Consider the following 53698-nt stretch of genomic DNA (forward strand, 5'->3'; position numbering starts at 1 on the left):
TCATCGCGGTCGACGCGAACCCCGACCGCGGCACCCTGGCCGAGCGCGTCCCCAAGCAGACGCGGGCGACCGTCCGCGACGTCGTGAACCGCGCGGCCGACGTCGATCGCGTCCTCGTCCTCGACCGGAGCGGGGGCGGTGGAGCGGCGCCGCGGGCCGGGCGGGGTGATCCGCACGCCGTCGGGCAGGAGGGTCGGAGCGGTGTCGCTCGCTCGCGGGGAGTACTGACCCGATTCCCGAGCCGCGTCCATGGCGGTCCGCGGCGTGGGACCGGTGCCGGTGTCGGTGTCGGGCTGTTCGTCGTTGCGCTCATCCATGCGAACGAGCCTCCTTCCGCTCAGGACGAGTGTACCGGCGGGCCCGGATCGCGCCGGGCGGCTTGGTCGGAGCGCGCTCCGACTGCTAGTGCGGCCCGCTTCCGGAGGCGGCGCGGACGGCGCGTGCAGCGAACGGTTAGGTTCTGCCGCCCGGAGGAACGTAAAGTAGTCAGCCATGCATGTACTCAGCGTGAGCTCCCTCAAGGGCGGCGTCGGCAAGACCACGGTGACGCTCGGCCTTGCATCCGCGGCGTTCTCGAAGGGCCTGCGAACGCTGGTCGTCGACCTCGATCCCCAGTCCGACGTGTCGACCGGAATGGACATCAACGTCGCCGGCCACCTCAACATCGCCGACGTCCTGACGTCGCCGAAGGAGAAGATCGTCCGCTCGGCGATCGCCCCCTCCGGCTGGACCAAGGAGCACCACGGCACGATCGACGTGCTGATCGGAAGCCCCTCCGCGATCAACTTCGACGGGCCGCACCCCAGCATCCGCGACATCTGGAAGCTCGAGGAGGCCCTCGCGAGCGTCGAGGCCGACTACGACCTCGTGCTGATCGACTGCGCCCCCTCGCTCAACGCCCTGACCCGCACGGCCTGGGCCGCGAGCGACCGCGTCGCCGTCGTCACGGAGCCGGGCCTGTTCTCGGTGGCCGCCGCCGACCGGGCGCTCCGGGCGATCGAGGAGATCCGCCGCGGACTCAGCCCGCGCCTCCAGCCGCTGGGCATCATCGTCAACCGCGCCCGCGTCCAGTCGCTGGAGCACCAGTTCCGGATCAAGGAGCTGCGCGACATGTTCGGACCGCTCGTGCTCAGCCCGCAGCTCCCGGAGCGCACCTCCCTCCAGCAGGCGCAGGGCGCGGCGAAGCCCGTGCACGTCTGGCCCGGGGAGAGCGCTCAGGAGATGGCGCACAACTTCGACCTGCTGCTCGACCGCGTGATCCGCACCGGTCGCATCGGCGAGCAGGTCCCCGCCGCGACCTAGGGCCGGTGGGTCCGTCGGACTCCTCCGGCTCGAGGTCTCGGGACGCGGGCGATGCTCGGTGCCCGAGGAGTGCCAGGGACGGCGCCGGCGGACGCTCGGCGTCGGAGTTCAGCGCGGACTCTCGATGCGCGGGCGGAGCCCATCGTCGGATCCGCAGGGCGGGACACGGACGGAGCCCGTCATCGGACCCGCATGCTAGCGGGCGTGATCGGCGGGGAGCTCGCGTCCGGCGGACGGATCACGCGGGCGGGGCCCGCCATTCGACCAGCTCGGTGAGACTCGGGTGCCGCCCGTTGCCCGCTCAGCACGGCTGCAGGCAGGTCCGCTCCTGATCAGCTGAGCGCGCGGAGGAGACCCCGGAGTCCCCGGGGCCGCGGCCGACCCGCGAGGGGTGGGCGGTCAGCCGACGCGGCGGGAGGCGCGGCGCTGGGCGAGCTCGTCGCCCGGGTCGACCGACTGATGGTCGAGCTCGACGAGGCTCGACTCGACTTCGCGGAGGACCTTGCCGACGGCGATGCCGAAGACGCCCTGGCCGCGGCTGAGCAGGTCGATGACCTCGTCGTTCGAGGTGCAGAGGTAGACGCTCGCGCCGTCGCTCATCAGGGTCGTCTGCGCGAGGTCGTCGACCCCGGACTCGCGGAGCTGGTTGACCGCCGTGCGGATTTGCTGGAGCGAGATCCCGGTGTCGAGCAGGCGCTTGACCAGCTTCAGCACGAGGATGTCGCGGAAGCCGTAGAGGCGCTGCGTTCCGGAGCCGGACGCGCCGCGCACGGTGGGCTCGACGAGCTCGGTCCGCGCCCAGTAGTCGAGCTGCCGGTAGGTGATCCCCGCGGCGCGCGCCGCGACGGCCCCGCGGTAGCCCGCGTCGGCGTCGAGCTCGGGCAGTCCGTCGGTGAACAGGACGAGGTCGCGCTGGCCGCTGACGTCGCGGCTGACTTCTCTCATCCCTGTGCCTCTCGGATCCGGACGCCGGATCCTCCGAACGCGCTCCCTACCGTACCGACCGGCGCAGGCCGAGTAAACGACATCGGCCTCGGCGCCGCGGCGTGTCGCACGGGCCGCCCGACGGCCGGCGGCGCGGCCCTCACGAGCGGGCGATCCGCGAGAGGGCGCTGCGCACCATCGCCCCGCGGATCGTGCCCAGCTGGGTCGCGAGCCCCACCGCGTTCTCGGCAGCGCCGGCGGAGCCGGACGCCTCTCCGCGGCGGGCGCTGGAGGCGACGACGCTCTCGATGAGCGACATCTCGCGCTCGACGGCGACGCGGAGCGGTCGGAGATGGCGGGGCTCGATACCGGATCGGCCGAGGTCGACGAGCGCCTTGAGCGTCGTCACGGCCTCGTCCCCGAACACGTCCCCGCCCCGCACGAGCCCGGCGGCGATGGCCTCCTGGACGAGAGCGGGCGTGGCACCGGACTCGGCCGCGAGGCCCTCGCGGGTCAACCGCGTGGCGGGGCCGAGGAGCGAGGCGCTCGGACCCCCGACACCGGCCGGCAGGGCGGGCTCGCGTCCGGCGTCGATGTCGTCGAGGTATCCGCGGATGACCTTGAGGGGGAGGTAGTGGTCGCGCTGCAGAGCGAGGATCATCCGGAGCCGCTCGACGTCGGAGCCCGAGAACTTGCGGTAGCCGGAGTCGGTGCGGGCCGGCGAGACGAGCCCCTGCTCCTCGAGGAAGCGCAGCTTGGACGGGGTGACGTCCGGGAACTCACTGGTCAGCCTGGCCAGCACCTGCCCGATGCTCAGCAGAGCGGCGGAGCCGGTGGGGAGGGCGCGCGCGGAGGAGCGGCCCACGGCTCACGCGTCCGGAGCGGCGACGAGGTCGGCGCGGGACGCGTAGAAGGTGAGTCGGAACTTGCCGACCTGCACCTCGGAGCCGTCGGTGAGGATCGCGGACTCGATCCGGACCCCGTCGAAGTAGGTGCCGTTCAGGGAGCCGAGGTCGTGGACCTCGAACGCCGTGCCGCGGCGGACGAACTCGGCGTGCCGGCGCGAGACCGTGACGTCGTCGAGGAAGATGCCCGCGTCGGGGTGACGGCCGACCGTCGTGGAGTCGGTGTCGAGGAGGAAGCGGGCGCCGGTGTTCGGTCCGCGGCGCACGACCAGCAGCGCGGATCCCGAGGGCAGAGCCCCGACGGCCTCGGCCTCCTCGCGGGACGCGCGGTTGTCGAGAGCGGCGAGCTGGGCGCCGATGTCGTCGGTGAACGTCAGAGTCGTCTCCGTCGACGGCTCACCGGGAACGGAATTGTGCTGGGCGGATGATGCTCCACCGATGGGCTCGACCAAGACGTACCTCCTATCAGGTCAGCGTATCCGAATCGTGACCCTCGTCGGACCCCTGAGCACCTGTGCGGACCCCCAGGACGAGGTCCCGCGTCTGGACGGCGTAGACGATCCCGGCCCACCAGTAGAGGAACGCGCCCCACAGCGCGAAGGCCCAGGCGATGGGGAGCGAGGCGGGCGCGAGGGCAGGGAACGCCTGCCCCAGCATGATCAGCGGGAGCGCGTAGAAGAGGCAGAAGGTCGCGAATTTCCCCAGGTGGTGCACGGGAAGCGGTCCGTAGCCGTTGTTCGCCAGGACGACCGCCAGGACCACGAGCATCAGGTCGCGGGCGAGCAGCACGGCGACCAGCCACCAGGGCACCAGTCCGCGGGCCGCGAGGCCCAGGACGGTGGCGAAGATGTAGAGGCGGTCGGCGGCCGGATCGAGGACGCGGCCGAGGCGCGTCATCTGGTCGAAGCGGCGCGCGATCCAGCCGTCGAGGTAGTCGGTGAGGCTCGAGACGACGAGGGTCAGGAGCGCGAGCGCGTCCTCGCCGAGGACCACGAGCACGAGGAACACCGGCACCAGCGCGAGACGCACCATGCTGAGGACGTTCGGGACCGTCCAGATCCGGTCCTCACCGGTGCGCGCCATGCGCCCAGCCTAGGCGGGGCGCACGGCGGCGTGGTCAGCGCTTGTCGCGCCAGACCCGCTCGAACGGCAGGCGCCAGGCGTGCGGCGCGATCAGCTGGTGGATCGCGTTCGGCCCCCAGGAGCCGGGCGCGTAGAGACGGACGGGCGGCGGATCCTGCAGGAGCGGCGCGGAGACCTCCCAGAGCCGCTCGATGCCCTCCGCGGTGGTGAACAGCGTGTGGTCTCCGCGCATCGCGTCGAGGATCAGGCGCTCGTAGGCCTCGAGCGCGTCGCCCGCGCGGTCGGTCTCCTGGAGCGCGAACTGCATGCTCAGCTTGTCGAGCCGCATGCCGGGACCGGGGCGCTTCCCGTAGAACGAGAGCGAGACCTTCGAGGCGTCCGCCAGGTCGAAGGTGAGGTGGTCCGGGCCGTGGGCACCGACTCCGGAGCCCTGCGGGAACATGCTCTTCGGGGGCTCGCGGAACGCGATCGAGATGATGCGCTGGCCCTCGGCCATCCGCTTGCCGGTGCGGAGGTAGAACGGCACTCCCGCCCAGCGCCAGTTGTCGATCTCGCACTTCAGCGCGACGAAGGTGTCGGTCTCGGAGTCGGCGGCGACGCCCGGCTCGTCGCGGTAGCCGATGTACTGGCCGCGCACCACGTTCTCGGGGTTCAGCGGACGCATCGAGCGGAAGACCTTGTTCTTCTCCTCGCTGATGGCCTGGGGCTCCAGCGCGGTCGGCGGCTCCATCGCCATGAACGCCAGCACCTGGAAGAGGTGGGTGACGACCATGTCCTTGTACGCGCCGGTGGACTCGTAGAACTCGGCGCGACGGTCGAGCGTGAGGCGCTCGGGGATGTCGATCTGGACGTGATCGATGAAGTTGCGGTTCCAGATGGGCTCGAAGAGGCCGTTGGCGAAGCGGAAGGCGAGGATGTTCTGCGCCGGCTCCTTGCCGAGGAAGTGGTCGATCCGGAAGATCTGCTCCTCGCTGAAGGTCTCGTGGAGCTCCGCGTTGAGGACGACCGCGCTCTCGAGGTCGACGCCGAACGGCTTCTCCATGATGATCCGCGAGCGCTCGACCAGCCCGGCCTCGGCGAGCATCCGCACGACGGAGAGAGCTGCCCTGGGCGGGACGCTGAGGTAGTGCAGCCGGCTCACGTCCGGGCCGAGGACCGCCTCGGCGTCGGTCACGGCGGCGGCCAGCGCGGCCGGACCGGCGGACTGCGGGACGTAGCGGAGCTTGGACGCGAACTCGTCCCACTGCGCCGGCGTCAGGGAGCGGCTCCCGAACTCGTCGTAGGCCAGCTTCGCGAAGGCGCGGAACGAGGCGTCGTCGTGCTCCTCGAGCGAGGTGCCGACGATCTGCAGGTCCGGTGCGAGGGAGGAGAGCGCGAGGTGGGCCATCCCCGGGATGAGCTTGCGCCGGGCCAGGTCGCCGACGGCGCCGAACAGCACGACGACATGGGGTGCCGCCTGCTCGGTCTGGACGGCGGGAGCGGGGGGTGCGGTTGTCACGGTCACCCCTCGATCATTCCAGTTCGGATCGTGACGCAGGCGTCATGTGCTCGATACGCACCGCCGCTAAGGTCTCTCCCGTGCATCCGTTCTCCGACGCGTCCGCCGCGACCGCAGCACCCGCCTCCGCCACCGCCCCCTCCTCCGCCGACGGGACGACCGCGCCTCCGCTCGACGAGAGGATCCGCGCCGACGTCCACCTGCTGGGCGAGCTGCTCGGCCAGGTGCTCCGCGAGTCGGGCGAGCCCTCCCTCTACGAGGACGTGGAGCGCCTGCGCGCGCTCACGATCAGCGCCTACGACAGCGGCGACGCCGCCGGGACCGCGGAGGCGGAGGAGTTCGTCGCCTCGCTCACGCTCGAGCGCGCCGAGGAGGTCGCCCGGGCGTTCACCTGCTACTTCCACCTCGTCAACGTGGCGGAGGAGTTCCACCGCGTCCGCGTGCTGCGCCGGCGCGAGGCCGACGCCGGCGCGCAGTCGCCCGAGGACTCGATCCTCGCCTCTATGCGCCGGCTGACCGGGGAGCTCGGGGAGGACGAGGCGTTCGCGCGCCTGTCCCGACTGGAGTTCCGCCCGGTCCTCACGGCGCACCCGACCGAGGCGCGCCGCCGCGCAGTGGCCTCGACCATCCGCCGCATCAGCGACCTGCTCGAGCAGCGCGACGACCCGCGCATGGGCGGCGTCGTGCTGGTGGAGATCCGCCGCAAGCTGCTGGCCGAGGTCGACACGCTGTGGCGCACCGCTCCGCTGCGCGAGTCCAAGCCCACTCCCCTCGACGAGGTGCGCACCGCGATGAGCGTCTTCGACGAGTCGCTGTTCTCGGTGCTCCCCCGCGTCTACCGCCGCCTCGACGACGCTCTGCTCGGCGAGGGCTCGGGCACCCGGGCTCCGGTCGCACCGGCCTTCGTCCGCCTGGGCACCTGGATCGGCGGCGACCGCGACGGCAATCCCTTCGTCACCGCCGAGACGACCCTCGCTGCGGTGGACATCGCCTCCGAGCACGTCCTCATGGGCCTCGAGCGGGTCGCCCGCCGCGTGGGCCGCGCGCTGACCCTCGACGCGTCGACCACTCCCCCGTCGGCCGCCGTCGAGGCGCTCTGGGCCTCCTGCGTCGAGCGGGCTCCCGAGCTCGCCGCCGACATCGCCGAGCGCTCGCCCAACGAGGCGCACCGCCGCGTCCTGCTCTTCGCGGCCGAGCGCCTGGCCGCGACCCGGTCCGAGGGGCCGCTGGCCTACTCCGCCGCCGCCGAGCTGCTGGCCGAGCTGCGCACCCTCCAGGAGTCCCTGGTCGAGGCCGAGGACGTCCGCGCCGCCTACGGCGACCTCCAGGACTTCGTCTGGCAGCTCGAGACCTTCGGCTTCCACCTCGCCGAGATCGAGGTGCGCCAGCACTCGAAGGTGCACCGCGAGACGATCGCCGCGATCCGCGCCGGCGAGGAGCTCGACGAGCGCGGCCTCGAGGTCCTGTCGGTGTTCCGGGCGATCGCGAAGGTCCAGGAGCGCTTCGGCACCGACGCGGCGAGGCGGTACATCGTCTCCTTCACGCAGTCGGCCGACGACCTGCGGACGGTCTTCGAACTGGCCGAGGCGGCGACCGACGGCAAGCCGCCGATCATCGACGCGGTCCCGCTCTTCGAGACCTTCGCCGACCTCGACGCCTCGACCGACATCCTCGCCGAGATGATCCGCCTCCCCCAGGTGCAGGCGCGCCTCGCGGCCACCGGCAACCGGCTCGAGGTGATGCTCGGCTACTCCGACTCGTCGAAGGACGTCGGACCGGTCTCGGCGACGCTCGCGCTCTACGACGCGCAGGCGCGCATCGCGCAGTGGGCGGCCGACGAGGGCATCGTGCTCACGCTGTTCCACGGGCGCGGCGGAGCGCTCGGCCGCGGCGGCGGGCCGGCCAACCGGGCCGTCCTCGCGCAGCCGCCCGGATCGGTGGACGGCCGCTTCAAGCTGACGGAGCAGGGCGAGGTCATCTTCGCCCGCTACGGCAACCCGGACATCGCCACCCGGCACATCGAGCAGGTGGCGGGAGCGACGCTGCTCGCCTCCTCCCCCGCGGTGGGCGAGCGCAACGCGGGCGCCGCGGAGCGCTTCGCCGAGGTGGCGGCGACGATGGACCGCGAGTCGCGCCGCCGCTTCTTCGAGCTCGTGAAGGCCGACGGCTTCGCGCCGTGGTTCGCCCGGGTCACCCCCCAGGAGGAGGTGGGCCTGCTCGCCCTCGGCTCGCGTCCGGCCCGCCGCGGCCTCTCCGTCGAGTCGCTCGAGGACCTGCGAGCGATCCCGTGGGTCTTCGCCTGGACCCAGGCCCGCGTCAACCTGACCGGCTGGTTCGGGCTGGGCAGCGCGCTCGAGGCCGTCGGCGACCTCGACCTGCTCCGCGAGGCCTACGCCTCCTGGCCGCTGTTCACGACGATGGTCGACAACGTCGAGATGTCGCTCGCGAAGACCGACGAGGGCATCGCCCGCCGGTACCTCGCCCTCGACTCCCGCGACGACCTCGCCGGACTCGTGCTCGACGAGATGGCGCTCACCCGCCGGTGGGTGCTCTCGATCACCGGCGAGGAGAGCCTGCTCACGGGCCACCGCGTGCTCGGCCGTGCCGTGCGCCTGCGCACCCCGTACGTCAACGCGCTCTCGCTTTTGCAGCTGCGCGCACTGAAGGCGCTCCGCACCGACCCGGGCGGATCCGGGACGGAGCAGAACCAGCGGCTGCTCCTGCTCGCGGTCAACGGAGTCGCGGCGGGGCTGCAGAACACCGGCTGATCCCGGCTCGGAACGACGGAACCCCCGGCGGCCTCACGGCTGCCGGGGGTTCTCGTGCGTCTGCGGGCGCCTCCCGCCTGCGGAGCGGGTCGAGGCGACGGGCGGATCAGGCCTGCGGGGCGGCGCCGGCCTCCTGAGCGGCCTTCGCCTCCTCGTACTGGCGGCGCACCTCGACCATGTCGAGGCCGCGGACCTGCTCGATCAGGTTGTCGAGCGCGGGGGCGGGCAGGGCGCCGGGCTGAGCCATTAGCGGGATGCCGTCGCGGTACACCACGAGGGTGGGGATGGAGGAGATGCCGTAGCTCGCGGCGAGCTGCTGCTGGTCCTCCGTGTCGACCTTCGCGAAGGTGATGTCGGCGTTCTTCTCGCTCGTGGCCTCGAAGACCGGAGCGAACTGCTTGCACGGGCCGCACCAGTCGGCCCAGAAGTCGATGAGGACGATGCCGTCGGCGATCGTCTGGTCGTGGGAGTCGAGGGTCATCGCAGTCGTAGCCATGGGGGATGCAACCGGGTGCCCCCGCGGCCTATTCCCGGGCGGGATCGAGGAGGTCGAGCAGCGACCGCGGACCGACCACGGCGGCCCCGAGCGCCTCGACGAGGGCGGCCAGCCCCCGGTCGGCCGTCACGACGACCGCGGTCTCGAGCGCGCCGACCAGCTCGACGATCGCGTCGTCGCCCGAGCCGTCGGCCGCGTGGACCGTCAGCCGCTCCGTGAGAGCGCCCGCCTCCGGACGGGCGGCGCGCGCCACTCCCTCGAGCACCACGGCGATGCGCGGCCAGACCGTGTCGGCGTCGATCCCCAGGAGACGGCCGGGGACGCCGGCCTCCGCGAGGCGGGCCAGGGAGGCGAGGAGGCGCTCCGCGGCGCCGGCGCGGTCGCGCCACCAGCCGTCGGGGCGTGAGCCGACCACGTTGGCGGCGTCCACGACGAGCACCGGGATCGAGGAGCCGAGCGCGCGCAGACCCGGCCAGGCCGCTCCGAAGCCCGGGTGCAGCGGCAGGGAGTCGACCTCGTCGGGGGCGACCCAGCGCAGCTCGGTGCTCTCGGCGTCGCTGATGCGGGGAGTGAAGTGCTCGCGGGACTCGGCCAGGACGGTGGAGTAGCTCCACGGTCCGATCACGACGACGCTGGAGAGCACGGGCAGGATCAGGTCGGCGGGGACGCCCGCCTCCTCCTCCGACTCCCGGAGGGCCGCCTCGAAGGCCGTCTCCTCGGGGTGACGGGCGCCGCCGGGCAGCCCCCAGGTGTCGCCGAAGTGGCTCCAGCTGACGCGGTGCTGGAGCAGGACGCGTCCCGACGGATCGCGCAGGAGGAGGCCGGCGGCGCCGAAGCGCCCCCAGAAGCGGCGTCCGTCGCCGATCTCGACCCAGCCGTCGCCGAGCGACGCGTCGAAGGGGTGGCGCGGGAGCACGGCGTCCGCGCCGGGGTCCTCGCTGGTCATGCCCTCCAGCCTCCCACACCGCGCCCGCCGCGCCCGACCCCGACGGGCTGGCAGAATCGGACGATGCGCCGCTCGAGACCCCTCCGCCTCGCGACGCTCGCCTGGCTCGCGCTGATCGCCCTGATCACGCTGACGCCCGCGCCCTACCCGGCCGGGGAGCCCAACGCGCTGATCCGCGGGATCATCGCCTTCCTCGCTTCCACGCCGCTCACCGGCTGGTTCGACTTCGACGTGGCGGAGTTCACCGCGAACGTGCTGCTCTTCGTGCCGCTCGGTGCGCTGATCGCCGCGCAGCTGCCGGCGGGTCGCCGCCTGTGGGCCGCCGTCATCGGGCTCGCCGTGTCGGCGGCCGTCGAGACAGCGCAGCTGCTGTGGCTGCCGACCCGCGTCTCCGACGTGCAGGACCTCGTCTCGAACGGCAGCGGCTCCCTGATCGGCGCCCTGCTGACGATCGCGCTGCTCCGCTTCTCCCCCCGCCGCCGCTCCCGGAAGGACCGCACCGCCCATGCCCGCTGAGACCCTCGTCGTCCTCGACCGACCCTCCCTCGACGCCGAGGCGCACTCGCCGGGAGGACCCGCGCACCGCATCGATCCGAGCGGGCGCGGCGATCTGGACGTCACCGACCTCGGCTTCACCCGCGGCGACGGCGTGTTCGAGACGATCAACCTGGTCGACGGACGGCTGCAGGCGCTCGACGCGCACCTGGACCGCTTCGAGCGCTCGGCCCGGATGCTCGACCTGCCCCGGCCGGACCGGGCCGCCTGGCTCGAGGCGATCGGAGCGGCGGTGGCCGCGCACCCGCCCGTCGCCGAGGCGATGGTGAAGACGATCCTGACCCGCGGCGTCGAGGGCGGCGGGCGGCCCACCGGCGTCGTCTTCGTGCAGACCAGCCCGGACTTCGGCCCGGCCCGGCGCGACGGCGTGCGCGTGGTGCTCCTGGACCGCGGGCTGCGCTCGGACGTGCAGTCGACGTCCCCCTGGCTGCTCGCCGGCGCGAAGACGCTCTCGTACGCGGTGAACCGTGCGGCCGCGCGGGAGGCCGCCCGGCGCGGTGCCGACGACGCCCTGTTCGTGTCGAGCGACGGCTACCTGCTCGAGGGGCCGACCTCGAACCTCCTGCTGCTGACGGGCGGGGAGCTCGTGACTCCTCCGCCGAGCCTCGGGCTGCTGCCCGGCACCACGCAGGCCGACCTGTTCGCGCTCGCGCCGGGCCTCGGCCTCGGGACGGCGGTGCGTCCGCTGCGCTCGGGCGATCTGGAGGCGGCGGACGCGGCGTGGCTGGTCTCGAGCGCGCGCAACGCCGCTCCCGTCCGCGCCGTCGACGGGACCGACCGCCGCGTCGACGCCGACCTCTCGGCCCGGATCAACGCCGCGCTGCTCGCCCGCTGAGACTCCGATCCTCTCCGTGGGACGCCCCGCGCTGAGCGCGGACGGCGTCCCGGAGGAGAAGAGGGCTCAGGAGAGGCCGTCGACGTCCGCGGGGCCGCGGCTGATCAGTCCGCCGCGGACGTGCTCGACGGTGGGGTCGAGCTGGACCGGATCGCGCTCGTCCGCCGCCTCGTCGTTGATCACGGCCGAGACGATGCCGCGCCAGTCGGTGCCCTCGGCCACGGCGTCCTCGGAGCCGACGCGGCGCGTGACGAACACGGCCTCCGACTCCTCGCCCGCGTGCGAGATGACGGCGAGGACGCCGACGGTGCGACCGCCCGGGTGCTCGATCCGCCACTCCTCGTGCCCGGACGGGACGAGCGAGAACTCCAGGCCCGCGTGCGGGAAGCCGGTGGGGCGCAGCTCGGACGGGGATCCGCTCTGCGGAGGCGCGCCGCGGGTGGGGACCCCGGTGCCCTCGCCGCTCGTCGTGCTCATGCCGACGTCGCCGCGGGTTCCGCCGGCTCCGGAGCTGTCGTTCGCCGCGACCATGCGGTCGTCGCCGCTCCGCAGCGCGTCGTCCGCTCCGGTGTAGATGCTGTCGTCTCGGTTCATGGGAACCTCCTTGTCGGCGGCCAGTGTAGGACCGCGGGGTGGGTGGCGAGCGGGCGCCGTTCGTAGACTGGGGGGATGCAGATCCCGGTGACCGGTGCCGTGCGGGTGGACGCGTGGCTCTGGGCGGTGCGCATCTACAAGACGCGCTCCGCCGCGACGACCGCGGCCCGGGCCGGCCACATCCGCGTCAACGGCGAGCGGGCCAAGGCGGCGCAGACCGTGCGGGTGGGCGATGAGGTCCGCGCCCGGATCGGCGGCTTCGACCGGGAGCTGATCGTCCGCGGACTCGTGGTCAAGCGGGTCGGTGCGCCGGTGGCCGCCGAGTGCACGGAGGACCGGACACCCCCGCCGCCACCCCGGGAGTCCGCGCCGGGCGTGATCGTCCGTGACCGCGGAGCGGGCCGCCCGACGAAGCGCGACCGGCGCGACATCGAGCGCCTCCGCGGATTCTGACCGCGCGACCCGGCAGCGGCCTCAGGGGGCGAGCGCGCGCAGGCGCTCCAGGAGCCCCTCCGCCGCCTCGTCGAGGAACCGCTGCTGCAGCTCGTCGCCGACCTGGACGAGGGCGATGTCGGTGAAGCCCGCCTCGATGTAGGGCACGAAGCTCTGGGCGAGCTCGTCGAGGTCGGGGCCGCAGGCGATCTGCTCGGCGACGTCCTCCGGGCGCACGAACTGGCTCGCTCCGGCGAAGCCGGCGGGGGTCGGCAGATCGGAGTTGACCGCCCAGCCGCCGGCGAACCAGCGGAACTGCTCGTGGGCCAGCGCCACTCCCTGCTCCTTGTCCGGCGCCCAGCAGATCGGGATCTGGCCGATCGTGCGCGAGGGGGCGGCGTCCGCACCGCGGACCGCGGTCCACTGCGAGATCAGCTCCGCGTCGGGCTCGGTCGTGATGAGGTGGTCGCCGATCGGCGCGAAGCGGGCGATCGACTTCTCCCCCGAGACCGCCAGGCCGATCTCGACCGGCGTGTCCGGCAGGTCCCAGATGCGGGCGGAGTCGACGCGGAAGTACTCGCCCTCCCAGGTCACCAGCTCGCCGGTGTGCAGCTCGCGGATGAGGTGGACGGCCTCCTCGAGCATGTCCTGGCGCACGGCGACCGAGGGCCAGCCCTCGCCGACGACGTGCTCGTTGAGGTTCTCGCCCGAGCCGAGGCCGAGCGTGAAGCGGTCGTCGGAGAGGATCGCGAGCGTCGCGGCCTTCTGCGCCACCACGGCCGGGTGGTAGCGGATGGTCGGCGCGGTGACGTAGGTCGTGAGGTCGATGGTCGACGTGGCCTGCGCGACCGCTCCGAGCAGCGTCCAGGCGTAGGAGGCGTGCCCCTGCTCGGTCAGCCACGGCGAGTAGTGGTCGCTCGAGACCGCGAACTCGAAGCCGAGCCTCTCGGCGTCGACCGCGTAGCCCACCAGCTGCTTGGGTCCGCTCTGCTCGGTCATCAGGGTGTATCCGAATCGCACCATCGTCCGTCCTCGTTCCGCTCGTCGTGGATGCCCGGGGGCACGTCCCATGGTGGGCGGGGCGCCGGATGCGCGCTAACCCCTTGCCCCGGTCGCGAGCGGCGGCTAGCGCGGCGTCAGACGAAGCGGATGCGGTTCTGCACCCGGGTGCGGACCTCGAACGACTCGCCGTACCCGCCGAGCCGCGGGTCGTCCGTGCCGGAGCGCAGCAGCTGCGGCAGCAGCGAGCGGCGGATGACGACGGCGCCCTGGTGCCTGCCGCGCTCGACCTGCTCGAACGGCTGCTCCAGCGCGTCGTCCGGCACGACCACGACGCTCGTCGAGAACCGGACGCCCAGCTCGCGGCCGAGACGGCGCGCGGCCTTCGCGAGCGAGGCGATCGGCTTCTCGTCCTCGGCGATCCCGGGGCCCTCGAGCTCGCCCTTCCTCAGGCGGACCGGGTCGCCCCAGTCGGCGGAGGTCAGCGCGAGCAGGCCGGCCGGCCCGAGCACGAGGTGGTCGATCTTGAGCCCGCCGTCGCCGACCGCGACGTCGTTCCAGATCGTGTAGGCGATGCCGAGCGCGCCGACGAGCGCGGCCGTCGCCTCCTCGGCCTGAGCCTTCGCGAGCCAGGAGCGGACCTCGCGAGGAGCGGAGCGGACGATCGCCGGGTCGAAGGGGTCCTCGGTCTCGACGCCGCGGCCGAGCCACTCGCGCACCAGGCGCAGGTAGTACTCGCGCGCTGCGCCTCCCGGGTGACCGTAGGAGCGGGCGCGCACGGCCGAGGCGGTCTGCGGGCGCGGTGAGCCGGTGTACGGCGACTGCGGGGAGGACCTCCCGGGGGCGGGAGCGCCTCGGTCGTAGTCGCCGCGGGCGGAGGCGCTGCCGATCCGCTCCCAGGCGAGCTGCACCGCGTGGAACGATGCGGCGTCGCCTCCCGTGTCCGGATGGGTCTCGCGGAGGCGGAGCCGGTACGCCCGGCGGAGCTCGTCGTCGGACGCGGTGGCGGCGACGCCCAGCACCTCGTAGGGGGTGCGGGCGGCGTGGCTGTCGGGCATGTGCTTCCGGGAGGGTCGGGGCGGGGGGTTCCGAGTGTATCGACGCGGGCCGGGCGCCCGGTGGGAGCGCGCACCGCGTCGGCTCGGAACGCGCCGAGCGCCCAGCGGGGGAACGGGCGCCCGGCGGGGGTCAGTGCGCGAGCAGCTCGCGCACCCGCGGGATGACCTGCGTGCCGTAGAGCTCGATGTTGCGCATGATCGCCGGGTGCGGCAGCGTCCCGGCGCTGTACTTGAGGTCGAAGCGGTCGATGCCCAGGGCCTCGACCGTTCGCGCGATCTTCCGGGCGACCGTCTCGGGCGAGCCGAGGTGGATGGCGCCGTCGGGGCCGGCCTCCTCCTCGAAGCGCTCGCGGGTCATCGGGGACCAGCCGCGCTCGCGGCCGATGGCGTCCATCATCGCCTTGTGGTGCGGGAAGTACAGCTCGCGCGCCTCCTCGTCGGTGTCGGCGACGAAGCCGGGCGAGTGCACGGCGACCGGGAGGCGGGGCTGCTCGAGCTGGTCGAGCGCGCGGCCGAAGAGGTCGACGTAGGGGCGGAAGCGGGCCGGCGAGCCGCCGATGATCGCCAGGACGAGCGGGAAGCCGTACCGGGCGGCGCGGACGACCGACTCGGGGCTGCCGCCGACGCCGATCCAGGTGCGGAGGGTGCCGTTGTCGAGGGTCGGGTAGACGCTCTGCTCGGTGAGCGCGGGGCGGGTCGTGCCCTGCCAGGTGACCGGGCCGCCCTGGATCAGGGCGTGGAAGAGGTCGAGCTTCTCCTCGAAGAGGACCTCGTACTGCGCGAGGTCGTAGCCGAAGAGCGGGAAGGACTCGGTGAAGGAGCCGCGGCCGAGGATGACCTCGGCCCGGCCGCCGGAGAGTCCGTCGAGGGTGGCGAAGCGCTGGTAGACGCGCACCGGGTCGTCCGAGGAGAGGACCGTCACGGCGGAGCCGAGGTGGATGCGCTCGGTGCGGGCCGCGATGGCGGCGAGCACGACGTCCGGTGCGCTCACGGCGAAGTCGGCGCGGTGGTGCTCGCCGATCCCGAAGAAGTCGATGCCGACGCGGTCGGCCAGGACTCCCTCCTCGACCACGTCGCGGAGGACCTGGCCGTGCGGCAGCGGGGCGCCGTCCGGGCCGGCGGTGACGTCGCCGAACGTGTCGACGCCGAACTTGACTTCATGCATACTCATGGACTTCTGCAACCTCCGGAGGTCGACGGCTATTCCTGCGGGCGGGGTCCGACGTCCCCGGGCAGGAGCGCGTCGGAAGAGACGATCCCCGCCTCGAGCGCCGGCTCGCGGTAGGCGCGCCCGAGCGAGGCGACGGTGTCGTGCGCGTTCAGGCCGCTCGGGTTCGGCAGCACCCAGAGCGGCGCGCCCGCCACGTCCTCCTCCTGCCTGCCCTGCACCGCCCTGCGGCGTCCGAACGCGATCCGGTAGGCGGTGATGCCGACGACCGCGACGGCCCGGGGCCGCACCCGCTCCACGGTGGCGACCAGCCGCTGAGCGCCCTCGCGCAGCTCCTCCGCGGTCAGCTCGTCGGCACGGGCGGTCGCCCGGGAGGCGAGATTGGTGATGCCGACGCCGCGGGAGACGAGCTCCGCGCGGTCCGCGGCGCTCATCCCCTCGGACACGCGCGGCGCGCGCTCGAGGATCCCGGCCGCGACGAGCGCCGGGTAGAAGCGGTTGCCGGGGTGGGCGAAGTGCGCGCCGGTGGCGGCGGTCCACAGCCCCGGGTTGATGCCGACGAAGAGGAGCCGGACGTCGTCGCCCAGCAGGTCCTCGACGGTGCGGTCCTGGAACGCTGCGAGCTCGGCGCGGGTGAACGGCATGCGACCATCCTGCCGCGGCGCAAGTCCTCTCGGCTCGGGGTCGCCGGTGCCAGCATGGAGGCATGACGAACGCATCCCAGGACCACCCGATCCAGCACGGCAGCGACGACGCGCAGCTCGACGAGAAGCTGCGCGGCGTGCTGCTGCAGGTCGCCGGCGACGCCGAGCTGCGACCGGAGGAGGACGTCGAGACCCTGCTGCGCCAGCGCCTGCGCGACACGCGGATCTCGATCTCGGACGAGGCGATCCCGGGGCTCGCCAAGCGCATCCCCGGCCTCATGCAGCGCGGGGGCGGCGACGTGAACCCCGGGGCGCACTAGCCCCGAGGGACGGGCGCGGGCCGAGCGGCCGCTCGGGCCCGCGCCGGCTCGCGCTACTCGGGGACCGCCGGGCCCTTGCGGTGGTGGTCGAACACCAGGCTCGTGCGCGTCGAGGCCACCGCCGGGTTCGCCGAGAGGTTCGAGACCACGAAGTCCCGCACGTCGCTGGAGTCGCGGACCGCGACGTGGATGATGAAGTCCTCCGACCCGCCGAGGAAGAACACCTGGACCACCTCGGGCAGCGCGCGGATCTCCTCCGCGAAGCGCGTGATCGCCTGGCGCTGGCCGACACGGATGCTGACGCTGATCAGCGCCTGCAGGGTCAGGCCGAGCGCCGCCGGGTCGAGCTCGGCGGTGAAGCCGGTGATGACGCCGCGCTCGACGAGGCCCCGGACGCGTGCGACGCAGGTCGACGGGGCGATGCCGGCGCGCTCGGCGAGCCGGCTGTTGGGCGTCCGCGCGTCGGCGCGGAGGAGGCGCACCAGGGTCCGGTCGACCGGATCCAGGTCGTCGAGGTCGTGCAGATCCTTCGGTGGCATGCGCCCGCTCCCTCACTCCGCCGACGAACCTTCGGCCCGTGCGGTGACTTCCGACCGATCCTGCGGAGTTCCTCCGCTCCGGGCACGATCTTCGCACGATGGGGGCAGAGCCGGTGCAGGATCGGCGCCCACCGCCCGCCCCGCGGGCCGCAGCGAAGGAGCCGCCGTGCGCGTCGGGATCCCCACCGAGATCAAGAACAACGAGAACCGGGTCGCCGCCACTCCGGCCGGCGTCCACGAGCTGGTGCGCCGCGGCCACGAGGTCCTGGTCGAGGCCGGCGCGGGCCTGGGCTCCCGCGTGTCGGACAGCGACTTCCGCCGCGCCGGCGCCCGCGTCGTCGACGGGCCCGATGAGGTCTGGGGCGAATCCGAGCTGGTCCTCAAGGTCAAGGAGCCGATCGAGGCCGAGTACCCGCGGATGCGCCGCGACCAGGTGCTCTTCACCTACCTCCACCTCGCCGCCTCCCGCCCGTGCACCGATGCGCTGCTCGCCGCCGGGACGACCTCCATCGCCTACGAGACGGTCCAGCTGGACGACCGGCGGCTGCCGCTGCTCTCGCCGATGAGCGAGGTCGCCGGGCGCCTGTCGATCACGGTCGGCGCGTACCACCTCATGAGCGCCGTCGGCGGACGGGGCACGCTGCTCGGCGGAGTCCCCGGCACTCCGAAGGCGAAGGTCGTCGTGATCGGCGGCGGCACGGCCGGCGAGCACGCCGCGGCCAACGCCCTCGGCATGGGGGCCGACGTCACGATCGTCGACCTCTCGCTCCCCCGCCTCGCGCAGCTCGAGAACCGCTTCCAGGGCGCGATCCAGACCCGCGCCTCCTCGGCCTACGAGATCGCCGCGCAGCTGGCCGACGCCGACCTCGTGATCGGATCCGTCCTCATCCCGGGCGCCAAGGCGCCCAAGCTGGTGACCGACGAGATGGTCGCCACGATGAAGCCGGGCTCGGTGCTGGTCGACATCGCGATCGACCAGGGCGGCTGCTTCGAGGGCTCGCGTCCGACCACGCACGACGACCCGGTGTTCCCCGTGCACCGGAGCGTCTACTACTGCGTCGCGAACATGCCCGGCGCCGTTCCCGAGACCTCGACCCGCGCGCTCACCAACGCGACGCTCCCCTACGCGCTCGCGCTGGCCGACCGCGGGTGGCGGGCCGCCCTGGCCGCCGACCCGGCGCTCGCCCGCGGCCTGAGCACCCACGACGGCCGGGTGACGAACACCGCCGTCGCCGCGGCCTTCGACCTCCCGGCCGTGCCGGTGGAGTCGCTGCTGCTCTAGGCGCCCGCGGACGCGAGGCCGAGCCCCCCGAGGATCTCGGCGATCTCCTCCTCCGGAGCGCCGCCCACGTCGACCGTGACGTGGAGCTCGTCGTCGCCGAGGGGCTCGAGCGCCTCGAACTGCGAGTCGAGCAGCGTGGTCGGCATGAAGTGGCCGACCCGCGAGGCGAGCCGCCCGGCGATACGGTCCCTCGATCCCGCGAGGTGCGCGAAGACGAGGTCGTCGCGGCGCAGGACGTCGCGGTAGCGGCGGCGCAGGGCCGAGCAGGTCACGACGACCGAGCCGCCCGCGGCGATCCGCTGGTCCACCACGCGGGCGATCTCGGCAAGCCAGGGCGCCCGGTCCTCGTCGGTCAGCGGGATGCCGGCGTGCATCTTGTCGACGTTCGCCTGCGGGTGCAGGTCGTCCCCCTCGAGGAACTCCCAGCCGAGTCGGCGCGCCAGGAGCGACGCGACGGTCGACTTGCCGCTGCCGGAGACGCCCATGACGACGACGGCGCGGACGGGGACGGTGGGAAGAGCGGTCATCAGATACCTCCTACGAAGAGACCGATCAGGAGGACCCCGGCGAGCCCGGTCACCGAGACCAGGCACTCCATCACGGTCCAGGTCTTGAGCGTCTGGCCGATGCTGAGCCCGAGGTACTCCTTCACCAGCCAGAACCCGGCGTCGTTGACGTGCGACAGGAACACCGAGCCGGCGCCGATCGCGAGCACCATGAGGGCGACCATCGGCCCGTCCATGGTCTCGGTCAGCGGCTGGAGGATCCCTGCGGCGGTCACGGTGGCGACGGTCGCGGAGCCGGTGGCGACGCGGATCACGACGGCCACGAGCCAGGCGAGCAGCAGCGCCGAGGCGCCGCTCCCCTCCGCGAGCTGGGCGACCACCCCGCCGATCCCGGTGTCGACGAGGACCTGCTTGAAACCGCCGCCCGCGCCGACGATGAGCAGGATGCCCGCGATCGGCGGCAGCGAGCTCGAGAGCGAGGCCTGCAGCTCGGTGCGGTTCATCCGGCCGCCGCGTCCGAGCAGGACCAGACCGGCCAGAAGCGCGATCCCCAGCGCGATGGTCGGTGTGCCGAGGAAGTCGAGGGCGCCCTTCCAGGCGTCCGTGGATCCGGGGGCCGCGATGTCGGCGATCGCCTTGCCCAGCATCAGCACGACCGGCAGCAGGATGCTCGCGACGGCGGCGGCGAAGCCCGGGCGGTGCTCGCGCGTCTCGCCCGCGCCCTCGCCGAAGAGCGGCGGCGTCTCCACCGGCGCCCAGCGGGCGGCGACCCGGCCGAAGAGCGGGCCGGCGACGACGACGGTGGGGATCGCGACCAGGACGCCGAACGCGAGGGTCACGCCGAGGTTCGCGCCGAGCGCGTCGATCGCGACCAGCGGTCCGGGGTGGGGCGGGACGAGGCCGTGCATCACCGAGAGGCCGGCGAGCGTCGGGATCGCCACCTTCATCAGCGGCAGACCGCTCCGGCGGGCGACCAGGATCACGACCGGGATCAGCAGCACGAGCCCGACCTCGAAGAACATCGGCAGCCCGATCAGCGCGCCGACGAAGCCCATCATCCAGGGCAGCGCGCGAGTGCTCGAGCGGGCGATGAGGGTGTCCACGATGCGGTCCGCGCCGCCCGAGTCGGCGAGGAGCTTGCCGTACATCGCGCCGAGGCCGATGAGGATGCCGACGCCGCCCATGGTGTTGCCGAACCCCAGCGCGAAGCTGGCGACCGCGTCCGCCGCCGCCAGCCCCGCGATCAGGCCCGTCGTCAGCGCTCCGATCAGCAGGGAGACGAAGGGGTGCAGCTTCAGCCAGGTGATCAGCACGACGATCACGGCGATGCCGACGACGGCGGCGAGGATCAACTGCCCCTGCCCGGCGGTGGTGGCGGGGGCGTCCCCGGCGGCGGCGCGGAGGGCGGAGAGGAGGGTCGGTGTCATGAGCGTCCTTGGTCGAGCCGACGGCCAGCGGCCGGCTTTTGTCCGACATAACCTGCGTGTGTCCCGATCATGCCCGAAGATCGGCCGGGGCGCGACTCCGGCGATGGCAGGATGACCGCATGCCCGCGCCGACGCCCTCGCTGCACCACTCGGTGCTGGACGAGCTCGGCTCGCAGATCGTGCGCGGCGAGCTCGCGCCGGGCACCACCTTCAGCGCCGACGAGCGTGCGGAGCGGCGCGGGGTCTCCCGCTCGGTGATGCGGGAGGCGGTGCGCGTCCTCGAGACGCTCGGGCTCGTGACGTCCCGCCGCCGCGCGGGGACGCGGGTCCAGCCTCCGGAGTGCTGGAACGCCCTGGACACGCGGGTCGTCGCATGGGGACTGGACGGCCCGGACCGGCGGCGCCAGCTGCACCAGCTCAGCGAGCTCCGACTCGGGGTGGAGCCGCTCGCGGCCCGGCTCGCCGCGGCGAACGCGACCGAGGAGCAGCGGCGGACGCTCACGGAGGCGGGCGACGCCCTCTCCACCCACTCCCGCGCAGCCGACCAGTCCGCCTACCTCGCCGCCGACACCGCCTTCCACCGCTCCCTCCTGGCCGCGTCCGGCAACCGGATGCTCGCGCAGCTGGGCGATCTGGTCGCCGAGGTCCTCGCTGGCCGCACCCGCAATGCGCTCATGCCGCGCGAGGCCGACTCCACCGCGGTGCGGCTGCACCGGGCGGTGGCCGCCGCCGTCGCCTCGGGCGACGCGGACGCTGCGGAGGCCGCGATGCGGGCGATCGTCGAGGAGTCGGACCGGGCGGTGCAGGAGAGCTGACGGGGTTGCACGCCCGCAGCGCCGCGCGCACAGTGGAGCGCATGGTCGAGGGATACACGTCCGCGCAGGTGCGGGCCGCCGAGGCTCCGCACCTGGCCCGGCGGGAGCCGCTGATGCAGCGCGCCGCCGACGGCCTCGCCCGCGAGCTGCGTCTCGTGCTCGCCGGGCGCTCCGACCGCTCCCGTCCGGCCTCGGTGCTCGTCCTGGTCGGTCCGGGCGACAACGGCGGTGACGCGCTCTACGCGGCCGCCGAGCTCTCCTCCTCCGGAACCGACGTCGTCCTCGTCCTCACGGCCGAGCGGGTGCACCGCCGGGGCCTCGCCGTGGCGCTCGACGAGGGCTGCGGGCAGGTGCCGGCCGACGACGCGCCCGGCCTCGCCGCGGCGGTGGCGCGGGCGGACGTCCTGGTCGACGGGATCCTCGGCATCGGAGCGACGGAGCCCGCGCTGCGGGGGCGGCCGCGCGTCGTCGTCGAGGCGGTGCTCGACGCGCTGGAGCGGCGGGCCGAGCGCCCGGTGGTCGTCGCGGTCGACCTGCCGAGCGGCATCCATCCCGACGACGGGTCGGTCCCCGATCCCACCGTGCTGCGCGCCGATGTGACGGTCGCCTTCGGCGCGATCAAGGCCGGTCTGCTGCTGCCTCCGGGCGACTCCTACGCGGGCCGTCTGCGCCTGGTCGACATCGGCCTCGGCCCGGACCTGGCCGGAGTGGAGCCCGCGGTCCGCGAGTGAGTGAGCGGCTCAGGAGGGAGCGAGGAGGTGCGCCTTCTCGGGGTGCTGCTCGAACCACTGTCCGACGTACCAGCACATCGGCACGACGCTCCGCCCGCCGGCGGCCTCGATGTCGTCGACGGCGAAGGAGACCAGCTCGCCGGCGAGCCCGCGGCCTCGGAAGGGCGGGGTCGTGAAGGAGCGGACGAGGGAGACGCTGCCGGGCGCCTCGCGGTAGTCGAGGACGCCCACCAGGGCGCCGTCGAGGTGGAGCTCGTAGCGCGACGCGTCGTCCGCCCGGCGGAAGTCCTTGGCCATGCCTCCAGAGTAGGACGGCCCGGACGGATCAGGCCTCGTCGCCGAGCATCTCGCCGTCGACGTAGAGCCAGCGACCGTCCTCGCGCAGGAAGCGGCTGCGCTCGTGCACGAGGCCGGGGCCGGCGGGCGAGCGGTAGGAGGCGCGGAACTCGACCAGGCCCTCCTCGTCGCCCTCCCCGCCGAACGAGGTGTCGACGATCTGGAGCCGGCGCCACTGCACGTCGGGATCGAGGTCGATGCGGCGCGGCCGGGTCGAGGGGTGCCAGCTCGCGAGCAGGTAGGGAGCGCTGCCGAGGACGTTCGCGCTGTAGCGGCTGCGCATCAGGCGCTCCGCCGTCGGCGAGGGCTCCTCGCCGAGGTGGGCGGGGCGGCAGCAGTCGGCGTAGTGGCGGCGGCTTCCGCAGGGGCAGGAGTCGGCGGGGTGCATCCGGCCAGTGTGGCAGGCGATGCGGCGCCCCCGGCCCGGCGCGGCTCCGGCGAGCGCCGCGACTCCCCGGGCCGTCCAGGTGTGCATCCCCTCCACATCCGCTCCGCCGCCTTGAGGGTGCCGCCGGATCCCGGCAACGTGGCCCCCTCATCGACCACGGACGGAAGGAACGACCCGATGCTCACGCTCACCGACAACGCCAGCACCGTCGTCAAGACCATCACCGGGCAGACCGAGACCCCCGTCGAGGGAGGCCTGCGCATCAGCGGCACCGATCTCGACGCCCGCAACTTCGCTGTCGCGGTCGCCGCGGCCCCCGAGACGACGGACGCCGTCGTGGAGCAGGACGGAGCGCGCGTGTTCCTCGACGTCGCCGCCTCCGTCGCTCTCGGCGACAAGGTCCTCGACGCGCAGGTGGACGAGGGCGGCTCCGTCAGCTTCGGGATCGCTCCCCAGGACTGACCCCGTCGACATCGGAGGCCGCCCCCACCGCAGTGCGGGAGGGCGGCCTCCGTCGTCCCAGGATCAGGAGAGGACGTCGCGGGTGGTGAAGCGGCCGATCGCGAGGGACCCGAACACGGCGACGTAGGCGAGCTGGAGCAGCGCGTTCTCGCCGAAGGAGCTCCACGCGATCGGGTCGCGCAGGAGGTCGGCGAAGTCGAACCACCGGTCGGTCAGCAGGAACGGGTGGAGGGCGTCCAGCTGCGAGAGCGAGCCGACGATCTGCGCCGCGATGGAGACGACGACGGTGGCCGCCATGGCGCCGACCGGCACATCGGTCAGCGTCGAGATGAAGAGGCCGATCGCCGAGAGCCCGACCAGCGAGAGCGCCGCGTACACGGCGATCGCCAGGGCCCGGCCGATCGCGTCGCCGAGCGGGACGGTGCTGCCGGAGAGCAGCGTCACCGGTCCCGCCGGGAAGAGCGCCAGGCCGATCAGGATCCCGACCACCATGACGGTGAGTGCTGCGGCGAGGCAGAAGGCGAGGGAGGCGGCGAACTTCACCGCGAGCAGCCGCACGCGGCCGACGGGGCTGACCAGCAGGTAGCGCAGCGTCCCGAGCGAGGCCTCGCCCGCGATCGCGTCGCCGGCGACGACCCCGACCGTGAGCGGGAGGAACAGCGGGACGGCGACCGTGATGGCCGCGAAGCCGGTGAAGAGGCCGTTGCCGGCGATCGCGCCCACGAAGGACGGCCCGCCTCCGTCACCGCCCGAGAGCCGCACTGCGACGGCGAGCAGGATCGGGATGGCGGCGAGGGCCGCGAGCAGCGCCCAGGTACGGCGCCGGCGGAAGAGCAGGGCGAGCTCGGAGGCGAGCAGGGACCCGATCTCCGCGCGGCGGACGGTCGCGTCAGCGCTCGACATCTAAGCCCTCCCCGGTCAGCTCGACGAAGCGCTCCTCGAGCGAGGGGCGGCGGACGGCGAACCCGCGGACGCGGACGTCGGCCCGCACGAGGTCGGCCACCAGCGTCTCGGCCGCGAGCCTGGGCGGCAGAGCGGCGACGACCAGCGGCGGATCGGCGGGGTGCGGGCCCGGCGCGGTGCGCGGCTCCAGACCCCGGGTGTGCAGGGCCACGATCGCGCGCTCGCGGTCGGGCGTCAGCAGCTCGACCGAGGCGGCGTCCCCGCGCAGCTCGTCCAGCCCGCCCTGGGCGACGAGGCGCCCTGTGCGCATGACGGCGGCGTGGGTGCAGAGCTGCTCGATCTCGGCGAGGAGGTGGCTGGAGACGAGGACGGTCGTGCCGTCCTGGTTCAGTCCGCGCACGAGGGCGCGGACCTCGCGGGTGCCCTGCGGGTCGAGGCCGTTCGTGGGCTCGTCCAGCACGATCAGGTCGCGCGGCGAGAGGAGGGCGACCGCGATGCCGAGCCGCTGCTTCATGCCCAGGGAGTAGGAGCCGACCTTCTTGCGCGCCGCGGCCGAGAGGCCGACGCGGGCGAGGGCCTCCTTCGCGCGGGTGTCGCGGGTGCGGGACGAGGTGCCCGCCTCCGCGGCGTCGAAGCGCCGGAGGTTGGCCGCTCCGGAGAGGAACGGGTAGAAGCCCGGCCCCTCGACCAGCGCCCCCACCCGGGGCAGGACCTCGGCCGCGCGCCGGGGCATGGCCTGCCCGAGGACGGTGATGCTGCCCGCGGTCGGCGCGGCGAGGGCGAGCAGCATCCGGATCGTCGTGGTCTTGCCCGAGCCGTTCGGGCCGAGGAAGCCGAAGACGGCGCCGCGGGGAACGGCGAGGTCGAGACCGGAGACCGCCTCCTGGCGCCCGAAGCGCTTGGTGAGGCCGCGCGTCTCGACGGCGAGCTCGCCCGCCGTCACCGAGCGGAGGCCGCGTCGCGGAGCGTCTCGGCCGGGACTGCGCCGGCGAGGACGCGTCCGTCGTCGGTGACGAGGACGGTCAGCAGGGCGGAGGAGAGGATGCGGCCGCCGTCGACCGGCGTGGTGACCTCGTCGAGCGAGGAGAGCGCGTCGGCGTCACCGGCGGGCAGCTCGACGACGCTCGTCCAGCCGGAGCCCGTGGTGACGACGTCGGAGTGCCCGGTGGTGTCCGCGGCGGGCGCGTCGGAGGCGTCCGCCTCGTCGTCGACCGGAGCGGCCTGCTCCGTCACCTCGGCGCCGGCCGGGGGCGTGAAGGAGAAGAGGGACGCGTCGGGTGTCGAGAAGTCGATGCTCGTGTACGCGACGCTGAACGCGGGCGCGGTGCCCCCGCGGGCGGTCACGGCTACCCCGAGCGGGAGGCCCGTCTCGCCGTCGACCGAGACGGTCACGGAGCCCACGAGGGTGCCGCCGTCGCGGGGCGTGAGCACGAGCTCGTACGCATCGCGCCCGGCGACGCTGACGTCCGAGCCGACCGCGACCGTGGTCGTCGGGTCGATCGCGGCGAGCAGCTGCTCGGCGGCGGACGACGGCGTCACGACCTGATCGCCCGGCGAGGCCTCGGGGGCTCCGCCGGCGGGAGGCACGAGGTGGGTGGCGGTGTTCGCGCTCGAGTCGTAGATCCAGACTCCGTCGGTCGTCGAGGCGACGACGTCGCGCTCGGCCAGCCGGTCGAGCACCTGGAGGCGCGCGCCCTTCTCAGCGTCGACGTACACGCGCGCCTGGTGCGAGCCGGTGGCGAGCTCGACGAGGGAGTCGGCGGGGTCGGCGGACGCCGAGCCGGCGGAGCCGCCGAGCGCCGAGAGGTCGGGCAGGCCGAGGTCCGAGGTCTGCTGGATCTCGCCGGAGAACGCCGTGGCGTCGCTCTCGGCGACGAAGGCGAGGAGGTCGGCGGCGGACTTCTCGGGGAGGTCCCCCGCGGCGCTCGCCGAGAGGGGGAGGGCGACGGCCGCGGCGACGACGACCGCGGGGACGACGGCGACGGGCGTCCAGCGCTTCCAGTCAATGCTCATGCCGGGAACGCTACGCCTCGAACCTCCGCGGCGGGCCCGGAACGTCCCGGTCCACAGCCTTCCAGAAGGGGGTGCGGTCCGAGACCGCGGCCGGGATGATCAGGGCATGGACCTCCCGTTCGCGCTCCCCGTCGCCCCGATGCTCGCCAAGGCCGTTCCTGCGGTGCCGGAGCAGACCGCCGTCGCGGGCGGATACTCCTACGAGCCAAAGTGGGACGGGTTCCGCGCGATCGTCTCGGTCTCCGGCGGGGAGTGCGAGATCGGGAGCCGCGGCTCCAAGCCGCTGACCCGGTACTTCCCCGAGCTCGTCGAGGCCTTCCTCCGGCTGCTCCCCGACGGCTGCGTGCTCGACGGCGAGATCGTCCTGGCGACCGGCGAGCCGGGAGCGCAGCGGCTCGACTGGGACCTGCTCTCGCAACGCATCCATCCGGCCGCGAGCCGCGTGACGATGCTGGCGGAGACCACCCCGGCGATGCTCGTCGCCTTCGACCTGCTCGCCGTGGACGGGCGCAGCATGCTCGAGGAGCCGTACTCGGCGCGGCGGGAGGCGCTCGCCGCGGTGATGGCCGGCGTCCCGCATCCGCTGCACCTCGGCCGCGCCACCGACGACGAGGCCCTGGCGCGCGACTGGCTCGAGCGCTTCGAGGGCGCAGGACTGGACGGCGTCGTGGCGAAGCCCCTGGCCGCGCCCTACTCCCCCGGGAAGCGCGCCGTGCTCAAGGTCAAGCACCACCGCACGGCCGACGTGATCGCGATCGGGTACCGCGAGCACGCCTCCAAGCCGGGCGTGGGCTCGATCCTGCTCGGCCTGCACGGCGACGACGGAGAGGTCCGCCAGGTCGGCGGGGCCTCGGCCTTCAGCGACGAGCGTCGCGTGCAGCTGGTGGAGGAGCTCGCACCCGCGGTCGAGCGCGACGCGGAGGGAGCACCGGTACGCGGCGAGGGCGAGCGGAGCCGGTTCTCGAGCGGCCGCGACACCTCCTTCGTGCGCCTGCGTCCCGAGCTCGTGCTCGAGGTCCGCTACGACCAGCGCGAGGGCGACCGCTTCCGGCACACCGTGCAGTTCGAGCGCTGGCGCCCTGACCGCGACGCCGCCTCCTGCACCATGGAGCAGCTGGAGCAGCCGACCGCGTACGACCTCGGCGACGTCCTCGGCTAGGCCTTCTTCGCGCGGCTGGGCTGCACGCGGGGCGGCTCGCCCGGCATCTTGGGGAAGTCGGGCGGGAACGGCAGCTCGCCGAGGCCGGCGGCGACATCGCGCTCCCACCAGCCGAGCAGGGCGTCGAGGTGACCGGGGGCGTCGTGCATCCGGGCCCACGGATCACCGCGCTCGGCGAGGCGCACCGGGACCGTGCGGATCGTGAAGGCCCGCGGGTCGACGCCGTCGAGCTCGTCCCAGTCCAGCGGAGTGGAGACGGGAGCGTGCGCGAGCGGCCGCGGGCTGTAGGCACCGGCGATCGTCCGGTCGCGGTTGGCCTGGTTGAAGTCGACGAAGATCCGCTCGCCGCGCTCCTCCTTCCACCACGCCGTCGTGACCTTCTCGGGCATCCGCCGCTCCAGCTCGCGCGCCGCGGCGATCACCGCGTGGCGGACGTCGAGGAACTCGTGCTCGGCGACGATCGGCGCGAAGACGTGCAGGCCGCGGTTGCCGGACGTCTTCACGAACGGGTCGAGGCCGGCCTCCCGCAGGACCTCCCGCAGCGCGTGCGCGGCGACGACCGCGTCGGCGACGTCGGTGCCGGGCTGCGGGTCGAGGTCGATCCGGAGCTGGTCGGGCAGGTCGGGCGCATCGGCGCGGGACGCCCACGGATGGAAGACGACGGTGTTCATCTGCGCCGCCCAGACGGCGGCCGCGGGCTCGTCGATCACGAGCTGCGGATGCACCCGCCCGCTCGGGTACGTCACCGGGACGGACCGGACGTACTCGGGCGCGCCCTTGGGCGGGTTCTTCGAGAAGAACTGCTCGCCCTCGATCCCGGAGGAGAAGCGCTGCAGCGAGACGGGGCGGCCGCCGTTCGCCGCGACGAACGGCTCGCCGACGGCGACCAGGTACTCCGCGACCTCGCGCTTGGTGATGCCCGGCTCCGGGAACAGCACGCGCTCGGGGCTCGAGATCCGCACCTCCCGGTCGCCGTGCGGTCCGGGGACGGTGAGGACGACGGCGTCGCTGCTGGGCATCTGCTGAGGCTAGCCCGCGGCGCCGCCCGGCGACAGGGGTCCTCCGGGGCGCCGCCGCAGCCGGATCGGGCCCTTCGCCCGCGAGGGGTCGACGACCTGTCCGCCCTGCACGATGTCGATCTCGCCCCGGTCGACCAGGCGGCGCGCGGCCCGGCGCACGGGCTCCATCAGCGGCCGCCACTCCTCGCCGCCGACCCGGCGCGCGACCTCGGACGGGCACGCCGTCGACGACGCCGCTCGCGCGAGCAGGACGGTCCGGATCTCCTCCTCGAGGCGCGCCTCCTCCGGTCCGACTCCGCGACGGCGGCAGGCGTCCGAGCAGTAGCGGACGTCCTCCCAGTCCCGTGCCCACTTCGCGCGCCACTCGATCTCGCGACCGCAGGAGGCGCAGGTCTTGCTCTCGGGGTGCGCGGTGGACGTGCGCTGACGGTGGGCCATGCCCTCGAGTCTGCGCGCAGACCGCGGCCGCGGCGACGGGTTGCGCTGAGGGCGAGCGACGGGTGCGCGGACGCCGGCGCCGACGACGGGCACCCGATCCGGCGTGATCGGGAACAGGGAGCGGCGGATCGGCGTTCCCCGGGGTGGCGGCGTCATACTCCGCAATGGGGCGGCCCTCCCCCGGCCGGTGCGCCAGTCTGGAGGGGCCGTGCTGCGGCGCGACGGCGGGCCACCACCCCGTGCCGCACCCTCGATCGATCAGGAGTCTCCGATGAGCCGCGAGAACCTCGCCACCACCCCGGACCGCGAGCCGGAGCACCGCGCCTTCGCCGGACTCTCCCCGGAGGACTTCAAGCTCGCGTTCCGCAACCACGCCGCCGGAGTCGCGCTGATCACCGCCGACCCGGGCACCGGCCCGGTCGCCCTGACCGCGACCTCCGTCTTCTCGGTGAGCGCCGAGCCGCCGCTGTTCGTCTTCTCGCTCTCGTCCGCCTCGTCCAGCTCTCCGGCCATCCAGGCGTCCGAGACGCTGGTCGTGCACCTGCTCGGGGCGGAGCAGCTCGACCTGGCGCGTCTGGGCTCGACCAGCGGCATCGACCGCTTCGCCGACACGTCGCTCTGGTCGCGGCTGCCCACGGGCGAGCCGTTCTTCCCGGGCGCCGCCGCCTGGATCCGCGGCACGGTGATCAACCGCATGGAGGCGGGATCCTCCACGATCGTCGCCGTGCACGCCCTCGAGGCCCACGTGCCCGAGGACTCCGAGACCACGGCGCCGCTCGTCTACCACAACCGCACCTGGCACCACCTCGGCGAGCACTCCCGCCTCAGTTGAGCTCCGCGGGCGCTCCGGAGCAGGCGGTTCAGGCGTCCGGGCCGGTCGCCACCGTCCGGCCCGGCGTGCTCGACCACTGCGACCAGGAGCCCGGGTAGAGCGCCGGCGCGAAGCCCGCGAGCGTGAGCGCGACGACGTCGACCGCGGCCGAGACGCCGCTGCCGCAGTACACGCCGACGGGGGCGTCCTCCCGCACGCCGAGCGCCTCGAATCCCGCACGCAGGTCGGAGGCGGGCCGGAACCGCCCCGCGGAGTCGAGCGCCGCGGACGCGGGAGCGTTCCGAGCGCCGGGGATGTGGCCCGCCCGCGGGTCGATCGGCTCGACCTCGCCGCGGTACCGCTCAGGGGCGCGGGCGTCGAGCAGGACGCCCGCCGAGGGCAGCGCCGCCGCCTCGTCGATGTCCAGCACCGGGAGCCGACCGTATGCCAGCTCGATGTCGCTCCGCTCGCACAAGACGTCGCCCGTCTCGAGCTCCCGCCCCGAGCGGATCCAGCCGGCGAGCGACCCGTCGAGCAGGCGGACGTCCTCCACTCCCGTCGCCCGCAGCAGCCACCAGGCCCGCGCGGCCGGGACGCTACGCGCGTCGTCGTACACCACGACGGACCGGCCCCGGCGGAGCCCCCAGCCGCGCGCCGCCTCCTGCAGCACCTCGATCGGAGGCAGCGGGTGGCGCCCCTCCTCCGGCTCGCCGTGGGCGGCCAGCTCGTGATCGAGGTCGACGTGCACCGCGCCGGGCAGGTGACCCGCGAGGTACTCCGGGCGGCCGTCGGGCCGGTCGAGGCGCCAGCGCACGTCGAGGACGAGCGGCGGCTCGGTGGAGGCCATGAGCTCGGCGAGCTCGTCGGGGGTGACCAGCAGGCTCTCGCGGCTGGAGGGGGTCGTCGGGGTCATGGCGTCCTTCCGATCCGCGTCGTCGGCGGAGTCCTGCCCCAGCATGCCGGGTCGCCCGGCGGCGCGGGAGCTCGGGCGGCAGCGGAGCATCAGTGCGCGAGGCGCCTTGTCGATGGTCGTCTGCCGGAGAGCCTCTCGCGCAGGCGGGTCGTCTTCGCCACTCGATACCCGCGAGCGTGGCCCGGAGGCCTGCAGGGGACCGCTCGGGCCTGAGAGCGGAGGGCGGCGGCTCTCGTCGTCCGAGGACCGCCGAAGGCCCGCCCCTCCGGCAGGAGCGGACCTTCGCTGCCTTCAGTTGGACTCGCAGGCGAACCCGTCGTCGTCCCTGTCGAGCCCTGCGACATCGCCGTAGTACGGGTAGTACAGGTCGAAGTACCGCTGAGCTGAGGCCTGGTCCGGGAAGTCGTCGCAGTTCACAGCGTCGCCGGGATAAGCAGGTCGTCCCGGGCCGGGCGCCGGTGCCGGCGCCGGCGCCGCGGCCTGCGTGCTCGCCCAGAGTGCGCGGCCCTGCGGCGAGTAGATCACCAGGTTGCCGTCGTTCTGCATGACCATCCGGGAGCCCGGGCTGCCCGCCGTGCCGGACTGCCAGCGCGCTCCGCCGGAGCCCGCGTAGACCACGGCGTTGCCGTCGGACTGCATCTCGAGCCGATTGCCGCCTCCGGACGTGCCGGCCGCCCAGCGGGCCGAGCCGCGCGAGTACACGACGAGGTTGCCGTCGCCCTGCATGACCGCCTCGCTCCCTCCGTCGGAGGAGCGCAGCAGCTGACCGGACGCGAGCCGGCTCCCGGAGGAGAGGGTGTCCCGGACGGCGGGCGCGGGCGGCGCCGGAGGAGTGTCGCTCGCCCACAGCGCGCGGCCCGAGGCGGAGTAGACGACCAGGTTGCCGTCGTTCTGCATCTGCAGGCGGGATCCCGGGTTGCCCGCCGTACCCGAGGCCCAGAGGGGTCGGCCCGAGGCGGAGGTGACCACGGCGTTGCCGTCGGACTGCATCGAGAGCGTCTCGCCCTCGCCCTGGGTGCCGGCGCCCCAGCGGACGTCCCCCCGCGAGTAGACCGCGAGATTGCCGTCGCCCTGCAGGGAGGCGCGCGACCGGCCGTCCGGCGAGGTGAGCTGCTGTCCCCGGCTGAGCCGCGAGCCGGAGGAGAGGACGTCGCGGATCTCAGGCGCGCGCGAGGTCGAGCTCGCCCAGAGCGGCCGTCCGGAGGCGGCGGTGATCACCAGGTTGCCGTCGTTCTGCATCCGCATCCGCGCGCCCGGGTTCCCGGGCGTTCCCGCCTGCCAGCGCACGCCGGACCCGGCGGCCGAGACCACCGCGTTCCCGTCGGTCTGCATCGCGAGGCGGTTGCCCGCTCCGGAGGTGACGGAGCTCCAGCGCGGGGATCCGTCCACGTAGACGACGAGATTGCCGTCGCTCTGCATCGCGGCGCGCGAGCGGCCGTCGGAGGCGGTCAGCTGCTGTCCCGGAGAGAGCTCGCGCCCGCTGTCGAGGACGTCGGCGATCGGCTCCGGCTCGGGCTCCTGCTCGTCGGCCGAGGACCAGGCCGTGTCCCCGTTCGGGCGGACGAGCACGAGCTGCCCGTCGTCCTGGATGAGGGCGAGCGCGCCGGTCTCTCCCGCGGTCCCGGACGCCCAGACGGGCGTGCCGGAGCCGGTCACGACGACGAGGTTGCCGTCCTCCTGCATCCGCACCGTGGTCGCTCCGGTGCCCTGGGTCCTGGTGCTCCAGACGGGGCGGCGCCCGGCGTCGTAGATCACGGCGTTGCCGTCCGCCTGCATCTCGAAGCTCGCGGAGTCTCCGTTCGAGAAGATGCGCTCCCCCGCGTCGAGCGAGTCGCCGCCGAGGAGAGCGTTCGTGTAGGTCTGCGATCCGCGCGCCTCTGCGGGCGGAGTCTCCCCCGGGACGAAGGCGGTCGGAGTCTCGGCGACGGCCTGCGTCGCGAGGGCGGACGGCGCCAGAGCGGCGGAACCGCCCGCGGCGAGCAGGCAGGCGAGGGCCATCGCCGCGAGGCGATGAGGAGGTCGTGGCACGGAGAGCCCTTTCGGAGGCGGCGGCGGCGGAAGCCGGGGTCGAGCGGAGCCTGGCACGCGCTCGCCACGGCCGTCCATCCGGGCCGCGCGGAACCACTCAGCCGGAGCGGGCGATCCGCGCCGGCTGCGCGGGCGCCGCCTCCGGACCACGGAGCCTCCGGCCGGCTCGCGCGCCCCGGTCGGGGGCGGCGGCGATCGACGCGGATCGACGGAGGACGTGCTCCCACGGCCGGAGCGCACCCCGCGCGGGCGCCCCGGGAGGCGGCTCGGACCTCCCGCGGCACGGAGGAGGTCCCCGTTCCTCCTAAAATCGGAGGCATGTCGAAAGTGTTGAGCAGTCTGCCCGTGGGCGAGCGTGTCGGAATCGCATTCTCGGGAGGCCTCGACACATCCGTCGCCGTCGCCTGGATGCGCGAGAAGGGCGCGGTGCCCTGCACGTACACGGCCGACATCGGCCAGTACGACGAGCCCGACATCGAGAGCGTCCCGTCCCGCGCGGCCCAGTACGGCGCCGAGATCTCGCGCCTCGTCGACGCGAAGAGCGCGCTGGTCGAGGAGGGGCTCGTCGCCCTGCAGTGCGGCGCTTTCCACATCCGCTCCGGCGGCAAGACCTACTTCAACACCACCCCCCTCGGCCGCGCCGTGACCGGCACCCTCCTCGTCCGCGCCATGCGCGAGGACGGCGTCGACATCTGGGGCGACGGCTCGACCTACAAGGGCAACGACATCGAGCGGTTCTACCGCTACGGCCTGCTCGCCAACCCCCGCCTGCGCATCTACAAGCCCTGGCTCGACGTGCAGTTCGTCAACGAGCTCGGCGGCCGCACCGAGATGTCGGAGTGGCTGGTCGCCCGCGGCTTCCCCTACCGCGACGCCACCGAGAAGGCCTACTCGACCGACGCCAACATCTGGGGCGCCACCCACGAGGCCAAGCGCCTCGAGGAGCTCTCCAGCGGCCTCGAGCTCGTCGAGCCGATCATGGGGGTCGCGTCGTGGCGCGACGAGGTCGAGATCGCCTCCGAGGTCGTCTCGGTGCGCTTCGAGGCCGGCCGCCCCGTCGCGCTGAACGGCGTCGAGTTCTCGGACGCCGTCGCGCTCGTGCTCGAGGCGAACGCGATCGGCGGACGCCACGGGCTCGGCGTCTCGGACCAGATCGAGAACCGGATCATCGAGGCCAAGAGCCGCGGCATCTACGAGGCCCCCGGCATGGCGCTGCTGCACATCGCCTACGAGCGCCTGCTGAACGCGATCCACAACGAGGACACCGTCGCCCAGTACCACTCGGAGGGCCGCCGTCTCGGCCGCCTGATGTACGAGGGCCGCTGGCTCGACCCGCAGTCGCTGATGCTGCGCGAGTCCATCCAGCGCTGGGTCGGCTCGGCCGTCTCCGGGGAGGTCACCCTGCGTCTGCGCCGCGGCGACGACTACACGATCCTCGACACGACCGGCCCCGCACTGAGCTACCACCCGGACAAGCTCTCGATGGAGAGGGTCGGCGACGCCGCCTTCGGCCCCGAGGACCGCATCGGGCAGCTCACGATGCGCAACCTCGACATCGCCGACTCCCGCTCGCGGCTCGAGCAGTACGCGGCCGCCGGCCTCGTCGGCGGTCCGACCGCCGAGCTCGTCGGCGAGCTCGAGATCGGCGAGGCCGACGCGATCACCGAGGGCGGCGGGTCCGCAGCGGCCGATGCGCTCGGACGCGCCACCGACCTGGCCTCGGAGGGTGCGGCGTTCGACGCCGGAACCGACTGAACCCGCCCGCCCGACGCCCCCGCGCGCATCCGTCCCACCGGGACGCGAGGCGCACGGGGGCGTCGTGCTGTGCGGACCGACCCGGCGCGCCGGGTGCGAGGGCGGGCCCGGCGCGAGAGCAGTGCTCCGGCGTTCGTCGCGCCGGCCGTCAGGGCGCGGAGGACCGGACGAGCGCGAGCGCGGCGTCCACGGTGGCGAGCGACTGCGCCGGATCGACGCGGGCCAGCACGAGCGCGGCCACCAGGAGCGACACGAGGACGTCCGCCTGAGCCGACGCCCACGCCTGCGCGTCGGGCCAGCGGGCCAGCGCTCCGGCACGCAGTGCGCCCAGCAGCTCGGCCCGGTAGTCGGCGATCACCTCGCGCACGGCGTCGTCGCGCGCGATCGGCGCGCCCGCGGCGTTGAGCAGCAGACAGCCGCTCCTCGCGGAGAGCGTGCGGGAGTCGGCGAGCGCCGCCCGCAGCCCGGTGAAGTACTCCTCGAGCGCGGTCGGCGACGCCCCTCGCGGATCGACGAGCGGGGCGAGCCGGGGCCGCACCACCTCGTCGAGGTAGCTCTGCACGGCAGCGTCGAAGAGCCCGCGCTTGCTGCCGAAGGCGTGGTAGAGGCTGGAGCGGCGCAGTCCGGTCGCGGACTCCAGGTCCGGGAGCGACGCCTCCTCGAAGCCGCTCTCCCAGAAGACGGCGCGGGCGGCGCGGACGACCTGCTCGGTGTCGAAGCCCTGCGTGCGACCCACGGCGCTCCTCCTGAGGGGTGACAGCTGCGGCGCCGCACTGGCGCGGACCGCTCGCTCCAGTATATTGTGGACTGGTCGTTACACAATCGGTGCGGAGCCCTCCGCATCACGACCATCGCCTGGAGGCCCGCCGTGATCGTTCTCGGACTGGTGCTCGCCGCTCTCGCCGCGGCGCTGCACGTCTACATCTTCGTGCTCGAGTCGGTCCTCTGGACGACCTCGCGCGCCCGATCGACATTCGGCACGACCGCCGGCGAGGCGGAGGCGACGAAGGAGATGGCCTACAACCAGGGCTTCTACAACCTCTTCCTCGCCGTCGTCACCGCGGCGGGCATCGTCGCCGTCGCGATCGGCGCCACCGCCGTCGGCGCGGCCCTCGTGTTCGCCGGCGCCGGATCGATGGCCGCCGCGGCACTCGTCCTGCTCCTCTCCGCTCCGACCAAGCGCCGCGCCGCGCTGACCCAGATGACCCCGGGTCTGCTCGCGGTGATCGCGCTCGCCGTCGGCCTCTCACTCTGATCCCCTCCACCACCACGAAAGGTCCTATGAGCACCGTCACCAGCACCCAGATCCAGCTCGTCCGCCGCCCCGACGGCTGGCCCGTCGCCGAGGACTTCCGGACCGCGACCGTCGAGTACGGCGATCCGGCCGCGGGCGAGATCCGCGTCGAGAACGCCTTCCTCTCGGTCGACCCCTACATGCGCGGCCGCATGAACGACGTGAAGAGCTACACCCCGCCCTTCGCCCTCGGCGAGACCATGACCGGCGGCGCCGTCGGCCGGGTGACCGTCTCCGACGACCCCGCGTTCCCCGTCGGCAGCGCGGTCCTGCACCAGCTCGGCTGGCGCGACGTCGTGCAGGCCGAGTCGTCGCAGTTCCGCGTCGTCCCCGAGATCCCCGGAGTGCCGCTCTCGCTCCGCCTCGGCATCCTCGGGATGACCGGACTCACCGCGTACGTCGGGCTCACCGCCATCGCGGGCATGAAGGAGGGCGACACCGTCTTCGTCTCGGGCGCCGCGGGAGCCGTCGGCTCGGCCGCCGGCCAGATCGCGCGCCTCCTCGGAGCCGAGCGGGTCGTCGGATCCGCGGGCTCGCCCGAGAAGGTCGCCCTGCTGACCGAGAAGTACGGCTACGACGCCGCCTTCGACTACCACTCCGGCCCGGTCCGCGAGCAGCTGGCCGAGGCCGCGCCCGACGGGATCGACGTGTACTTCGACAACGTCGGCGGCGACCACCTCGAGGCGGCCCTCGACGCCTTCCGCGACGGCGGCCGCGCGGCGCTCTGCGGAGCGATCGCCGGCTACAACAGCACCGAGAAGACGCCCGGCCCCGACAACATGGCGAACATCATCACCCGCGGTCTCACGCTGCGCGGCTTCACGCTGTCCGGCTACCTCGACCACGCGGCGGAGTTCAACCGGCTGATGGCCGGCTGGTTCGCCGACGGAGAGATCGCCTACGACGAGACCGTCGTCGACGGCATCGACCACGCCGTGGACGCGTTCCTCTCGATGATGCGCGGCGGCAACACCGGGAAGATGGTCGTCCGCGTCTAGCGCCGACCCCGGTGCGGCGGGCGCGGGGAGGGGCACCTCCGGACGCCCGCCGCATCCGTCCTCCGCCTCCCTGACCGGGACCTCCGAGAATGCTCGCGGATCCGCGGGGCCGATCGGTCCGGGCGGTGGCAGACTGCGGACATGAGCACGTTCTCGCACCGGACCGGCGCCTCCGCGCTGGCAGCAGCAGCACTCGTCCTCGTCCTCTCCGGCTGCGCGGGCAGCGGCGGAGCCCCGTCCGCGCGGACGCCGCTCCCGACGCCGACCGCGACCGCGACCCCGACGTCTTCGCCGACTCCCGCTCCGACGCCGACTCCCACCGTGACCGTGACGGTCACGGCGACCCCCGAGCCCTCGTCGACCGGTTCTCCCGCCGCGGATCCGGCGGCGGCGCGCTGCACGGGCTCCGACCTGACGATGGAGTACCGCCCCGACCCCGACGCGTCGGGTGCCGGGAACAGCGCCTTCGACCTCGTGCTCACCAGCACCTCCTCCTCGGACTGCGCTCTCGCGGGCATCCCCGGCGTCTACGCGACCGACGCCGACGGGAACCGGATCAGCGCGGTCGCCGACGCGTCCGGCCCGAACCCCGATGCTCCCGTGATCCTCGTCCCGGGCGCCCGGGCGGACGTCCGGGTCGCCTGGCACTCCCCCGGCGCCTACAGCTGCACGGTCGGGACCTCCGCGTACCTCGTCGCCGAGGTCCTCGACGCCCCGGACGGCGCTGTCCGCGCCCCCGCCGAGCTCCAGGTGTGCACCGACGGCACCGTGATGATGGATGCCTCCGCCTACACGCTGCTCTGAGCCCTTTCCGAGCGCGCACGCCTCCCGCGCGGCCCGCTCACCGGGCGCGACCCCTTGACCGGGCGCGGCGCAGCCGGGACCCTCACACTACACGTCCCCACCCCACCCCGGAGGTCACCATGAAGGTCGGCTCACTCGTTCTCCGTCTCGCCGTCGGCGGGCTCTTCGTCGGACACGGTCTGCAGAAGCTGCGGGGCTCGTTCGACGGCCCCGGCCTCGACGGCACCGAGCAGATGATGTCGAGCCTGGAGATGCACCCGGCCCGGCGCAACGCCGTCGCCGCAGCGGTGACCGAGACGGCCGGAGGCGCCGCTCTCGCCCTCGGCGCCGCGACTCCGCTCGCCGCCGCCGGACTCGTCGCCACGATGGTCACCGCCGTGCGCAAGGTGCACTGGAGCAACGGCCTGTGGAACGCGGGCGGCGGGTGGGAGTACAACGCCGTCCTCGTCGCGGCGACGGCCGCGATCGTCGCGGACGGCCCCGGCGCGCTCTCGTTCGACGCCCTGATCGGCAAGCGCAAGTGGGGAGCCGGCTGGGCGCTGTTCGCCCTGATCGGCGGAGCGGCTGCGTCGACCGCCCTGATCCAGGCCGGGCGACGCGCCGCGCCGGTCGGAGCGGGCACCTCCGGCTCCGACGACGGCGGGTCGGACGACGACGGCGCCGACTCGACCGCCTCGTAGCTCCGCTCCGCCGCACTGTGCGGGCGCGGTAGCGTCGGAGGCGTGACCGAGACACGCGCCTCCGACCCCGACCGCCCCGAGACCGACGCGCTCGCCCTCTGGCTCGCGGCGGTCGAGCGCCTCGACGCTCAGGACGACCCGGACGGCGTCGTCGAGCGGATGCGCGTCCTCGCAGCCCGCTACCCGGGACACGACGGAGTCGCCGCTTTCGAGCTGGGCGGCGCCCTCGACAGCGCGGGACACGAGGCGGAGGCGGCGGTCGAGTACGAGCGCGCCCTCGCAGCCGGCCTGGATGACGAGCGGCGGGCGCGGTTGACGATCCAGTACGCCTCGACACTCCGGAACCTCGGCCGCACCGATGAGGCGATCGACCTCCTCGCCGGCGCCGCCGCGCACCCCGCGGTGGGCTCCGCGCGGGAGGTGTTCCTCGCGCTCGCCCTGCACAGCGCCGGGCGCGTCGACGAGGCCCTGCGGATCGCGCTGGAGGCGCTGGCTCCGGGGCTCCCCCGGTACCAGCGCTCCGTCCGCGCCTACGCCGCCGCCCTCACCGACCCCGAGCAGTAGCGCGGAGGCTCGGCGCGGCGAGCGCCGAACCTCCATGGGCGCCGACTCAGTCCTCGAGCAGGATCGCGTCGATCTGCCCCATCGCCTGGCGGAGTCCCTCCTCCATGCCCATCTGGACCATCTGCTCGAGCTGCTCGACCGACTCGAAACGGCTGCGGAGGACCATCCGCGTGCGCCCCGGCTCGATCTCGTCGAGGGTGACCGTGGCCCGGGTGATCCCCAGCGCGTCGACCGGGTCGCCGCGCTCGTCGGCGAAGCCGTCCTCGAACTCGAACCGCGTCGGCTCCTCCACCCGGGTCACGCGCCACCAGCCGCGCGCCTGCTCGCCGTCCGGTCCCGTCATGACGTAGGCGCTCCGTCCGCCCTCGACCGGCTCGTGCCGCTCGAAGGTCGCCGGCCAGGTCGGCGGCCCCCACCAGCGCTCGAGGCGGCGCGGATCCGTCCAGAGGAGCCAGACGCGCTCGATCCCCGCGTCGAACTCGGCGGTCACGGTCAGGGTCAGTTCCTCGATGTCCTTGACGGACTGCAGCACGCTCATCGCGCCTCTCCCTCCAGCAGATCCCGCGCGCCGGTCGGCTCGCAGGTGTCACTCCTCGTCGAGGAGGTCCGACATGCGGTCGATCCTCCCCGCCCACAGCTGCTCGTAGGCGTCGAGCAGGCGCGACGCCTGCCGCACTGCGGCGACCTCGCCCTGCACCAGCTGCTCCCGCCCCCTCCTCCGCTTGCGGACGAGTGCCGCCCGCTCGAGGACGGCCACGTGCTTCTGCACCGCCGCGAACGACATCTCGTAGCGCGCCGCGAGTGCGGAGACGGACTGCTCGCCGACCAGCACCCGGGCGACGATGTCGCGGCGGGTGCTGTCGGCCAGCGCCCGGAAGAGCAGGTCGATGTCGGCGTCCATTCGTACAACCATGTGGTTGCACATTAGGGCCGTCCCCTCCCCCGCGCAAGAGCATCCGTCTCCGGGGCGAGCGCACCGACCGGCGCCCGACCTCAGGCGCTCGCGGCGTCGAGGGCCTCGGCAGCGGCCGCGAGCACCCAGTCCGGCAGGGGGCGGGCCGCGAACAGCGAGGCGTAGAGCCGGGCCATCGAGTCGTCGGGGTCGAGCCGCAGCGCCTCGTCGAGGTGGAGCCCCGCGAGGCTCGAGACTCCCCTCGCCCACCAGCACCACGCGAGAACGGTGAGCACGGAGGAGCGCGCCTCCTCCGGCGCCAGCGCGGCGGCGCGGGCGAGGAGCCCGGTCGCCCGCGCCAGACGGCCGCGCTCCGGAGCACGCCCGCTGCCGAGCAGCAGGGCCGACAGCTCGAGGTCGTGGTCGTCGTCCGTTCCGGCGCGGGCGTCGCCCACCGCGCCGGGCGGCACTCCCACTCCTCCCTGCGGGCTCCGCGCGATCTGCACGGTCACCCGGTCGCGGAGGGGCGGCGACTGCAGGGTCCGCACGATCAGTCCTTCGCGGCGGACGTCCCGCGGTCCGCTGAGCCAGCGCTCGACGAGCCGTTCCGTGTCGCCGACCAGGGGCGGCCGGCGGAGCACCTCCGCGACGAGCGCGCGATCCTCCTCGACGACCGGCGGCAGCACGGAGAGCGCGTCGATGTCCAGAGGCTCATCGGCCACCGCTCGGGCGAGGACGCCGGTCTCGCTCCGCTCGATCTCGAGGAGCGGACGTGGCCTGCGGCACTCCTCGGCGTCCGTGTAGCGCCCCCATCCGTCGGCGGCGATGCAGGCCACGGCGATGATGTCCAGGCGCGTGCGCTCCAGGCGCCGGAGCACCGCGTGGCCGAGGTCGAGATGCGGGATCCCCCGCTCCTCGGCGTAGCCCGCACGGGTGCAGACCACCACCAGCACACCGGTGGCCCGCGGCATCGTCTCCATCATGGCCGCGCAGCCGCCCGCCAGCGCCTCCGCCTCCATCCCGCGCAGCGTCTCCGGGAGCGGGATCCGGAAGCCTCCCCCGGCGCGCGTGCCGAGGAACGGCACCACCACGACGGACTCCTCCGGACGGATGCCGATGATGGAGGGGACGGCCGCCAGGAGGTCCTGGATCGCGCTCGCCCGCAGGACTTCGGGATCGCGGCGGCGGGACGGAGGAGCAGGGGTTCGCTGTGTGGATGTCATGTCCGACACCCTGCTCGCGTCGCCGGCGGTGCAGGATCCCGCAGGCTCGGACCGGGGAGAACCGGGGCGGACCGGCGCCTGTGGAGGAGCGTCCGGGGCCGGCGGCTCAGCCGGCCGCGGGAGCCCGCAGCACCTTCGCCATCGGCCGTCCCTTCGCGATCTCGTCGATCAGCTTGTCGAGGTACCGGATGCGCTGCATCAGCGGATCCTCGATCGTCTCGACTCGCACGCCGCAGATCACTCCCGTGATCGCCGAGGCCTGCGGAGGCAGGCGCGCCTCCGCGAAGAACTCCTCGAAGGTCGTCCTGCTCTCGAGGTGCCGGGCCAGCTCCTCGTCCGAGAAGCCGGTGAGCCAGCGGACCGCCTCGTCGACCTCCTCCCTCGTCCGGCCCTTGCGCTCCGCCTTCGCCACGTAGAGGGGGTGCACGTCGGCGAACGCCACGGAGAAGATCCTGCTCATGGCCGGGAAGCGTACTCGCGCGACGCCCGGCGCGGCAGAGGCGCCCGCACCGCTATCCTCCCCAGTGGCCCTCGCGCCTCCACCCCGCAGCCCACAGAGAGAACCACCGTGAGCCTCCTCCGCACCAAGTCCGTCGAGCAGTCGATCGCCGACACCGATGAGCCCGAGTACAAGCTCAAGAAGTCGCTGACCGCGCTCGATCTCACGGTCTTCGGCGTCGGAGTCGTCATCGGCGCCGGCATCTTCACCCTCACCGGCCGCGCCGCCCACGACATCGCCGGACCGGCGATCGTCCTGAGCTTCGTCGTCGCCGCATTCGCCTGCGCCCTCGCGGCCATGTGCTACGCCGAGTTCGCCTCCACGGTCCCGGTATCGGGCTCCGCCTACACCTTCTCCTACGCCTCCCTCGGCGAGCTCTTCGCCTGGATCATCGGCTGGGACCTGATCCTCGAGCTGTTCCTCGGAGCGAGCGTGGTCGCGCAGGGGTGGAGCGCGTACCTCGGGTCGCTGCTGCAGCAGCTGGGAGTGACTCTCCCGCCGGCGCTCACCTACGGCGGCGTGGTCGACGTGCCGGCGATCCTGCTCGTCCTCGCGCTCGGCGCGCTGATGACCTTCGGGATCAAGGAATCGCTGCGCGTCAACCTGGTGCTCGTCGCGATCAAGCTGTTCATCGTCCTGTTCGTCATCATCGCGGGCCTGCAGTTCGTGAACACCGCCAACTACACCCCGTTCGTCCCCGCCGCCGAGCCCTCGCAGTCCGCGTCCGGTCTGACCCAGCCGCTGCTCCAGTTCCTCTCGGGCATCGAGCCGGCCACGTTCGGCGTCGGCGGCATCATCGCCGGCGCCTCCCTGGTGTTCTTCGCCTACATCGGGTTCGACGTCGTCGCGACGACCGCGGAGGAGACCCGCCGCCCCCAGCGCGACCTGCCCATCGGCATCATCGCCTCGCTGATCATCTGCACGGTCCTCTACTGCGCCGTCGCCCTCGTCGTGACCGGCATGGTCCCCTACCGCGAGCTCGACCCGTCGGCCGCGCTCGCCAATGCGTTCGCCTACCACGGGCAGACCTGGATGGCGACGGTCATCTCGGCCGGCGCCGTCGCCGGTCTGACCACCGTCGTGCTGACGCTGCTGATCGGAGCGACGCGCATCATCTTCGCGATGGCGCGCGACGGGCTCCTCCCCCAGCGCCTGGCCACCGTCCACCCGCGCCTGCGCACGCCGTGGTTCACCTCCGTGGTCGTGACCATCGTCGTCGCGCTGCTCGCCGGGCTCACTCCGATCGGCGTGCTCGAGGAGATGGTCAACATCGGCACGCTCTCGGCGTTCGTGCTGGTCTCGGTCGGCGTCGTGGTGCTGCGCCGCAAGCGGCCCGACCTGAAGCGCGGCTTCCGGGTCCCGCTGAACCCGTGGCTCCCGCTGCTCTCGGCCCTGATCTGCACCTACCTGATGCTCAACCTCTCGATCGAGACCTGGCTGCGCTTCCTGATCTGGCTGGCCGTGGGCTTCGCGATCTACTTCGCCTACTCGCGCAGCCACGCGAAGATCGGCACGCAGCCCTAGGGGGCCAGGCCCACCTTCGGCCTGGCCCAGGAGCGTCCGCGCGTGTCCTTGAGGATGTCGTACTCCACCTCGACGTGCGGCTCGATCGCGCTGTACTTGTCGTTCGGGGCGCCGATCACGAGCTGGAAGCCGAGACCGCGCCACGCACCGATCGCCCGCTTGGTGAAGTGGGCGTCGGCCTTGATCAGCGCCTCGTCCATGAAGACCGGGGCGTACCGGGGGCGGTCTGCTCCCGCGTCGCCGAGCTGATAGCGCAGCGCCGCTCCGACGATGAAGGCGATCAGCTCCTGCGACTCCCCGCCGGACTTCTCGCCGATGTGGTCGTACAGCGCAACGTGCGCTCGGGTGACGGCGTCCACGCGCTCGGCGCTGACCCGGACGTGGTTGCGGACGTCGACGAGGTCGCCGAAGTCGGGCGCGGTGCGCCGCAGCCGCTGGATGAGCCGGGACATCCGCCGGTAGACCTGCTCGCGCTCCTCCTCCGCGGACACGGCCTGGATCTGCGCGCGCACCTCGCGGAGCTCGCGGCGGAAGCGACGGCGCACCTCCGACTGGTTCTCGCGCGTCGTGATCTGCAGGCGGTGGCCGTCGTCGTAGAACGGCAGATCCTGCAGGATCACGTTGATCGGCTCGATCCGCTCGCGGATCTCCCGCAGCGAGCGGCCGAGCGTGGAGTCGAAGCTCGTGAGGTCGTTGCCGGAGAGCGTGAGCAGGCTGTCGCGCCACTCGGTCTCGAGCCGGTGCAGGCCGCTGGTCTCGAGGGCGTCGAGCAGCCGCTCGAAGTCGCCCGCGGACGCCTCGGGGTCCGCGAGCAGGTTGGGGTTCGGCCAGCGGTCGAGGAAGCCGGCCATGATCCGGCCGGCGCTCTCGCGCTGCTGCTCGTGCGCCTCGGCCGCGGAGCGGCGGTCCTCCGCCAGTCGCTGCGCTGCCGTGGCGAGCGCTGCGTCGAAGCGGACCAGGACGTCCGAGGCGCTGCCGGACGCCGCGGCCTCGGTCAGCGTGAACCGGGCGTCGAGGAAGGCGCGCTGGTCGTCGTCGAGCTCGCGTCCTGCCTGCTCCGCCGCATCGAGAACCGCCTGGCTCGCGTCGACGTCGTCGACCACGACGGCCCACTCCGCCTCGATCCGCTCGCGCTCCACACCGGCGCGCGCGATTTCCTGGCGGAGGCGCTCGAGGCGGCCGCGCAGCCCGTCGATCTGCTCCTGCAGCCCGGCGAGCTCGGGGTTCGCCTCCGCCGCCTCGGCGCCGACCGCCTCCCAGCGCTCCTGCTCGGCGAGCAGCGACTCGACGTCGACCGTCTCCCAGCTCACCAGCGCGAGGCGGGCGTGGCGCGTCATCCGGTCGTCGAGCGCATCGAGGGCCTCCTCCGCCGCCGACGCCGCCGAGACGGCCGCCGCGCTGCGGGCCCGGGCCGCCTCGACCAGGGCGTTCAGCTCGCGGAGACGACCGGTGTTGGAGAAGCCGAGGACGTTCGCGGCGCCGTGGCCGCCGTGCGCACCGCGCTGCCCCTGCGAGAGCTGACCGGTGAGGGTCAGGGCGAGCCGGTGGCGCCCGAGCTCCGCAGCGCTGTCGACGCACACGTAGCCGAAGCGGTCCTCGAGCCGGTCCTGCAGCCAGCCGGTGAAGGCGGTGGCGCGGTAGTCGAGGCGCCCGGGCAGCGTCTGCGGGTCGAGGCCCCGCACCTCCTCGAGCCCGGTCTCCACGCCCTCGTAGCGGAGCCGGACCGGGAGCCGGAGGGAGTCGATGGCGCGGCGGAAGCGGTCGAGGTGGGCGGAGTCGATCATCAGCGTCGTCGCGAAGCCGCCGAGGGCGAGCGTGAACGCCTCGCGCCAGGGCTCGAACTCGGCACGCACCTCGACCAGCTCGCCGACGAAGGGCAGGTCGTCGGCGGTGAGGCCGGCTGCCTCCGCGATCCGCTCGCGCGCCTCGTGCAGAGGCCGGGGGATGCTGTCCCGACGGTCCGAGGCCGAGCGCTGCTCCGCCTCGAGCTCGGCGAGCTCGCGCGCCGCGGCCTTCCGCTCGGCGACCGCGTCCGACCAGGCCGCACGGGTGCTGCGCTTGGCGTCGGCCGCGCTCGCCGCCCGGGCGAGCACCGCCTCGAACCGCTCGCGGGTGGTCTCCGGCTCGCCGAGAGCGCGCAGGTCCTCCTCGAGCCGGGCGCGGTTCTCGCGCGCCGCTCCCAGCCGCCGCTCCACCTCGCGGAGCTCGCGCTGGGCCGTCTCGAGGCGGTCGCCGCCGGAGGCCCGCAGCACCTCGGCGAGCCCGTCCCGCTCCGACTCCGCCGCCTCGGCGAGCGCCCGCTTCTCGCGGAGCACGGCGTCGACGGCGCGGGTGCGCTCGCGCAGCTCGACCTCGACGTCGCGCAGCAGGCCGAGGCGCTGCTCAGCGCGCCACAGGGCCGCCGGCGACACCGGGGCATCGAACTCCCCGAGCGCGTCGATGAGGCGCACGCGCTCCGCGGACGCGGCGATGCGCAGGCGCAAACCCCGCAACGGCTCGAGTGCCGCGACCTGCTGGCGCGCGGTGAGCATCCGCTGCCGCGTGCTCTCGAGCTCGTCGAAGTGGGCGACGACCGCGTCGGCGGAGGCCAGGGTCTCGGGCTCCTCGAGCACGAGCCGCTTGTAGAGGTCGTCGACGGTCGTGATCTGCTGACCGGCCTGGATGCGGGCGAGCAGGCTCATCGCCTTCGATCCGGCTCCCGCCGCTCCGATGCCGAGCACCGCGTGCAGACGCGCCGAGAACTCGCGGTCGGTGCCGAGCGGATCCAGGCCCGCCGCGCGCAGCGACGCGTCGGAGAAGCGGTGCGCCGCCGCCCGGTCGAGCGCGGCGAGGTCGACCGGGCCCTCGGCGCTCGCGCGGATCCGCACGGTCTCCTCGAGCACCCGGGAGCCGGCCGGGACATACCAGGCGCGGACCGCGCTGAAGCGCGAACCGTCGTGGTCGACCCAGGTCATCGCGACGGCGGTCCAGGTGTCGACTCCGTCGCCGCGCAGGACGCGCATGGTCGTGCCCTCGTCCGTGCGCGACTCGTCGAGCTTGCCGCGCGCGTAGGAGAGGATGTTCCGCTGGTCCTCGCCGCGCGGACGGCCCGTCACTCCGCCGTTCGAGGCGCCGTTGAACGGCGTGGTGTGCGGCATCATCAGGGCGATGTAGGCGTCCATCAGCGTGGACTTGCCGGAGCCGGAGCCGCCGCAGAGGAGCGTGGCGCCGGGCGCGAAGCGGACCCGGTGGGCGCCGTCGTAGCCGCCCCAGTTGACCAGCTGCAGGTCCTCGGCGAGCCACTGCTGACCGCGGGAGGCGGCGGGGATCAGGCCGAAGAGGGTGTCGAGCATCGTCATCGGGGGTCGTCCTCCGGGTCGGGGGTGTCGTCGTCGGTCGGCTCGTCGTCCAACGGCTCGTCGTCCGCGACATCGGCTCCGGGCAGGACGCCGTCCGTGGGCGGGTCCGCGTCCTCGTCGAGGCCGTCGCCCTCGAGCGCGTCGTCGTCCGCCTGCTCCGGGTCGTCCGAGCCGGGCTCCTCGGCGGGCGCCGCGTCTGCGACCACCGAGGAAGCGGCCTCGCCCGCCCGCCCGCGCAGCCAGTCGCTCAGCTCCCGCAGCTTCGGCGCGCTCAGCACGATCTCCACGATCGGGCTGATCCGGTACCGCCCTGCGGACTCCTCGTCGACGATGCCGTCGCGGCCGAGCCGCTCCAGCGCCTTGCGGACCATGCGCTGCCGGCGGGCGGTGTCGCGCTCGGCGTCGGCGAAGTAGCTGAGCACCGTCTGCTCGACCTCCTCGACGTCCACGCGCGCCGACGCCTCGCCGGCCGCCGACTCCCGCTGATGGACCGTGCGCAGGTGCACCAGGACCAGCGTCTCGGCGCGGGTGTAGGGGAGGTCGCGCAGCAGCACCGGCATCTCGACCTCGTCGGAGCGCACCTGCTGCTTGTAGGCGACCCCGCGCTCGTGGTCGACGACGAGCCGCACGAAGAGGTCGTTCAGCCGCGACTCGATCAGCTGCCGGTGCTCCTGGAGCACGGCCCACTGCTCGCGGTGGCGGTCGGCCAGGAGGAAGCGTCGCTGCAGCACGTGCACGAGCACCCGGCGCACCTCGGTGTCGAGGACGCCGCGGTCGCCGGGGAAGAGCTCGTCGGGGTCCTCCTCCATCGACACGGGCGCGATGAACGGATCGGCGGCGGGCCCGTCGGTCGCCAGGGTGTCACTCATCGTCGGTCTCCTCCTCGGTGCGGGCGGTCACGGATCCGAAGGCGAAGCGGCGCACGGTCCCGTCGGGTCGGCGCGTGCTCACGACGGAGTAGCCGTCGCGGTCGACGAGGCCCGTCCGGTGCGCGATCTCGAGCAGCCCGAGCAGGTCGACGGGCCGTCGCGTGTCCTCCGGAGCCGCGCTGAACGCGTCCGCCAGATCGAACTCGTCGCCGAGCTCCGCCACGTAGGCCTCCAGCTCCGCGTAGCGGGGACCGCCCCAGGCCCGGCTGTCGTCGCCGACGAACTCGGCGTCGCCGTCGTCTCCGGCCAGGGGCGCCGGCCCGCCGGCCGGACGCACGTCTCCCAGGGTCTGGCGCAGGTGGCCGATCCCGGCGACGGGCAGGTGCCGCAGAGGCGTGACCGGCGCGTCCGGCGAGATCCCGCCCGTCCACTCCTGGAGCCCCGCCATCACGTCGCGCAGCAGCTCGTCCACCTGGCGGTCGCGAGCGGGATCGTGGGTGCGGACCTGGCCCGTGATGACGTGGGACGCGCGACGCTGCGCGGTCAGGACCTCCTGCACGCCCAGCTCCACCCGGCGGCCGATCGCGGCCAGCTCCCCGCGCTGGGCCGGGTCCATCAGGCGGGAGAACGGCTGCACGAGCACGGTGTGCAGCTGATCGGCGAGCGCATCGATCCGCTCGGGGTCGCCCAGGAGGCGGAGGGCTCCGGCGAACGCACGGCCCTCGCTGGTGGCCTGCATCACGTGCTGCCCGCGCTCGAGGTACTCCCGCAGCACCTCGCCGGTCGGACGGACGTCGCGGCGCAGGTCCGCGACCACGTCGCGCTGCATCGCCTTGATCGACTCCGCCACCCGCGCGAAGTCGGCCGGCAGCTCGCGGGCGAGGTGCACCACGTTCTCGGCCTCCTCCAGGAGCTGCTCGTCGTCGGCCGGCTCGAGACCGGCGCCCTCCTCGAGGGCGGCGATCTCGGCGTCCAGGCGCGCCCGCTCCTCGCGGAGCCGCGAGAGGCGGGCCTCCGGGTCGGGATCGACGTCCGCGGCCAGCCGCTCGACCGCCTCCAGCAGGGTGCGCACCCGCGAGTTCGAGACGCGCGTGCGTCCACCTCCGGTGCGCCCGGTGATCTCGAGGGCGCTCACGGCGTGGGCGCTCAGCCGGTAGACCTCGGCCTCGCCCTCGATCTGCGGCACGAGCCAGCCGACGCGGACCCAGTAGCGGCACACCTCGCGCGCCGTGCCGCTCGGCAGAGCGCGCTCGCCCTCGTCGTACCCGGCCGAGCGCAGCTCCTCGAGCAGCTCCCCCACCTCGGCGTGCGCGTCGGCGACCGCCACGGCCTGCCGGTCGACGGTGAACACGAGCGACAGGGCGGCGACGACGAACGGCGCGTAGCGGCCGTGGAGGAGATCGAGGGTCGGCGTCCGGAAGGCGCCGAGGGAGCGCAGGTAGGCGGCCTCGGCGCGGGAGTTCGACATCGCCCTCAAGGATAGGCGGCGGGCCGGCATCGCGCGGACGAGGCGCCAGGCCTGCACCGGGCCGGCGGTCGGACGCCGTCCGGGTGGAGAGCCGTGTGGAGCGTGAGCGCGAGGGCGGTGCGATCCCGAGCCCCGAGCTTGCGCAGGAGCGAGGACACGTGGTTCTTGACGGTGCCCTCCGCGAGCACGAGTGCGGCGGCGATCTCCCGGTTCGTGCTCCCCACCGCCACCAGCTCGGCGACCACCCGCTCACTCCGCGTGAGCAGCGTGAACGGGCTCTCGCCGGTGCGGCCCGGCTGGACGGCCGGGCGGGCGACGCGCGGATCGATCACCATGCCGCCGGCGATCACGGCGTCGAGCGCCAGGACGAGTCCCTCCACCGAGGTGTCCTTGAGGAGGAATCCGGACGCTCCTGCGGCCAGGGCCTCCTGGACGAGCGCGTGGTCGTCGAAGGTGGTCAGAAGGAGGACGGGCAGATTAGGGTGCCGCCGCGCGCACTCGGCAGCGAGCTCCACTCCGTCCATGACCGGCATCCGCGCGTCGGTGACGACGACGTCCACCTCCGTCGAGCGCAGAATCTGCAGAGCGACCTGTCCGTCCTCGGCCTGGGCCGAGATCTCGACCCCCTCGACCGTCGAGAGAAGCATGACCAGCCCGCGGCGGATCATCTGCTGGTCCTCCACCAGCAGCACTCGCCTAGGCGTCGTCTCCGTCACGAAGCGCACCCCTCGTGTCCCCCGCCGCCGCGTCCGAGAGGGATCGCGAGGCGCAGGAGGAACCGGTCGCCGATGCGCCGCGCCGTCAGCCGCCCCCCTCGAGCCGTCGCGCGATCGTCGAGGCCGCGCAGCCCGAAGCCCAGCACGGGCTCGCCATCGCGGATACGAGAACGTCTGCCCGCGTCGATGTCACTGAGCATCGAGAGCTCGAGCCGGGCGTCCTCAATCTCGAGATCGATGCGGACACTGCGGGCAGCGCCGTGACGCAAGGCGTTCGTCAGCCCTTCCTGGACGCCCCGGTAGATGACGAGCGCGATCTCGTCGTCGCTGGTGAGGACACGATCCGACGCCGTGTCGCCGACCACATCGACGGTGACTCCTGTGCCGCGGAAGGATTCCGCGATCAGCTCCAGCGCGGCCAGCCCGCGGGCGCCCTCGTCCCGGACGGGGCTGAGCGCTCTCACCCACATCCGCATGTCCGCGAGTGCCTCGCTCGACGTGGATCGAGCCGTGCGGACCTCTGCCCACGCCTGCTCGGCATCGGCGGGGCGCAGGCGATCGGCGAGCTCGAGACTCATCGAGACGAGGGTCAGCTTGTACCCGAGGCCGTCGTGGAGCTCGCGTGCGCTCCGGGCGCGCTCGTCCGACAGCAGCAGCTCCTTCTCCGTCTCGGAGGCGCGATGCAACCGCCTGATCACACGCTGGTCGGCGGATCGCTCGCTCTCGAAGCCGCGAAGAGAGAGTCCCAGGGCGATCCCGAAGCACATCAGCACGGCCACGGGCACCACGTTGAGCAGACCGTCGAGCACTCCGGAGAGCAGCGCCCTCCCCGAGCCGACGGCGTCCCCGACATGGAGGGCCAGTCCGACGGAGGCGATCCAGATCATCGCGTGCGCCCCTGCGCGGAGCGAGACGTCGACCACCGCGAACGCCACGACGAGGAGGAGGACCGGGATCGTGAAATCGAGCCGGCCGAAGACGACGACCGGCGTCGCCGCGACGATGGACACCGTCGTCACGGCGACCCCGTGTCCCGCTCGGATCAGTCGGGGCCGGACGGCCCAGAGCCCGGCGATCACAGGCACCAGCGCGAGCCATGTGACCGCGACCGCTGCACCCGTGCCTCTCTGCGCGGAGTCCACGACGCCCAGGATCCCTGCCAGGACGAGGCAGCACAGGGCGATCGCCTGAAGTGCGATGACGGTCCTGTCCACGGTGCTCGACAGGGACGGCGCGACCGCGACCCGCTCGTGTCCTGCCGCTGACGGCGCGGAGATCTCCGCCGCCGTCTCCGGAGTTGAGCCCATGTCGACAACTGTAGCTCCGACTCCGGGATGCCGACCCGTGACCGCAGTCACGCCCTCACCGTGACTCCGGTCATCCTCATCCGTGACTTCGGCGGGAGGTGGTCGACTGCGGACCTTCCTAGCCTCGAAGTCAGCGCCGGGAGCCGCATCCCGCACCGCGAGACAAGTCGGACAGGAAAGGGAAGCGATGCCGCTCGACCTCGAATATCTCCGGTACTGCCGCCCTGGCAACCCGTTCTACGCGGTCGCCGAGGAGGGGGAGACATCGATGGCGACGCCTTCGACGTCGCGTCCTTCGCTCCGGAGGACTGGCAGGTGAGGGAGTCGCGGCCGTGGCGGAACTGGATGCCGGACGGTTGCCTCCTCCCTCGTCAGGGATGGAAGCTCCACCTCTCGTCGACACTCGATGACGCGGAGAAGGTCCTCGCCGCTGCTGCACGCTACTGCTTCGCCTCCCGACTGCCTTTCAAGCATCTCTCGACCACCTCTCACCTTCTGATGCAGAACGGCAAGTACGCCGATCGAGCGGGAGCTGGGAAGTTCATCACCGTGTATCCCGGTTCGGACGACGAGTTCGCCCGAGCGCTGGAGGACCTCGACGTCCGTCTTCGCGGGTTCAGAGGCCCGTACGTACTGTCCGACCGGCGGTGGAAGTCCGGGCCTGTGCACTTCCGTTACGGCGCCTTCGTCCCGTCCGAGACGGAGAGCGGCTTCGTCTCGACGGTGCTCGACCCGGACGGGAACGAGGTGGAGGACGTCCGGCGGCCGACATTCACACCTCCCCCGTGGGCTTCACTACCGGAGTCCGTCACTGTCGGGGCGGAGGACGAGGAAGAGGTCGCCTTCGGCTTCACGATGCTCTCAGCGCTGCACTTCTCGAACGGTGGTGGAGTCTATCTCGCTGAAGCGACGACCGACGAATTCGTGCCGATCGGGACGATCGTGGTCCTCAAGGAGGCGCGCCCGCACGCCGGGTTGGACGCCGACGGAGTCGACGCCGTGACTCGCCTGGCTCATGAGGAGGAGGTGCTCGTCGATCTGCAGTCCCTGGACTGCGTACCCGTCTTCTACGGATCCTTCACGGCCTGGGAGCACCGATACCTGGTCATGGAGCACATCGAGGGGAACGATCTGAAGCGCGAATGGATGACGAGGACTCCGCTGCTCCGACCAGCACCGTGGCGCGTCGGTGACCCTGCATACACCTCCTGGCTGACCACGACCGTCGCTCGCCTCGACGCCGCTCTCGCCTCCGTGCACCGCGCAGGATGGCTGCTCGGCGACATCCATCCGAAGAACGTCATCATGCGGAACGGCACGCACCCGTGCTTCCTCGACTTCGAGTTCGCGCATCGAATGGATCCGGAGTGGCGTTGTCGCCAGGGAGCGCCCGGCTACGAGCCCCTGGAAGGCCTGAAGGGGACGGAAGCGGACGAGTGGTCGCTCAGCATCCTCGAACTCGATCTCCTCTTCCCCCAAGCGACGATCGCCGACCAGGGCAACGTCGCGAAGATCGAGCAGCTCCTCCGAGCAGCCGCAGACGATCTCGCGGTTCCGCCCGCCGTGCTGCGGTCGATCAGGACCTCCACCCTCGACGTACTCCCCGCCTCCGGTCAGAGGTCGATCGACGAAGACGTCGGTCGACTCGCCGCCCTCTCGGACGACCAGCTGCGCGGCCAGATCGCCCGCGGTGTCGCATCGGTGCTTCAGTGGACGGACGACTCGCCGGTCGTTCCCGGAGACATCCCTGTCCTCGCCCGCGACAGCGCGGACCACCGTGCCGGATTCCCCTACGGCGCGGCTGGAGTCGTCGCTGTCTTAGGACGATCCGGAGATGTCGACCTCGAGGCCGCCGATCACTGGCTCGCCGCTCGCGTGGCCCAGGTGCGGTCGCGTGGTCTCTGCGGACGCGAGGGAATTCGCTACGCGGCTCGCCAGGCAGGACTCGCGCGCACACTCGAGGTCCTCGACCGCAGGCCCTCGGCCGCCCCTTCAGGTCCGACGCTGTGGTCGGGGTGGGCCGGTGCAGGGCTCGCCGAGCTCGCAGACGGAGGGGGCCCGTCGGAGGCGGCCCACCATCTCACCACGCTGCTCGATGAGGACGTCCGAGGAGCCTCCGTCGGCCTCCTGCACGGATGGTCTGCGGCCGCGATCCTGTTCGCCCGACTCCACGAAGCCACTGGCGACGACTTGTACATCACGCTCGCGATACGAGCCGTCGACGCCGATCTGGCGCGCTGTGCGATCACCCGGAACAACACTCTCGAGTTCGATGAGGGATGGAGGACTCTTCCTTACCTGGGGATCGGCTCGACCGGGCCCGGCCTGGCGATCCTGGAGCTGCGGCGGGTCACGGGCGAGGAGCTCTTCGCCGATCCCCTCGCGTCCATCGACGCCGCCGCGTCCTACCAGCAGTGCGCGCAGGCCTCACTCGCCCACGGTCTGTCCGGATTCCTCGTCTACCTCCGCCGCCGCGTACTGCACCGCCCGAGCGCGGAACTCGAGGAGGTCCTCCGCTCGCACGTCCGGTCGCTGCGCCTGCACGCCGTGCTCGACGACACCGGCGTCTTCTTCCGCGGCAACCAGAACCTCCGACTCTCGTCGGACTACCTGACCGGCTCGCTCGGAGTGCTCGCAGCGCTCGACGAGCTCGAGACCGGACGCTCCGCCCTGCCGTTCGGACTCTGACCGAGTCGGCCCGAGACGAGGAGAGGAGGTGATCACATGAACCGGATCCTCGATTTCCAGACCCTCGAAGGTGAGGCCGACGCGCACGACGCCGCGCGCGTCAGCACCTTCAGCGTCATCTCGCCGTGCCCGGGCTGGCCCAGCTCGATCACGTGGGGCAACTGCTGATAGTCGCTACCGGGCGCCCGCGATCCAGCATGACGTGGATCGCGGGCGTCTCACGAGTAAGACGTCCCCACCTTCGTCGAGGAGAAACGCTCATGATCCCCACCCTCCAGGCTCGAGCCGTCGAGCAGGTCATCACCGTAGGCCGGCAGCGGACGACCGTCCTGCGGGGCTGCGACATCGATCTGGAAGGGGGCGGGCTCACCGCTGTCGTCGGCCGCTCCGGCTCCGGCAAGTCCTCTCTCCTGATGTGCCTCAGCGGACTGGACCGGCCGACGTCCGGCGTCGTCGAGGTCAACGGCCGGGACGTGAACAGGCTGTCAGCGGCCGATCGCGCTCGCATGCTCCGCGCCCAGATCGGGTTCGTGTTCCAGCAGTACAACCTCGTGCCCTTCCTCGATGTCGAGGAGAACATCGCGCTCCCCTTCAGGCTCGACCGATCACCCGTGCCGCACGACCTGATCGGTGGACTCGTGGAATCGTTCGGCCTGCGCGACCGGCGCCGTGCGCCGGCGCGAACGCTCTCGGGAGGTGAGCAGCAGAGGACCGCTCTCTGCCGCGCCCTTGCACGGCGGCCCGGCATCGTCTTCGCCGACGAGCCGACCGGCGCCCTCGAC

57 protein-coding genes (1 of these 57 cut by a window edge) are annotated in these 53698 nt (G+C 73.2%); 22 read left to right on the forward strand and 35 right to left on the reverse strand.

What is annotated here, in order from left to right:
* The coding region (locus C5C74_RS05855) for a hypothetical protein (protein ID WP_219813443.1) at positions 1 to 317 on the reverse strand (317 nt) is incomplete at its 3' end.
* Positions 318 to 492: 175 nt separating this feature from the next.
* Here C5C74_RS05855 and C5C74_RS05860 point away from each other — a divergent pair.
* Positions 493 to 1302 (forward strand): ParA family protein, encoded by an 810-nt coding sequence (locus C5C74_RS05860; RefSeq protein WP_104222576.1) that lies wholly within the window; start codon positions 493 to 495, stop codon positions 1300 to 1302.
* Between the two features lie 399 nt (positions 1303 to 1701).
* Here C5C74_RS05860 and C5C74_RS05865 read toward each other — a convergent pair whose 3' ends face one another.
* From C5C74_RS05865 to zwf, 5 genes are all read right to left on the reverse strand, one after another.
* Positions 1702 to 2247, reverse strand: coding sequence for a MerR family transcriptional regulator (locus tag C5C74_RS05865; protein ID WP_104222575.1), 546 nt, complete (start codon positions 2245 to 2247; stop codon positions 1702 to 1704).
* Between the two features lie 139 nt (positions 2248 to 2386).
* The gene (locus C5C74_RS05870; protein WP_104222574.1) at positions 2387 to 3091 is read right to left on the reverse strand and encodes a MerR family transcriptional regulator; all 705 of its coding nucleotides are present in this window, start codon (positions 3089 to 3091) and stop codon (positions 2387 to 2389) included.
* 3 nt (positions 3092 to 3094) lie between these two features.
* The gene (locus C5C74_RS05875) at positions 3095 to 3583 is read right to left on the reverse strand and encodes an FHA domain-containing protein (protein WP_374953496.1); all 489 of its coding nucleotides are present in this window, start codon (positions 3581 to 3583) and stop codon (positions 3095 to 3097) included.
* Between the two features lie 13 nt (positions 3584 to 3596).
* Positions 3597 to 4214, reverse strand: coding sequence for a CDP-alcohol phosphatidyltransferase family protein (locus C5C74_RS05880; protein ID WP_104222572.1), 618 nt, complete (start codon positions 4212 to 4214; stop codon positions 3597 to 3599).
* A 34-nt stretch (positions 4215 to 4248) separates the two neighbouring features.
* On the reverse strand, positions 4249 to 5712 hold the full coding sequence (gene zwf, locus C5C74_RS05885) for a glucose-6-phosphate dehydrogenase (RefSeq protein ID WP_104225448.1): 1464 nt from the start codon (positions 5710 to 5712) through the stop codon (positions 4249 to 4251).
* Positions 5713 to 5756: 44 nt separating this feature from the next.
* Between zwf and C5C74_RS05890 the strand changes: the two genes are divergently transcribed.
* A complete protein-coding gene (locus C5C74_RS05890; protein WP_104222571.1) occupies positions 5757 to 8480 on the forward strand; it encodes a phosphoenolpyruvate carboxylase in 2724 nt (907 codons plus the stop codon).
* Between the two features lie 106 nt (positions 8481 to 8586).
* Here C5C74_RS05890 and trxA read toward each other — a convergent pair whose 3' ends face one another.
* Together trxA and C5C74_RS05900 are read right to left on the reverse strand one after the other, a co-directional pair.
* Positions 8587 to 8976: a thioredoxin gene (gene trxA / locus C5C74_RS05895; RefSeq protein ID WP_104225382.1), complete on the reverse strand. Its 390-nt coding sequence runs from the start codon at positions 8974 to 8976 to the stop codon at positions 8587 to 8589.
* Positions 8977 to 9004: 28 nt separating this feature from the next.
* Positions 9005 to 9922 carry an NUDIX domain-containing protein gene (locus C5C74_RS05900; protein WP_104336003.1) on the reverse strand — a complete coding sequence of 306 codons (918 nt, stop codon included), beginning with the start codon at positions 9920 to 9922 and terminating at the stop codon, positions 9005 to 9007.
* 63 nt (positions 9923 to 9985) lie between these two features.
* Here C5C74_RS05900 and C5C74_RS05905 point away from each other — a divergent pair, with 63 nt between their 5' ends.
* A complete protein-coding gene (locus C5C74_RS05905; protein ID WP_104222568.1) occupies positions 9986 to 10438 on the forward strand; it encodes a VanZ family protein in 453 nt (150 codons plus the stop codon).
* The gene (locus tag C5C74_RS05910; protein ID WP_104351141.1) at positions 10428 to 11312 is read left to right on the forward strand and encodes an aminotransferase class IV; all 885 of its coding nucleotides are present in this window, start codon (positions 10428 to 10430) and stop codon (positions 11310 to 11312) included. Before C5C74_RS05905 ends, C5C74_RS05910 begins: the two co-directional genes overlap by 11 nt.
* Positions 11313 to 11378: 66 nt before the next feature.
* Here the strand turns inward: C5C74_RS05910 and C5C74_RS05915 are convergent, their stop codons facing one another.
* Positions 11379 to 11906 carry a hypothetical protein gene (locus C5C74_RS05915; protein ID WP_104225386.1) on the reverse strand — a complete coding sequence of 176 codons (528 nt, stop codon included), beginning with the start codon at positions 11904 to 11906 and terminating at the stop codon, positions 11379 to 11381.
* A gap of 75 nt (positions 11907 to 11981) precedes the next feature.
* Between C5C74_RS05915 and C5C74_RS05920 the strand changes: the two genes are divergently transcribed.
* On the forward strand, positions 11982 to 12359 hold the full coding sequence (locus C5C74_RS05920; RefSeq protein ID WP_181134651.1) for an RNA-binding S4 domain-containing protein: 378 nt from the start codon (positions 11982 to 11984) through the stop codon (positions 12357 to 12359).
* 21 nt (positions 12360 to 12380) lie between these two features.
* Here C5C74_RS05920 and C5C74_RS05925 read toward each other — a convergent pair whose 3' ends face one another.
* The 4 genes from C5C74_RS05925 to C5C74_RS05940 form a co-directional block, all read right to left on the reverse strand.
* A complete protein-coding gene (locus tag C5C74_RS05925; RefSeq protein ID WP_104222565.1) occupies positions 12381 to 13361 on the reverse strand; it encodes a TIGR03557 family F420-dependent LLM class oxidoreductase in 981 nt (326 codons plus the stop codon).
* A 113-nt stretch (positions 13362 to 13474) separates the two neighbouring features.
* Complete coding sequence (locus C5C74_RS05930) at positions 13475 to 14395, reverse strand: J domain-containing protein (protein WP_104222564.1); 921 nt, start codon at positions 14393 to 14395, stop codon at positions 13475 to 13477.
* A gap of 130 nt (positions 14396 to 14525) precedes the next feature.
* Positions 14526 to 15560 carry an LLM class flavin-dependent oxidoreductase gene (locus tag C5C74_RS05935; RefSeq protein ID WP_104225389.1) on the reverse strand — a complete coding sequence of 345 codons (1035 nt, stop codon included), beginning with the start codon at positions 15558 to 15560 and terminating at the stop codon, positions 14526 to 14528.
* A 35-nt stretch (positions 15561 to 15595) separates the two neighbouring features.
* Positions 15596 to 16207 (reverse strand): mismatch-specific DNA-glycosylase, encoded by a 612-nt coding sequence (locus tag C5C74_RS05940; RefSeq protein ID WP_104222562.1) that lies wholly within the window; start codon positions 16205 to 16207, stop codon positions 15596 to 15598.
* 62 nt (positions 16208 to 16269) lie between these two features.
* Between C5C74_RS05940 and C5C74_RS05945 the strand changes: the two genes are divergently transcribed.
* Complete coding sequence (locus tag C5C74_RS05945) at positions 16270 to 16527, forward strand: hypothetical protein (RefSeq protein ID WP_104222561.1); 258 nt, start codon at positions 16270 to 16272, stop codon at positions 16525 to 16527.
* Positions 16528 to 16580: 53 nt separating this feature from the next.
* Here the strand turns inward: C5C74_RS05945 and C5C74_RS05950 are convergent, their stop codons facing one another.
* On the reverse strand, positions 16581 to 17066 hold the full coding sequence (locus C5C74_RS05950; RefSeq protein WP_104222560.1) for an Lrp/AsnC family transcriptional regulator: 486 nt from the start codon (positions 17064 to 17066) through the stop codon (positions 16581 to 16583).
* Between the two features lie 166 nt (positions 17067 to 17232).
* Between C5C74_RS05950 and ald the strand changes: the two genes are divergently transcribed.
* A complete protein-coding gene (gene ald / locus C5C74_RS05955) occupies positions 17233 to 18348 on the forward strand; it encodes an alanine dehydrogenase (RefSeq protein WP_104351142.1) in 1116 nt (371 codons plus the stop codon).
* On the opposite strand, the gene C5C74_RS05960 is transcribed toward ald, so the two are convergent.
* Both C5C74_RS05960 and C5C74_RS05965 read right to left on the reverse strand, forming a co-directional pair.
* Positions 18345 to 18875 carry a gluconokinase gene (locus C5C74_RS05960; protein WP_104222558.1) on the reverse strand — a complete coding sequence of 177 codons (531 nt, stop codon included), beginning with the start codon at positions 18873 to 18875 and terminating at the stop codon, positions 18345 to 18347. The two genes, ald and C5C74_RS05960, sit on opposite strands and share 4 nt — an antisense overlap.
* Positions 18875 to 20281, reverse strand: a complete 1407-nt coding sequence (locus C5C74_RS05965) for a GntP family permease (RefSeq protein ID WP_104351143.1) — start codon at positions 20279 to 20281, stop codon at positions 18875 to 18877. Before C5C74_RS05965 ends, C5C74_RS05960 begins: the two co-directional genes overlap by 1 nt.
* Positions 20282 to 20400: 119 nt before the next feature.
* Between C5C74_RS05965 and C5C74_RS05970 the strand changes: the two genes are divergently transcribed.
* Complete coding sequence (locus tag C5C74_RS05970; RefSeq protein WP_104318946.1) at positions 20401 to 21096, forward strand: FadR/GntR family transcriptional regulator; 696 nt, start codon at positions 20401 to 20403, stop codon at positions 21094 to 21096.
* 41 nt (positions 21097 to 21137) lie between these two features.
* The gene (locus C5C74_RS05975; protein ID WP_104225395.1) at positions 21138 to 21827 is read left to right on the forward strand and encodes an NAD(P)H-hydrate epimerase; all 690 of its coding nucleotides are present in this window, start codon (positions 21138 to 21140) and stop codon (positions 21825 to 21827) included.
* Between the two features lie 9 nt (positions 21828 to 21836).
* On the opposite strand, the gene C5C74_RS05980 is transcribed toward C5C74_RS05975, so the two are convergent.
* Both C5C74_RS05980 and C5C74_RS05985 read right to left on the reverse strand, forming a co-directional pair.
* Complete coding sequence (locus C5C74_RS05980) at positions 21837 to 22124, reverse strand: GNAT family N-acetyltransferase (RefSeq protein ID WP_104222554.1); 288 nt, start codon at positions 22122 to 22124, stop codon at positions 21837 to 21839.
* A gap of 28 nt (positions 22125 to 22152) precedes the next feature.
* Entirely contained in the window at positions 22153 to 22551 is a 399-nt protein-coding gene (locus C5C74_RS05985; RefSeq protein ID WP_104225449.1) for a YchJ family protein, read from the reverse strand.
* A 177-nt stretch (positions 22552 to 22728) separates the two neighbouring features.
* Between C5C74_RS05985 and C5C74_RS05990 the strand changes: the two genes are divergently transcribed.
* Positions 22729 to 23013, forward strand: a complete 285-nt coding sequence (locus C5C74_RS05990; RefSeq protein WP_104222553.1) for a hypothetical protein — start codon at positions 22729 to 22731, stop codon at positions 23011 to 23013.
* A gap of 63 nt (positions 23014 to 23076) precedes the next feature.
* On the opposite strand, the gene C5C74_RS05995 is transcribed toward C5C74_RS05990, so the two are convergent.
* Genes C5C74_RS05995 through C5C74_RS06005 form a run of 3 tightly spaced genes read right to left on the reverse strand, consistent with a single transcriptional unit; the run spans position 23077 to position 25929 of the window.
* Positions 23077 to 23916 (reverse strand): ABC transporter permease, encoded by an 840-nt coding sequence (locus C5C74_RS05995; protein ID WP_104351144.1) that lies wholly within the window; start codon positions 23914 to 23916, stop codon positions 23077 to 23079.
* On the reverse strand, positions 23903 to 24859 hold the full coding sequence (locus C5C74_RS06000; RefSeq protein WP_104351145.1) for an ABC transporter ATP-binding protein: 957 nt from the start codon (positions 24857 to 24859) through the stop codon (positions 23903 to 23905). The genes C5C74_RS05995 and C5C74_RS06000 overlap by 14 nt, the downstream gene beginning before the upstream one ends.
* A complete protein-coding gene (locus tag C5C74_RS06005; protein ID WP_104351146.1) occupies positions 24856 to 25929 on the reverse strand; it encodes a DUF2092 domain-containing protein in 1074 nt (357 codons plus the stop codon). Before C5C74_RS06005 ends, C5C74_RS06000 begins: the two co-directional genes overlap by 4 nt.
* 106 nt (positions 25930 to 26035) lie before the next feature.
* Between C5C74_RS06005 and C5C74_RS06010 the strand changes: the two genes are divergently transcribed.
* Complete coding sequence (locus tag C5C74_RS06010; protein ID WP_104351147.1) at positions 26036 to 27088, forward strand: ATP-dependent DNA ligase; 1053 nt, start codon at positions 26036 to 26038, stop codon at positions 27086 to 27088.
* Here the strand turns inward: C5C74_RS06010 and ligD are convergent.
* Positions 27085 to 28107: a non-homologous end-joining DNA ligase gene (gene ligD, locus C5C74_RS06015; protein WP_181133693.1), complete on the reverse strand. Its 1023-nt coding sequence runs from the start codon at positions 28105 to 28107 to the stop codon at positions 27085 to 27087. The genes C5C74_RS06010 and ligD overlap by 4 nt on opposite strands.
* 9 nt (positions 28108 to 28116) lie before the next feature.
* Positions 28117 to 28545 carry a DUF2256 and DUF3253 domain-containing protein gene (locus tag C5C74_RS06020; RefSeq protein WP_104233370.1) on the reverse strand — a complete coding sequence of 143 codons (429 nt, stop codon included), beginning with the start codon at positions 28543 to 28545 and terminating at the stop codon, positions 28117 to 28119.
* 271 nt (positions 28546 to 28816) lie between these two features.
* Between C5C74_RS06020 and C5C74_RS06025 the strand changes: the two genes are divergently transcribed.
* On the forward strand, positions 28817 to 29377 hold the full coding sequence (locus C5C74_RS06025) for a flavin reductase family protein (protein WP_104222547.1): 561 nt from the start codon (positions 28817 to 28819) through the stop codon (positions 29375 to 29377).
* Between the two features lie 28 nt (positions 29378 to 29405).
* Here C5C74_RS06025 and C5C74_RS06030 read toward each other — a convergent pair whose 3' ends face one another.
* Both C5C74_RS06030 and C5C74_RS06035 read right to left on the reverse strand, forming a co-directional pair.
* Positions 29406 to 30269 (reverse strand): sulfurtransferase, encoded by an 864-nt coding sequence (locus C5C74_RS06030; protein ID WP_104351168.1) that lies wholly within the window; start codon positions 30267 to 30269, stop codon positions 29406 to 29408.
* 291 nt (positions 30270 to 30560) lie between these two features.
* Complete coding sequence (locus C5C74_RS06035) at positions 30561 to 32267, reverse strand: excalibur calcium-binding domain-containing protein (protein WP_181134652.1); 1707 nt, start codon at positions 32265 to 32267, stop codon at positions 30561 to 30563.
* A gap of 348 nt (positions 32268 to 32615) precedes the next feature.
* On the opposite strand from C5C74_RS06035, the gene argG reads away from it, so the two are divergent.
* Positions 32616 to 34052 (forward strand): argininosuccinate synthase, encoded by a 1437-nt coding sequence (argG, locus tag C5C74_RS06040; protein WP_104222545.1) that lies wholly within the window; start codon positions 32616 to 32618, stop codon positions 34050 to 34052.
* A 148-nt stretch (positions 34053 to 34200) separates the two neighbouring features.
* On the opposite strand, the gene C5C74_RS06045 is transcribed toward argG, so the two are convergent.
* Entirely contained in the window at positions 34201 to 34788 is a 588-nt protein-coding gene (locus tag C5C74_RS06045; protein ID WP_104255471.1) for a TetR/AcrR family transcriptional regulator, read from the reverse strand.
* A gap of 132 nt (positions 34789 to 34920) precedes the next feature.
* Between C5C74_RS06045 and C5C74_RS06050 the strand changes: the two genes are divergently transcribed.
* The 5 genes from C5C74_RS06050 (at position 34921) to C5C74_RS06075 (ending at position 38392) form a co-directional block, all read left to right on the forward strand.
* Positions 34921 to 35307 carry a DUF1304 domain-containing protein gene (locus C5C74_RS06050; protein ID WP_104233374.1) on the forward strand — a complete coding sequence of 129 codons (387 nt, stop codon included), beginning with the start codon at positions 34921 to 34923 and terminating at the stop codon, positions 35305 to 35307.
* Between the two features lie 26 nt (positions 35308 to 35333).
* Positions 35334 to 36344: an NADP-dependent oxidoreductase gene (locus C5C74_RS06055; RefSeq protein ID WP_104351149.1), complete on the forward strand. Its 1011-nt coding sequence runs from the start codon at positions 35334 to 35336 to the stop codon at positions 36342 to 36344.
* A gap of 141 nt (positions 36345 to 36485) precedes the next feature.
* Positions 36486 to 37148, forward strand: a complete 663-nt coding sequence (locus tag C5C74_RS17315) for a DUF4232 domain-containing protein (RefSeq protein ID WP_181134653.1) — start codon at positions 36486 to 36488, stop codon at positions 37146 to 37148.
* A 119-nt stretch (positions 37149 to 37267) separates the two neighbouring features.
* Complete coding sequence (locus C5C74_RS06070) at positions 37268 to 37828, forward strand: DoxX family protein (RefSeq protein ID WP_104308383.1); 561 nt, start codon at positions 37268 to 37270, stop codon at positions 37826 to 37828.
* Positions 37829 to 37870: 42 nt separating this feature from the next.
* Positions 37871 to 38392 (forward strand): tetratricopeptide repeat protein, encoded by a 522-nt coding sequence (locus C5C74_RS06075; protein WP_244230648.1) that lies wholly within the window; start codon positions 37871 to 37873, stop codon positions 38390 to 38392.
* Between the two features lie 46 nt (positions 38393 to 38438).
* On the opposite strand, the gene C5C74_RS06080 is transcribed toward C5C74_RS06075, so the two are convergent.
* From C5C74_RS06080 to C5C74_RS06095, 4 genes are all read right to left on the reverse strand, one after another.
* Positions 38439 to 38930 carry an SRPBCC domain-containing protein gene (locus tag C5C74_RS06080; RefSeq protein WP_104261127.1) on the reverse strand — a complete coding sequence of 164 codons (492 nt, stop codon included), beginning with the start codon at positions 38928 to 38930 and terminating at the stop codon, positions 38439 to 38441.
* 48 nt (positions 38931 to 38978) lie between these two features.
* Entirely contained in the window at positions 38979 to 39293 is a 315-nt protein-coding gene (locus C5C74_RS06085) for an ArsR/SmtB family transcription factor (RefSeq protein WP_374953497.1), read from the reverse strand.
* A 92-nt stretch (positions 39294 to 39385) separates the two neighbouring features.
* On the reverse strand, positions 39386 to 40507 hold the full coding sequence (locus tag C5C74_RS06090; protein ID WP_146083011.1) for a DUF4192 family protein: 1122 nt from the start codon (positions 40505 to 40507) through the stop codon (positions 39386 to 39388).
* A gap of 106 nt (positions 40508 to 40613) precedes the next feature.
* On the reverse strand, positions 40614 to 40967 hold the full coding sequence (locus tag C5C74_RS06095; protein ID WP_104222536.1) for a DUF2200 domain-containing protein: 354 nt from the start codon (positions 40965 to 40967) through the stop codon (positions 40614 to 40616).
* Between the two features lie 108 nt (positions 40968 to 41075).
* On the opposite strand from C5C74_RS06095, the gene C5C74_RS06100 reads away from it, so the two are divergent.
* A complete protein-coding gene (locus C5C74_RS06100; RefSeq protein ID WP_104351152.1) occupies positions 41076 to 42530 on the forward strand; it encodes an amino acid permease in 1455 nt (484 codons plus the stop codon).
* Here the strand turns inward: C5C74_RS06100 and C5C74_RS06105 are convergent.
* Genes C5C74_RS06105 through C5C74_RS06125 form a run of 5 tightly spaced genes read right to left on the reverse strand, consistent with a single transcriptional unit; the run spans position 42527 to position 50228 of the window.
* Positions 42527 to 45868 (reverse strand): ATP-binding protein, encoded by a 3342-nt coding sequence (locus C5C74_RS06105; RefSeq protein ID WP_104351153.1) that lies wholly within the window; start codon positions 45866 to 45868, stop codon positions 42527 to 42529. The genes C5C74_RS06100 and C5C74_RS06105 overlap by 4 nt on opposite strands.
* Complete coding sequence (locus tag C5C74_RS06110; protein WP_104351154.1) at positions 45865 to 46737, reverse strand: DUF4194 domain-containing protein; 873 nt, start codon at positions 46735 to 46737, stop codon at positions 45865 to 45867. Before C5C74_RS06110 ends, C5C74_RS06105 begins: the two co-directional genes overlap by 4 nt.
* Positions 46730 to 48205 (reverse strand): DUF3375 domain-containing protein, encoded by a 1476-nt coding sequence (locus C5C74_RS06115; RefSeq protein WP_104340100.1) that lies wholly within the window; start codon positions 48203 to 48205, stop codon positions 46730 to 46732. Before C5C74_RS06115 ends, C5C74_RS06110 begins: the two co-directional genes overlap by 8 nt.
* Positions 48206 to 48210: 5 nt before the next feature.
* Positions 48211 to 48921: a response regulator transcription factor gene (locus tag C5C74_RS06120; protein ID WP_258064105.1), complete on the reverse strand. Its 711-nt coding sequence runs from the start codon at positions 48919 to 48921 to the stop codon at positions 48211 to 48213.
* Positions 48918 to 50228 carry a sensor histidine kinase gene (locus tag C5C74_RS06125; protein WP_104351155.1) on the reverse strand — a complete coding sequence of 437 codons (1311 nt, stop codon included), beginning with the start codon at positions 50226 to 50228 and terminating at the stop codon, positions 48918 to 48920. Before C5C74_RS06125 ends, C5C74_RS06120 begins: the two co-directional genes overlap by 4 nt.
* 27 nt (positions 50229 to 50255) lie before the next feature.
* Here C5C74_RS06125 and lanKC point away from each other — a divergent pair, with 27 nt between their 5' ends.
* From lanKC to C5C74_RS06135, 3 genes are all read left to right on the forward strand, one after another.
* Positions 50256 to 52916, forward strand: coding sequence for a class III lanthionine synthetase LanKC (lanKC, locus tag C5C74_RS06130; protein ID WP_146083012.1), 2661 nt, complete (start codon positions 50256 to 50258; stop codon positions 52914 to 52916).
* A 36-nt stretch (positions 52917 to 52952) separates the two neighbouring features.
* Complete coding sequence (locus C5C74_RS17770) at positions 52953 to 53084, forward strand: hypothetical protein (RefSeq protein ID WP_258059251.1); 132 nt, start codon at positions 52953 to 52955, stop codon at positions 53082 to 53084.
* Between the two features lie 92 nt (positions 53085 to 53176).
* Positions 53177 to 53698, forward strand: the 5' portion of a protein-coding gene (locus tag C5C74_RS06135) for an ABC transporter ATP-binding protein (RefSeq protein WP_104225415.1). The gene runs 201 nt beyond the window's last position; only the first 522 of its 723 coding nucleotides appear in the window; the start codon lies at positions 53177 to 53179; its stop codon lies beyond the right edge, outside the window.

The sequence above is a fragment of the Rathayibacter sp. AY1E8 genome (genome assembly GCF_002931415.1).
GTDB lineage: Bacteria > Actinomycetota > Actinomycetes > Actinomycetales > Microbacteriaceae > Rathayibacter.

What these genes read in the sequence shown, in the direction of transcription:
- C5C74_RS05865 (WP_104222575.1), bottom strand. Translation starts at nt 2,247, where the DNA reads ATGAGAGAAGTCAGCCGCGACGTCAGCGGCCAGCGCGACCTCGTCCTG.
- C5C74_RS06105 (WP_104351153.1), bottom strand. Translation starts at nt 45,868, where the DNA reads ATGACGATGCTCGACACCCTCTTCGGCCTGATCCCCGCCGCCTCCCGC.
- C5C74_RS05995 (WP_104351144.1), bottom strand. Translation starts at nt 23,916, where the DNA reads ATGTCGAGCGCTGACGCGACCGTCCGCCGCGCGGAGATCGGGTCCCTG.
- C5C74_RS05970 (WP_104318946.1), top strand. Translation starts at nt 20,401, where the DNA reads ATGCCCGCGCCGACGCCCTCGCTGCACCACTCGGTGCTGGACGAGCTC.
- C5C74_RS05890 (WP_104222571.1), top strand. Translation starts at nt 5,757, where the DNA reads ATGTGCTCGATACGCACCGCCGCTAAGGTCTCTCCCGTGCATCCGTTC.
- C5C74_RS06090 (WP_146083011.1), bottom strand. Translation starts at nt 40,507, where the DNA reads ATGACATCCACACAGCGAACCCCTGCTCCTCCGTCCCGCCGCCGCGAT.
- C5C74_RS06070 (WP_104308383.1), top strand. Translation starts at nt 37,268, where the DNA reads ATGAAGGTCGGCTCACTCGTTCTCCGTCTCGCCGTCGGCGGGCTCTTC.
- ligD (WP_181133693.1), bottom strand. Translation starts at nt 28,107, where the DNA reads ATGCCCAGCAGCGACGCCGTCGTCCTCACCGTCCCCGGACCGCACGGC.
- C5C74_RS06030 (WP_104351168.1), bottom strand. Translation starts at nt 30,269, where the DNA reads ATGACCCCGACGACCCCCTCCAGCCGCGAGAGCCTGCTGGTCACCCCC.
- C5C74_RS05910 (WP_104351141.1), top strand. Translation starts at nt 10,428, where the DNA reads ATGCCCGCTGAGACCCTCGTCGTCCTCGACCGACCCTCCCTCGACGCC.
- C5C74_RS05965 (WP_104351143.1), bottom strand. Translation starts at nt 20,281, where the DNA reads ATGACACCGACCCTCCTCTCCGCCCTCCGCGCCGCCGCCGGGGACGCC.
- C5C74_RS05860 (WP_104222576.1), top strand. Translation starts at nt 493, where the DNA reads ATGCATGTACTCAGCGTGAGCTCCCTCAAGGGCGGCGTCGGCAAGACC.
- C5C74_RS06080 (WP_104261127.1), bottom strand. Translation starts at nt 38,930, where the DNA reads ATGAGCGTGCTGCAGTCCGTCAAGGACATCGAGGAACTGACCCTGACC.
- C5C74_RS06025 (WP_104222547.1), top strand. Translation starts at nt 28,817, where the DNA reads ATGAGCCGCGAGAACCTCGCCACCACCCCGGACCGCGAGCCGGAGCAC.
- C5C74_RS05985 (WP_104225449.1), bottom strand. Translation starts at nt 22,551, where the DNA reads ATGCACCCCGCCGACTCCTGCCCCTGCGGAAGCCGCCGCCACTACGCC.
- C5C74_RS06035 (WP_181134652.1), bottom strand. Translation starts at nt 32,267, where the DNA reads ATGGCCCTCGCCTGCCTGCTCGCCGCGGGCGGTTCCGCCGCTCTGGCG.
- C5C74_RS06020 (WP_104233370.1), bottom strand. Translation starts at nt 28,545, where the DNA reads ATGGCCCACCGTCAGCGCACGTCCACCGCGCACCCCGAGAGCAAGACC.
- C5C74_RS05950 (WP_104222560.1), bottom strand. Translation starts at nt 17,066, where the DNA reads ATGCCACCGAAGGATCTGCACGACCTCGACGACCTGGATCCGGTCGAC.
- trxA (WP_104225382.1), bottom strand. Translation starts at nt 8,976, where the DNA reads ATGGCTACGACTGCGATGACCCTCGACTCCCACGACCAGACGATCGCC.
- C5C74_RS06115 (WP_104340100.1), bottom strand. Translation starts at nt 48,205, where the DNA reads ATGTCGAACTCCCGCGCCGAGGCCGCCTACCTGCGCTCCCTCGGCGCC.
- C5C74_RS05900 (WP_104336003.1), bottom strand. Translation starts at nt 9,922, where the DNA reads ATGACCAGCGAGGACCCCGGCGCGGACGCCGTGCTCCCGCGCCACCCC.
- lanKC (WP_146083012.1), top strand. Translation starts at nt 50,256, where the DNA reads ATGCCGACCCGTGACCGCAGTCACGCCCTCACCGTGACTCCGGTCATC.
- C5C74_RS06055 (WP_104351149.1), top strand. Translation starts at nt 35,334, where the DNA reads ATGAGCACCGTCACCAGCACCCAGATCCAGCTCGTCCGCCGCCCCGAC.
- C5C74_RS06005 (WP_104351146.1), bottom strand. Translation starts at nt 25,929, where the DNA reads ATGAGCATTGACTGGAAGCGCTGGACGCCCGTCGCCGTCGTCCCCGCG.
- C5C74_RS06085 (WP_374953497.1), bottom strand. Translation starts at nt 39,293, where the DNA reads ATGGACGCCGACATCGACCTGCTCTTCCGGGCGCTGGCCGACAGCACC.
- C5C74_RS05980 (WP_104222554.1), bottom strand. Translation starts at nt 22,124, where the DNA reads ATGGCCAAGGACTTCCGCCGGGCGGACGACGCGTCGCGCTACGAGCTC.
- C5C74_RS05925 (WP_104222565.1), bottom strand. Translation starts at nt 13,361, where the DNA reads ATGGTGCGATTCGGATACACCCTGATGACCGAGCAGAGCGGACCCAAG.
- C5C74_RS17770 (WP_258059251.1), top strand. Translation starts at nt 52,953, where the DNA reads ATGAACCGGATCCTCGATTTCCAGACCCTCGAAGGTGAGGCCGACGCG.
- C5C74_RS05975 (WP_104225395.1), top strand. Translation starts at nt 21,138, where the DNA reads ATGGTCGAGGGATACACGTCCGCGCAGGTGCGGGCCGCCGAGGCTCCG.
- C5C74_RS05920 (WP_181134651.1), top strand. Translation starts at nt 11,982, where the DNA reads ATGCAGATCCCGGTGACCGGTGCCGTGCGGGTGGACGCGTGGCTCTGG.
- C5C74_RS06110 (WP_104351154.1), bottom strand. Translation starts at nt 46,737, where the DNA reads ATGAGTGACACCCTGGCGACCGACGGGCCCGCCGCCGATCCGTTCATC.
- C5C74_RS06125 (WP_104351155.1), bottom strand. Translation starts at nt 50,228, where the DNA reads ATGGGCTCAACTCCGGAGACGGCGGCGGAGATCTCCGCGCCGTCAGCG.
- C5C74_RS06010 (WP_104351147.1), top strand. Translation starts at nt 26,036, where the DNA reads ATGGACCTCCCGTTCGCGCTCCCCGTCGCCCCGATGCTCGCCAAGGCC.
- C5C74_RS05915 (WP_104225386.1), bottom strand. Translation starts at nt 11,906, where the DNA reads ATGAACCGAGACGACAGCATCTACACCGGAGCGGACGACGCGCTGCGG.
- C5C74_RS05990 (WP_104222553.1), top strand. Translation starts at nt 22,729, where the DNA reads ATGCTCACGCTCACCGACAACGCCAGCACCGTCGTCAAGACCATCACC.
- C5C74_RS05940 (WP_104222562.1), bottom strand. Translation starts at nt 16,207, where the DNA reads ATGCCGTTCACCCGCGCCGAGCTCGCAGCGTTCCAGGACCGCACCGTC.
- C5C74_RS05960 (WP_104222558.1), bottom strand. Translation starts at nt 18,875, where the DNA reads ATGACCGCTCTTCCCACCGTCCCCGTCCGCGCCGTCGTCGTCATGGGC.
- C5C74_RS06095 (WP_104222536.1), bottom strand. Translation starts at nt 40,967, where the DNA reads ATGAGCAGGATCTTCTCCGTGGCGTTCGCCGACGTGCACCCCCTCTAC.
- C5C74_RS05930 (WP_104222564.1), bottom strand. Translation starts at nt 14,395, where the DNA reads ATGCCCGACAGCCACGCCGCCCGCACCCCCTACGAGGTGCTGGGCGTC.
- C5C74_RS05935 (WP_104225389.1), bottom strand. Translation starts at nt 15,560, where the DNA reads ATGCATGAAGTCAAGTTCGGCGTCGACACGTTCGGCGACGTCACCGCC.
- C5C74_RS05905 (WP_104222568.1), top strand. Translation starts at nt 9,986, where the DNA reads ATGCGCCGCTCGAGACCCCTCCGCCTCGCGACGCTCGCCTGGCTCGCG.
- C5C74_RS17315 (WP_181134653.1), top strand. Translation starts at nt 36,486, where the DNA reads ATGAGCACGTTCTCGCACCGGACCGGCGCCTCCGCGCTGGCAGCAGCA.
- C5C74_RS05880 (WP_104222572.1), bottom strand. Translation starts at nt 4,214, where the DNA reads ATGGCGCGCACCGGTGAGGACCGGATCTGGACGGTCCCGAACGTCCTC.
- argG (WP_104222545.1), top strand. Translation starts at nt 32,616, where the DNA reads ATGTCGAAAGTGTTGAGCAGTCTGCCCGTGGGCGAGCGTGTCGGAATC.
- C5C74_RS05945 (WP_104222561.1), top strand. Translation starts at nt 16,270, where the DNA reads ATGACGAACGCATCCCAGGACCACCCGATCCAGCACGGCAGCGACGAC.